Below are 57671 nucleotides of genomic sequence, written 5' to 3' on the forward strand. Positions count from 1 at the left end.
AACCCCTCCGCGGAGACGACCCGCTATCTTATCATCATGCAGGGGCAGGTCCATCCGCTCATCGAAGCGATTCACCGCTTGGAGCAGCGAGATCCAGAGACGCTGCAGCAATTGTTCCAGCAGTATGGGTCAGAGCTGTTAGACTAGTAACCTCCTATTGGGCGAAAAATAGAACGAGGGTGAAAGCACGATCTCACGTGCGGTTACATTCTATAATTAAACGTTAGAATTACCTCTGTTGTTCCAACAGTCCACCATGGCAATCTTATTATGCGGCGGTATGCAACTGCTGCTCAGAATCACCCGAATTCGATGGGAGCAATAGTTACGACCGAGACCAAAACCACTATAAAAAGCACTTCTAATGGGGAATGCTGCAAACGTGCTCATTCGGAATGCCAACTTAAGTGAACCAAAAAAACGAGCCGCTAGAATCGATTCTAAGGCTCGTTTTGAGGTAGGGGAGACATTTTATAACTCTCTACAAAGTTGGATGGATCCTTCAAAGCATGACTTTTGCAGCAGTCTCCTAAGGGCTATGATCTAGACATTTAATATTATCAGTTGAGACTTACCGGCACCCAACAGTTAGATTATGTATTTAATCTATGCTTCACGAATAGAACACTCATCAATGCGATATTCACTTTCTTGTACCATTGCTTTGAAAAATTAATCTTGAATGCTTAATACTTGTTTTGAAGAACCATAGGTGTATGGAATATACACACTTACGGGAATTGTGATTTGAAATAATGAATGGTCCCCCGTTTGGAATTCATCTTTTAAATTAAGACCGAATATAGATATATGATCTACACCATTACTCTTCCAATAGTAATTCAGCCTATCGTCAACAGTTACAGGTTTATTGTCAATTAGCAAGATGCTTGAATAAGTACCGACTGGTGCACGGTTTGAAATTACAATTCTCTTAGAGCTGTCTACCATCTTGAGAATTTGGTTTGATGAATTATAATTTAATTCTTTATGAGGAATATTTATTTTTGTAGTCACACCTCTTCCTGGTGAAGTGATCATATTTTTTTCTGACTTATCTTTAAACTCTAAGCTTACTCTAGATTTAATATTAATATTCTTTGAAAATGTCACCTGCTTAATAAGTGTATTCGTATAAAAATCAATATATGGTTGAGTAGGATTAGGCATTTTCTCAAGATCGTACAACATAACAATAGACAATGTGTGATTATTGCCATTGCTAATCTCCAAACTCTTTGCAAGGAATGGAATATTAACTAACGAGTTAGATTGAAGACTCAGTCTAAATATATAATCTGAGTCTGTTTGTTGATCGACAAAAAAACGTTGCGGGATTCCATCTATTACAAGAAGAATTCCTATCTCAGATTCCTTGTCTGTAGAATTTACTATAGAAGCATAAATATAATTGCTACCGTCTAGTTGTATAGTTTCCTGAACCATAAAATCACCTTTGGAATTATAAAGCCTCAATCCAAATCCATATGCCATTATTTCTTTATCGGGGAACTGGTTTTCTCTCAGTGCAATTTTATGATTAAAACTACTTCTATCGACAATTTGTTTATTACTATGTTCAAGTTGCTGAACTTTTGTAGTAGACTCTGTAGTTCTTTGTTGAAGGATGGAGATAGCAACAATTATTACTATCAATGTTAATGTTATTCCTGTTTTAACATACCTTACTTTAGTATCTTTTATGATTATCACCTCGATGAAAATAAACCTTGGGCCCCCGCTCCAAGGTTTATTATTTTAGAAATTTTGGCTTGTAGATCCAGACCAGGAACCGTATTGTGTACTACTGTATGTGTGCCCACCAGTAGCATATGTCCCATAGTTAGTTGTTGCAGAGATCCATGCATTTGCACTAAGAGCGTTATTTTGAATATCATAGTCACTCACTGTGTTATCACCACTAGAAGTTGTGGCATAGTGCATAACAACTCCCGCACCTACAGTTCCAATTGAAATGCTAGTTGTTTTAGCACTTGCACTATCAATTATAAATCCTACTACACCTTTCTCTGCGGCTACATTGCCGCTAACTGTTGTTTTACCAAGTGTTCCACCGCTAGAAGTACCATTAACAGTGCTTGCGGCATTAGCTGTTGTTGTAAACAACATGGATATTGCTAGGATTACTAGTGCTCTTTTCAATGCGATTTCCACCTCACGATAAATTGTGATATAATTTTCCATAAAAGGGGGCGAATAAAGATCATCATATACTAGAATCGTGATCAACCTAAAATTTTACAGGGAGTGGATATTTTTGAATAAATTGTTCTTTTTTTTAGTTTTCGCATTAGCACTAACAGCGTGTACAGATAGTATAAACATAGATAATAATCCAAAAAGTATAAAAGTTCTGGTTTGGAACCAACAATATTTTGATGACAATTATGGTGAAATATTAAAAAGAAAATTTCCAGATACTACTTTCGAAGTTATTACTCTGCAAGACGCTTTTGTGAATGGCAAATCACCTACTGACTTAATTAACAAAATGATTGTTAATAAGGAACCCGATTTAATTATCTTGCAAGAACAATTCTTTCAAAAATTCCTAGATAAGAATATCTTCCTCGACTTATCTACTCGGCTTGAAGGTGATAACTTAAAAATTAGCGACATAAATTTGGGGGTTTTAGAAAGAGGAACTTCCAGTGATGGGAAACTACTAGGAGTTGCTACCTCATTCCATTCTCAATTTATCATAAGAAATATGGACCGTTTTAAAGAGAAGGGAATTGAGTTAGAAAGCAACTATTCTAGCTTGAAGAGTATTTCTGATACTATAACCCTACTAACTGATATCGATAAGGGAGAGTTGGGGTTAGCAATTGGAAGCGGTAGTGTCTGGGGTACAATATTAGCATTTGCAAATTCAGATGGACTTAAATTAGCCGATATAAACAAAAAACAATTACTCATTAATTCTACTAGCTGGGAAAGTGTTGCAAGCGAGATAATTAAGCTAATTCAAAGCAAATCACTTTCTTACACAAGTTTTCCAAACCCTCAAAGTGGTGATTTATTTACCCAAGGAAAAGCTGCCATGACAATTGGTGATGATTCATATATTGGTCAACTGATGAGTAATAATGATCAAATTCCTTTTAAATGGGATTTCACCCTAATCCCTAATAATTCTCTTGGCCAAAGAGCGGCCCCATCAAATTCCAATGAATATCTTGCAATAAGAGCTGGGGCTCATAACGAAGATTTCTTAATAAATGTGCTACGTGAGCTTTTAGGTAAAGATATTCAAGCGATAATCCTTGCAAAAAAAGAGATTCCAGCATTAAAGCCCACCTCTCTAGACCCAAAGCTTCAACTATATATGTCCCTATTCGATAATAATATTAACTTTTCAAATAATTTATACTCTGATATGTTAAACATGCCTGAAGATCTGTTAATTCATGTGAGTGAAATTGCTGAAAATGAGTTCAATGAGGTATTGAGTGGGTCAATCACTGTTAAAGAAGCACTTGATTCCATCCTAGATAAGAGTAATTTCTATTGGGGGACATTAGTTAAACAATGAAATAACAAACAAATCTTGTCTGTTCATTCTTTTCAGAAATTCAGCTAATTTTGAAGTTATTGCAGTAGCCCATGTATCGTGCCAACTCTTGCCTGAAGACTCTGGGTAGTTCCTATTTCCTTTAAGACTTGCTGATACGGCTTCATCTGGTAGTGCCACCCTTGATCAGGGAGGGGCTTGTCATCAGTAGATAAGCAATTAAATGCTTGTTCCAGCTTCTCAGTACGTTAGGCGATATCCAACTGTATAAGTGATGATTTCACCATTACATAAGTCAGAACGGGAGAGCGATACAGTTTGAACTCGGTAATATCTGTAACTACTTCTGATTTGGTTTGATAGCATGGAAGTTTCGATCGAGAACGTTAGGTGCAATTTTACCGACTGTTCCTTTAAAAGAACGATTATTCTTCATGCGTACTACAGTTTTCAAACCTAACACTTTCATAAATACGTTGGACCCTTTGTGATTTACCAGATGGCCCTGATTGAACAATTCATCACGGATACGACGATAGCCATGGGCGGCCCTTGTGCTCCTCGTATATGGATTGATCAAGGAGCTTCAATTCTGCGACAGGTTCAGGCTTCTGGAGGTGGATTCATTCAGTAATAAAAGGTACTACGAGGAGGACCACCCCTCCGCGGAGACGACCCGCTATCTTATCATCATGCAGGGGCAGGTCCATCCGCTCATCGAAGCGATTCACCGCTTGGAGCAGCGAGATCCAGAGACGCTGCAGCAATTGTTCCAGCAGTATGGGTCAGAGCTGTTAGACTAGTAACCTCCTATTGGGCGAAAAATAGAACGAGGGTGAAAGCACGATCTCACGTGCGTTCACCCTCATTTTCTATGAACCAAACCAGCAATCGGCAAGCCGCCGAACAGCCGTGTCCATCATCTTCTCTTGCAATCCGCCGAATCCAAGAATAAGGAGCGAATCCGGGCATGCCGTACGATCTCCCCACTGGTCTGCAGGTGAATAGACGCGAATACCTTCCGCTTCAGCCAACGGGATCAGCTCACTGCGGCTTCGCCCATGCACATCCAACAGCAGATGCAATCCCGCCTTCTGCCCGATAATACTCACGCGATCCCCCATATGCGTCTGCAGCGAGTGAATCAGCTGCCGATGCTTCCCCTGATACAGCCTGCGCATCCGCCGCACATGCCGTTCCATATGGCCCTCTTGCATAAAATGACGCAACGCCCGCTGCAGCAGCGGCGATACCGGCGAGCTGTAGCGGGCAAGATGCTCCCGCATAGCCGGTCCGGCAAGCCCTTCCGGCATGACGATATAGCTCATCCGTATGCCAGGGAGGAATGATTTGGACAACGTGCCGAGATAGATGACGCGTCCTTCATGGTCAAGTGCCTGCAGCGCAGGAATCGGCTGCCCCTGATAACGAAACTCGCTGTCGTAATCATCCTCTAGAATATAGGCATCGCAATCCGCTGCCCATTGCAGCAGCTGCTGACGTTTATGAACGGTCAACACGCCGCCCATTGGAAACTGGTGCGAAGGCGTCACGTAGACGGCCGACACGCCCTCACCTTGTGCGGCAAGCTCTGCTATTGAGATGCCATCCGGCTCTACGGGAATCGGGAGCAGCTTGCAGCCATGATCCAAGAGCACCGTCCGCGTGCCGTGGTAGCCCGGCTCCTCCATAGCAACTCTGCGGCCGGCGAGCGGCAGCAGCCGGCACAGCAGTGAGATCGACTGCTGCGTCCCTGCTGTCATCACGATCTGCTCCGGCCTACAATTCACGCCCCTCGACTGCCCGAGATAGCGGGCGATCTCCGTACGCAGTCCCTTATCGCCCTGCGGGTCGCCATATCCGAACACCTCGTGCAGCTCGTAATCGAGCGCGGTCTGCATCGCGCTGCGCCACGCCTTAATCGAGAAGCGTTCCACCTCGATGTGACCGTATTGAAAATCAAAGTCGATGCCGTGATGCAGCGTCACCGCTTGTTCCAAGGACGGCGGCTGTGCGGCTTCTGGAGCATTGGCACTGGCGCTTGCACTAGTACTGGTGCTTGCGCTTGTTGTGTCCGTGTCTAGCGAAGCTGCCGCCGTAACTCGCCTCTGTTGCACGGATGGCGACGATGCCCCCGCCTGCGGCGCAGCAGGCGAATGAACGCGCGGCCGCGCAATATCGGCGGCGCCCTCAGCTTGTGCCACAGCTCCGCTGTGCGCTGCCTGCGGAACCCGCTCCAGCGGCAGCGCTCGCAGGCCGCTGCGCTCTCTGCTCTCGACGTAGCCCTCCGCAATAAGCTGCTGATACGCGGCTTCGATCGCTATTTTGCTCACATGAAGATGTAGACTAAGCGCCCGGATCGACGGCAGTCGCTCTCCTGCCTCGATCGTTCCGTTCTCCATACGCCCTCGAATATATCGGTACAGCTGCATGTACATCGGCTCTTCGCTTGTTCGATCCAGCATTGGCGTCAATTCCATCATCACACAGCCCCATTATCTGACCCTATACAATAATTGATTTCTGTCCATTTCAACATGGTCAATTGACCGTTAATATGAATTCTAACATATTTCCAATTCGAAAGGGGCTGCTTGCTATGTATTCTTCCATTCGCCTGAAGCTGCGCGAGTGTACCGAGGAGTCTGCCATTCAACATTTTCTAGAGCATGCGGAGAAGGGGTTTCTCGGCTTGTCTGCAGATGATACCCCGTACGTTGTTCCACTTAATTTTGTATGGAGGGAGAACGCGATTTATTTTCACGGAGCAGCCGAAGGCAGGAAGGTCGACTACATGCAACGCAATGCACGCGGCTGCTTTACGGTAAGCCAATCGTACGGCACGCTTACTTCCCCTGTTCCCGCTCACATCGACACTGCCTACATGAGCGTGATGCTGTTCGGCCGCTTGTCGACCGTGGATACGCTTGAGGAAGCGACGTCGGTCATGCAAGCGATGATCGACAAGTACATGCCTGGCTTCTACAATAAGCCGCTAGCTGCTCAGCATCTCGACAAGCATCGTTCCTCACTCGGGAGCCGCACGATGATCTACAAGCTCGCTGTTGAGTCGATGTCCGCCAAATCGAACGCGCTGCAAGATGAGCTGCTGTTCCACCCAGGCATGACGCTGCAAGACCAGATCGCCAAGAAAACGCTTTAATATGGCGATTGTGTGGTAAGTTAAACCAACCCCCTGATTCCCGTCCGTTTTGACGCCTTTTCACCTTGACATTGAGATTCATTCTCATTATTATGAGGCATAGTGATTTGATCGATAACGGTATATCCAATCGCGTTTGTCGCGATTTAAGGACTAAATATGAACCTCAGGGGGACCACACAATGAAGAAGCAAGGCAAACTTGGTATTGTACTCATGAGCATCCTTATTCTGGCGATGTTCCTGTCGGCATGCGGCAGCGATTCGAAGTCGGAAAGCACGGACGAAAGCACGAAGACAGAAACGTCGACAGGTGCAGCGGACGAGCAGCCAGCAACAGACGAAGCGACAGAGAAAGTCGTTACGGACGCAATGGGTCATGAAGTTACGATCCCTGCTAATCCGCAAAAGGTTCTCGCTTCGTACCTCGAAGACCATCTTGCTACGCTCGGCGTGAAGCCAGTTGCGCAATGGTCGGTAGCGAACGGCATTCAAGATTACCTGCAAGCAAGCGGCCTCGAAGGCGTGCCAACGATCGGTTATGACCTGCCAGTTGAGCAAGTGGCAAGCTTTGCGCCTGACCTGATCATCATCGGTTCCGAGTCGTCCGTTCAGAACGACCTGTACGATCAATATTCGAAAATCGCTCCAACGTATGTGCTTGGCGATGCCATCAACAACGACTGGCGCGCAGCGCTGACGAAGATCGGCGAGCTGTTGAACAAATCCGATGAAGTTACCACAGCACTCGCAGCATACGACGCGAAGGCAGCAGACGTTAAGGCGAAGCTGGCAGCATCCGCAGCGGACCAATCCGCAGCGGTACTGTGGTTCGTATCGAACACGTTCTACATCGTTGACGAGACGAAGGCGAGCGGCAGCATCCTCTACAACGATCTGGGCGTAAAGATCCCTAATGTTGTTGCTGAACTCCCTGCTGATCAGAAGGCCAATTGGAACAAAATCTCGCTCGAGAAGCTCGCTGACCTTGATGCTGATCATATCTTCCTCGTGAACAGCGACGCAGCAGCATCCGAAACAGTGAAGAACGACGCAATCTGGAAGAACCTCAAAGCGGTTAAAGCAGGTAATGTATACGAGCTCCCTAGATCGAGCAGCTGGCTGTACAGCGGCGACATCGCAGGCCAACAAATCATGGACGACGTTCTCAAGTACATGGTGAAATAATAGCGTTATGTATAAAAAGCAGCATCGTCCGATAACGGCGATGCTGCTTTTGCGTTTAGAATGGCCAATGCCGCGGCTGACGGATTCGCCGTCCGCGGCATAGAAGCAGCAGCGCGCTGCCGTCTCTCTATTCGTTCGACTCGCCCGACAAACGCTGCTGCGCGAGGCGGATCATCTCGCGAACCATCGATCCGCCGATTTTGCCGCCGACGCGGCCTGCGTCCTCCGTCGTCAGGTTGCCGTTGTCGCCATGCGATAACGGCACGCCAAGCGACTGCGCCACCTCAAACTTCACATCGTCAGGCCGGCTTGGATCGACCGCATAACCTTCCTGCTTCATCACATCCGCCTTGAATGCATCCATCCCCTGCCGTGCGCCAGGCACGAGCAGCCGATTACGATTCCTTCTTCCCATCGTTGACACCTCCTCGTACCGTATGATTGCCCTCCTTGCTACCATGTCCAAGCGGCGGGATTTTATGTGTTGGGCGGTGGGCGACGGGAGCGACGCATGTGCTGGGGATGGTCGGTACAACGAGATAGGGTCGGTTCGGCGAGGGGTTAGAGGCGGTTTTCCGCTCCTACCTGCTCCGTGTGCGCTAACACGATTAGTTAGAGGCGGTTTTCCGCTCCTACCTGCTCCGTGTGCGCTAACACGATTAGTTAGAGGCGGTTTTCCGCTCCTACCTGCATCGTGTACGCTAACATGATTAGTTAGAGGCGGTTTTCCGCTCCTACCTGAATCGTGTACGCTAACACGATTAGTTAGAGGCGGTTTTCCGCTCCTACCTGCTCCGTGTGCGCTAACATGATTAGTTAGAGGCGGTTTTCCGCTCCTATCGGTCCCCCATGAGATAAACGGACTGTCTAAAGGTGATTGTTCACCTCTAGCGCTCCAAACGGATCGGCACGTTGGTCGGTACGTTAGCGGTCGGCACTTGTATGGTCGGAGGGATGCGGTAAGGACGATGTAATCGGCAGGAGATGCAGAAGTAGCAAGGCTATTATTGCGGTGCGGTGCGGCATGGTGAGTTGAGACGTGATGTGATGTGCTAGGGATTGTACTGTCGCTCGGAGACCTGGGATCGCTATGGTTGAATGCAATCTAGTATGGCCGGAGACGATATCCTCGGCACCGCCCGCTTTAAGGCCTATATACTATACAGGTTTTACGAATGAACATCGTCTCCCCATGATACTGAGCCTGCAATTGATACAGGTTTTCCGGACGCTTATCGTTTCTTGAGTTACCAAGGCTGCATTTGATACATCCTTTTCAGAGCAAACTGCTCATTCTTGCAGTTTCAGCGTCAAATTGCTGTATGAAATGCAGGAATAATGAGCTGCCCAGCATGAACAAGCGTAATAGACGCACGTTCTGCAGGCTTCAAGCTCCGAGAGCGTACGAAGTATCCTGCGGTCGAACAATGGCCAATGCAACAAGGACACTTCATAACAAAATAACAAGCAAAAAGCTGTCCCCAGCACGCAACGTGCGTAGGGACAGCTCTCTGTATACCAACTATTACTTCGTCTTCGCGTCAGCGTTCACGCTGCCCGAATCGATTACACAGCCATCGTCGGTGCACACGCCCGCATCGCCGCCGGCATTCACAAGCTTTGATGGGTTTGCATCCTCCCAGGCCTGATTGAGCGCCTGCAAGAACGTTTCTGGCGACTGAGCGCCGGAAATCGCATATTTGCGATTGACGACGTAGAACGGTACGCCGCGAATGCCGAGATCGTTCGCTTCCCGCTCCTCATCGCGTACAGCTCCCGTGAAACGATCCGAATCGAGCGCCTCTGCCGCTTCCTCTCGATCCAGACCAATTTCCGCCGCGAGATCCAGCAGTGTATCCCGGTCACCTAGATGCTTCGAATCCGTGAAATAAGCGCGGAGCAGAATCTCCGTCATCTCGTTGCGCTTACCATGATGTCCAGCAAAGTGCGACAACCGGTGCGCATCGAACGTGTTCGTCAGCACAAGCGTATCGAAGTTGAACTGAAGCCCAACTGTCGATGCTTGCTGTACCAGGTTCACGTTCATCTCAATCGCTTTCTCACGCGTCATGCCATACTTCGTCGCCAACATATCGTGGACGTCATGTCCATAATCCTTCTTCGCTGTTGGGTCCAGCTCGAAGCTGCGATAGTGGACATCGATATGATCGCGGTGTTCGAAGTTCTCCAGTGCCGCCTCCAGCCGACGTTTGCCGATATAACAGAACGGGCACGCGAAATCCGACCATACCTCTATTTGCATTACCGTCACGCTCCTTCGTATCTAAGGCTATCCGATACGAGGGAGTTTGTACCTCGCCGCGCCTGCAGCAGAATGGTCCAGCAGATTCTACTCACTGCGCTGCGAGCCGTGACAGCTCTCGTACGTGCCTTAATTATTCAAGCTCAACGACCGCAGAGCCGCCATCATCGACCGGTTGTTCTTCACTTGGTTGTTCTACAACCGGCTCTTGATGCGTTTCTACGAACTTAACTGCATTGTACACCAGTACAGCCGCGTCTGCACGCGTCACGATCGCTTGCGGGTCGAAATTACCGTCCTTATCAAGCTCGGTCAGCTTGTAGAGGAGCGCGCGTTGGATGGTTCCTTGGTATTCCGTCGTAATAGCTGCTTCGTCGGTAATGTTGATATACATTTTGATCAGCGGGTAGTTGCCCGTCTTCTCAAGTCCTTGTACGAGCAAGTGTACGAACTGCTCACGTGTCATCGGTTCCTTCGGATCGATGTCTTCTGCCAGATCAAGGCCGTTTGCCTTTGCGTTAATGAAATCATTCGCGTACCAAGCGTCGTCGCTGACGTTCTTGAACCAGCCGGATGCCGTTGGCGCCGTGTTGAAATCAATGGCCGCCAGACTTAGGTTCATGCTGCGAACGATAAGCGTGATACCCTGTGCCGTCGTCAGCGACTCCGTTGGGCGGAATTCAGATGCATTCACACCGCTAATAACGCCTTGTGCTTGAAGCGATTCAATCTGCTGTTTGGCCGTGCTGCTGCTAATATCGGTGAATGGGGAGGATGCCAGTGCCTGCCCTGCGAACGGGACCATCAGTACCACTGCCAACGCTGCGCTAATCATTGTCTTCTTCATGATCAATCTCCTTCGTCCATGTCTTTCGTAAGCTTACAACATCACAGACGAACCTCATGCGACAAATGTTGCCACGTTAGCTACACTTTAAACTTTATAGGATGCCGCCATTTCACGCAGCTGCTGAGCGACGCTGCTCAGCTCCTCTGCGGATGCAGCCGTCTCTTCCATCGCGGCCAGCTGCTCCTCGCTGGCAGCCGCAACGCTGCTAGCGCCTCTTGCCGAGCTGATCGCGATCGCATTAACCGCCGAGGCAGCCGTCGTGACCTGCTCGGAGCTCGCCGCCATTTCTTCTGCTGCTGCGGCAACGCCTTGGATTTTATCCGCGACATCCTCCGCACTTGCAATAATGCTGCGGAACGCATCGCCTGCAATGCGAACTGCATCTATACCCGCATTTGCTTCCTTCAACCCGCTGTTCATCCATTTCACGGAATGCTCCGTGTCCGATTTCACCTGCTCGACCAACCCGGCGATATGCTCAGCCGTCTGCGTCGATTTCTCAGCGAGCTTACGCACTTCGCCTGCTACAACTGCAAAGCCTTTGCCATGCTCGCCTGCTCGTGCCGCTTCAATCGCTGCATTCAGTGCAAGCAGATTCGTCTGACCCGACAGCTCGCGAATAAGTGCCGCCATCTCTACGATGTCATAGGAGCGCTGCGCCAACTGACCAACATGCTCGCTGGCTTGACCCAGCGTATGATGAACACGGTTTACACTCGCGATCGCCTGCTCGATCGACTGGCCGCCTAGCTGCGCATCTCTTGCTGCCCCGTCCGCAACCTCCGATACTTCCGATGACGTCGAAGCGATGAGCTGCACACCTTTGGCCACCTCATCCATTGCCCGCTCCGTCTCTTCCGCACGCAGCAGCTGATCGCTCGAGCCACTTGCTACCTGTTGAATGGTCGCGACGACTTGTTCAGCACGCTGGGACGCTTCTCGTGAACCGGCTTGCAGCTGTTCCGATGCCGAAGATACAACACCAGATGCCTGCTGCATGCCGCTGAGCATGGTACGCATCCGATCGGTCATGATGTTCAGAGATACGACCAGATCGCCGATCTCGTCCCGATTGCGAACCTTCAATGCATGTTGTGCAAGGTTACCCTCCGCTACCTGCCGCAATGCCTCCGATACAGCTCGAACCGGACGAGACAGGTTCCGTATGATGAGGATAAGCAGCCCAATTCCGATTACACCGGCTGCTGCGCCGCTTATGTATAACATACTTGAAGCACGATTCGTCATCGTTGCTGCCTCTGCCGATTGCGCCAGCGCACCTTCAATTCCTGCCTGGAGCAGCTTGTCCGTCTGCGCGGTTACTTGTGCCATGGCCGACTTCGCCTGCTGCAGCAGCGCTTCAACCTCTGCTTCATGTCCTGCAGAGCCTTCCTTCACGCTGACCTCAGATGCCAGTGTAACGAATTGCTCGTGAAGCGCCTTATAGTTGTTCCATTCCGTCTCCAGCGTCTCTGCCGCTGTGATCAGCTCTGAATCTGCCGTCTCGTCGAGCGTTTCCTTGTAGCGTGTTAGATTCTCTGTGGCCTGCTGAAAAGCATTCTCTGACTCTGTATCGTATTCACTCGTCACCGAAGGGTCCGAATCTGTCAACAGCTTCAAATCCGTTGCCGCTGCGTGTTCTGTCCAATAACTAAGCTGGGAAGCCATTACGCTTCGCAGCATCCATTTTTCCGTAATATCCGACGACGTCTGCTGCATCATCCGCATTTGTCCTACGCCGATGCCGATGATACCAAACATCATCGTTAGCATAAGCGCGAATACGAGCATTAACTTGGCACCAACTGTTCTAAAACCTTTGCGTTGCTTATTCATCCTGATCATCCCCTTAGATGTCCGTATGTATCATTTCAATGGGATAAGCTTACATTGGAAAGTTGAACCTATCCTGAATATGGCATTAATGTGGGCTTAAAATGAAAAAGCGCAGCCACTATGGCTGCACTTCGACATCAAACGGTATGACGACGACTTTCCCTTGGTACTGAAACTGTCCCCAGATACGATACTTGCCAGCCGCCGGAAACTCGGTGTGGAACATAACGTTAGAGCCGCTGCTCATCTCCGTTACCGCATGCACATGCACGTATTGATCCGCCTGTTCGTTCAAAATAACACAATGTCCTGCCGTCCCGAGGTAGGGCTCCAGCTGGGCAGGTTCGCCGGTCTGCGCATCTGCTAGATGGTATTCCAGCATGACCATTTGTCCTGCCTTCACTGCATCTAGGTCCGGCATCGCCGATACGGTGGCAGTCAGCCCATCGACGACCGTCTGTACCGTTCCCCGGGATGGTCGCAGCTCTGTCGAGGCCCGCTTCTCACCAATGACATTCATCCACTGCTTCGTCACCGTAACCGGCTTGTTGTCCGGTACGAATTCCTCGATCAACAGATACTCCCCGCCAGCGGGAAAATCCGCCGTCGCCTCGAATCGGCCGTCACCCTTATAATCCGGGTGCAGATGCTGGAAGGAGGAGAGATCGCGGCTGACGATGATGAGATGCATCAGCTTGGTCATATCCTCGGCGAACTGCTGAACCGGCTCACCCGACGGATTCAACACACGAATGGACAGCTCATTGCTCCCGCTGAGGAGCCGATCTGTCCCGTCGATGGCGCTGGCCTGTATCTGATAGCCGTTATCCGATACGTTCGCCATACTGCTCTGCTGTAAGTAATGAAGGAAGCCGCTCGTTGGCGGATCAATATCGACGTTGCTCATAGAGGTTGTGCAGCCGCTGCTGAGCAGTACCGCTGACAGCAGTGTAATCGCTGTTAGAAGCAGGCGAGCCCGATTGCCTTGACCGTTCTGCCTCATGCGCCGTCTTGCCTGCGTTCCGGTTGTCGAGGCGTGAAGGCGAGCAAGCTCAGTGCCAGAGAAGCGAGCGCCGCGCTTACGATTGCACCTGTCCATGCTTCGATCTCCCAGCCAATGCCGTCCGTTGCACTCTGCCAAACAAAATAAAACGTCCACATCACTGCCGGAACGAGGAGCGCAAAGACGCGCATCGCCCACAATCGACTTGCTTCATTCGGCCGCAGCCAGCGGTAGGCTAGATCACCAACAACGCCTGCTGTGAATGCAATGACGATTGCGGCCACATTATCGAAGCCATCAAGCACATTCATGAGTACCGTAACGAAGGTGAACAGTACGGTGACGGCACCGAATGGCAGACGCCATCTTTTGATAAGAAGAAGCAGTGGAATCATGTATTGTATCGTATTGAGGATGATATAAGAGAGGCCGCGCATCTCGTTCGCTTGCTGGATATGACCGGAGTAGAACTTCGTCAGGTACCAATCCGTCACAGGCTGCGATGAAAGGTTATATCGAAACATCCAGGCATACATAAGGAAGAAGCTCACTACGGATAACGTCAACGCAACGGACAGCAGCGGTGGTGCAAATTCACGCCAGCTTGGCGCATCCTGCTCTTCGTTCCATGCACTGCGGAATGGACTCGACAGAATCATAATGCCGCCGATGAGCAGCATGAGATGAGACGGGCTGAGGAGCGCTGCGATATCCTTCTCGATTCCGTAGATCACATGCCACGCCATATCGCACAACCCACCCGTTAGGAATACGGCCGCGCCTAAGAGACCAACGCCATAACCGTTCGGAATGGAAAGACGCCAGGACATACCCGTTATACGCTTCGTCCGATAAACAAGGTAGCTCATCCATAACGCACAGACGAGAAAGCCGGAATACAGTATCGCGTGCCATGGCGTGAAGAATGTCTCGACTACGCCGTGGTTATGCGCATACCCATCAACGAATACACCGCCTATCAGCCATGCGCCAAATAAAATGGTCAAATAATGATTCCCGACTGCGAGCTTGAAAGGTTGTGCCGTTTGTTGGGCTTGGGTATGTGCCCGTACTTGACTGACCGCCCGATTCGCCTGCGAAGATGCCAATTCCGATCTCCCCCTTATTCACTCATGCTTGCCGCTATCGCGAGCAGCTGCTGCTTGGTGACGCCTATAGATTCACTACCCACACTGTAAATAATTGTAACACCATCCTGTGTTTCCAGCCATTGAATCGTTTGGTATTTTGTACTCTATTGCGGGGCTGTGGATCGTTCGGGGGACTTAGCATACTTTTATGTACTCTATTGCGGGGCTGTGGCTCGTTCGGGGGACGGTGTAGTTAGCGGCGATAAATCACTCCTATTGCGCACGATCAAACATGCGTGACCAGATAGAGGTGTTAAATCGCTCCTATCCCGCCCGATCGCATCGATACCGCTAAGTAGGGGCGTATTTTCGCCTCTAACTCGTCTGCATCCGCCAATGCCTCTGGGTAGGGGCGATAAATCACCTCTACCCAACCCGAATTCACCTTTCCCGCTCGATAGAGGCGATAATCCACCTCTACAGTCGAGCGCTGCGGGATACGCGTGCATCTGCACACTCTACTTTACTCACCACATCTAAAAGAGCACAAAAAAAGCCGAGCAGATATCATCATCTGCTCGGTCTGCTCGGTCTGCTCGGTCTGCCCGCCTTACTCACACCACTTACATCCGCGCCACGTTCACGCGGCCGGAGAAGAAGGTTGCGCCGCCGCCCATGTCGGCGGGGCGATCCGGGGTCAGCGCGTTAACGTTATGCTTCGAGCCGGGCTGATCCGCCCACAGCCCAAGGCTTACAACGACGCCGCGCAGCACCGTCTCCCCGACGGAAACGGTCAGCTCGCATTCGCCGCGGTCGTTCCAGACCCGCACTTTGTCGCCATCTGCGATTTCCGAAGCTTCGGCGTCCGCTGCATGCATGAACAGCTTCGGTATTTTCTCCATTCGTACATGCTTCGCGTTGTTGGAGAACGTCGAGTTCAAGAAGTTATGGTTCGGCGCTGGTACGAACAAGTACGGATAATCACCGTCATGAACAAGCGGCACATAGGTCGGCAGCGGCGGATAGCCATCCGCCTCCATCGCAGCCGAGTACAGCTCAATCTTCCCACTTGGCGTCGGCAGCTGCTTAACAAAATCCGTTGTCACCGCCGCTTTGACGAACTGCTCCCGCTCCAGCTTCTCATAGTCGATGTTCGACAAGTACGGATTAGCCGGAAAATCGAGCGCCTGTGCGATCATCTCCGCATCCGTGTCCTTAAACATCGCATCGTCATAGCCCATTCCTTCCGCGAGCAGACGGAACATCTCTACATTCGATTTGCTCTCGAAGTACGGCTCAATAACCGGCTGCTGCAAATGCGCGTAGTGATGCCAGTACGAGGTGTACAAATCTGTATTCTCATACGAAGATGTCGCCGGCAGGACAATATCTGCATACTTCGCCGTCTCTGTCAGGAACAAATCGTGCACGACGAGGAACAGGTCCTCTCGCGCAAGTCCTTCCCTAACCTTATTCCCTTCAGGGGCCACAATCGCCGGATTGCACGTATAGACGAACAGCGATCGAATCGGAGGGTCCAGCTCAAGAAGGGCGCTGCCGATCTGATTCATATTAATGAGACGCGCATCCGGGTTCTTCCGCACATCAGGGCGCTGAAGCGCACTCGTATTGAATTTCAGGAAGCCGCCATTGCCCTTTATCGCACCGCCGCCAGGCACCAGCCATTGGCCCGTCAATGCTGGCAGGCAGACGATCGTCCGTATGTTCATACCGCCGTTATCGTGGTGCTGCAAGCCATTGCCGATTCGGACGAGCGACGGCGAGGTGGTACCGTACATCCGCGCCAACTTCACAATGTCATCCGCAGGTACACCGGTAATCGCAGACACCGTCGCTGGATCGTAAGCACGGACATGCTCGCGCAGTTGTTCGTGCCCGATGGTGTACTCCGCCAGGAACGGCTCGTCTGCGAGTCCTTCAGCGAACAGTACATGCATCAGTCCAAGCGCCAACGCGCTGTCCGTACCCGGTAGAATCGGAATGAACCAATCCGCCCATCGCCCGGTCTGATTCTGGTGAACGTCGATTACGACGATCTTCGCACCGTTCTTGCGCGCCTTTTCCGCCAATACAACCTGATGCATATTCGTACTCACGGCGTTAATGCCCCACATGATGAACAGCTTCGTATGCACCGTTTCTTCCGGGTCCGTCCCGTAACTGCCGCCCATCGTGTACGAATAACCGACGCCGCCCGCTATCTGACAGATCGTCTGGTCAAGACGGCTCGATCCTAATCGGTTGAAGAACCGGCGGTCCATCCCTTCCACATTCAACCGTCCCATATTGCCATAGAAGCTATACGGCAGTATGCTCTCCGGTCCATGCTCCGCCACAAGCGTCTTCCACTTCGAGGTGATCGTCTCGATCGCTTCCTCCCAGCTGATACGCTCGAACTTCCCTTCGCCCTTGGCTCCGACCCGCTTCATTGGATGGCGCAGACGATTCGCATCATGCAGCCGCTCGCCCATATGACGCACTTTGTTGCAAATGCTGCCCTGCGTCACCGGATGGTTCGGGTCGCCCTCCACCTTCACGATTACGCCGTCTTTCTTATGAAGCAGCAGGCCGCACTGATCGGGGCAATCCAACGAGCAAACTGCCGGCACGATCCCGTCCCGCTGATTGATATAAGTATTCATGCTGTCCACAACCTCCCTTCCGCGCTTATTCCGGCCAATATTGATACTCTTCCAAATCAATTCGTCCTTCGAGACCGAGGTGAACTCCTTCCTGTCGCAGCAGGAAAGCCTGTGTATCCTTGCCCTCAAAGTCCTTAATCGCTATCTCGCCCCGTGCGTTAACAACACGATGCCACGGCAGTCCTTGGCTCGCACTCATAGAATGAAGAATCCGAACGATCTGCCGCGCTCCGCGTGGACTTCCCGCCAGCCCTGCGATTTGTCCATAGGTCATTACATGTCCTTCAGGAATTGCTTTAATAATCGTAATCGCCCGCAGCGTGAAAGGCTCCATATCCACACTCTCTCTTCCACTAAGATCATTACTTTTATCGTAGCACAGGCTGCACCCGCCTGTCCGCTGACTGCCGGTACTACCCCAAAATAGTACTAGGAGAGCAGCGAATCGGTCATTATAATAGGAGCAGATCCATATAAGGAAGGATTGTGAAGCAATGCTTCGACTCGGCACCGTGAGGACTGGCTTTATACTCGGCATCTCGATGATCCTTGCCGCCATTATTTATTTTTTCGCTGCCAATTGGAATGGGATGGATCGCATCAGCCGCACCGTGCTGGCCGGAGCGCTTGTCGTTCTTCTGTACGGGGCTTCTTATGGCGTCTCCCGTATCCGGACAATGCGCGGTCATCATCTATTTCTATCCGCTGTGCTGCTGCTAGGCGGCTGCATCGCCTTTGGTGCATCTGTCGCACTGCTTGGCCAAATCTACAACTCACACGCAGACAGCTATGGGCTGTTTCTGATCTGGGCAATCGCCGCATTACTATTCAGTCTCATTACGCGCTATTATCCGTTCTACGTACTTACTTATATATTGGGCCACATCGCGCTCTGGCAGTACTTCTATCCAACCAATCTATCGCCTAACTACAGCGAGGGCACGATGCTTCTCATTGGCGCATTCTTCGCCCTCATTAACTTGGTGATGCTCGTCCTGACAGAGAAAAAGCTGCTGATTTCTGCACCGATCCGGCTGTTGAGCTTCCTCATCTGCCATATTTCGCTGCTGTGGATGTCCAATTCACTCGTGTTCGAGCATTACGGCTTCCTCATGAACATCGTTTCGATCGCTGCCATTGCAGCCGCGTTCTATTATTACATGCGCATTCATCTGGACAAAATCTATCTCACGCTCAGCGCGCTCGCAGCGTCCGCCTTCGCCGTGCTGAAGTTCATCGAGCTGCTCATCAACTTTGCTTCGATCGCGTTCTTCTTCTATGGCTTGGTATTCGTCGTCCTGCTCCTCACCGGTAACATCATGTTCTTCCGGCGTCTTAGCAAACTGGACGTTCCACATGAGTCCGACCATCATTCGTACACGGTAGTAGAAGCGGACCAAGTAGAGACGCATCCGATCCAACCACACAGCAAACCGAGCCACCGACATCGCGGCAGTCTAACCGCCATAATCGTATCGGCTGCTATTACGGGCCTCAGCGCAGTGATTGGCAGCGCCTCGATATTAGGACTCGTCATGATGCTGACGGACAGCGCCGATCCCTTTTATATCGTATATGCCATAGGAATTGTGCTTGTCCTGCCGATGCTTATTCTACCGCGCATCGAAGTGACCGTCCGCTATACGCTGCTGGCAGTCGGCTTCATTCTCGGCATTATAGCAGCTGCATTCATCGGCTCATTTGTCGCAGATATACCGCTTGTACTTCTGTCGGCCGCCGGACTAGCGCTGCTCAAGCAGCCTGTCACGCGCTATGTTATGTATGGTCTGCTCAACTTGCACGGCTATATTTGCCTGTACCATCTATTCGATTCGCAAAACTGGCCAATAACGAACGTGCTGCTCGTCCTGTTAGCCATTAATGTTCTCGTCTATATCCGAATGCAGCGACAAGCGACAGTCCATGGGGAGCCCCGGCCCTCCCCTATGCAGATAGCAAGCTTCTTCTTCTCGCTGCTGTATATGCTGAGCTTGACGTTCTTTGATGATCGATTCGCTTATTCGTATGCATTGTTCAATGTCGCCAACTTCGTCATCGTGACGCTGCTGCTGTTCTGGCTCATCCGGAAGCATCGGGAGATGGAGGCGCTCATTAGTGCAGTATTCTGGTTCATCTTTGTCGGTTTCAAATATTACGACCTGCTATGGTCGCTGCTGCACAAGTCGATTACGCTTGCACTGCTCGGCATCCTTCTGCTTGCCGTTACTTACTGGTATGCACGGAGGTTCGATGCCAAGACTGCCGTGCAAACTCATACCGTCACACCATCCTATTGGAAGCTGAGGCCCCTGCTGCTCGTTATCACCGTTGTCCTGCAGTTAGGTTTCATCAGCTACCAGGCCGCAGCAAGCGAGCATGCTCTCCGTTCGGGCACACCGGTCAAGCTAGAGATTGCGCCAGTCGATCCGCGTTCTATGCTGCAAGGCGACTATGTCACGTTGTCTTATACGAATTCGAGGCCATCTTCTCTTGTTGAGACGGATCTGAGAAACAGCAATGCTCATAAAGTAAAAGTCGTGCTGAAGCTCGATGCCAATGGTGTCTATCAGTTCAGTCGGCTTTATTCGCAAGGCGAATCAATCGAACCAAACGAGGTCATCATGAACGGCCGTTGGGATGGCTGGGGAACCGTTCAGTACGGCATCGAAACGTATTTTGTCCCAGAAGGCACAGGTATGGATGTTCAACGCGAAGCGCGCTATGCCTATGTACGCGTCAGCAGCACAGGTAATGCCATATTGGAGCGGCTGTCGGACCAGTAGCAGCAGCGTAAATCGTAAGAGGGCCTCACCGGATATCACCGGATGGTCCTCTTTCTTATCGTGTAGTCCCATAGTTTTGTTGACATGGCAAACAGCCTCGGTCCTAAGAAAGGGGGACCGAGGCTGCTCCATGGAGCTTGTTACAGTCGCTTATTGAAATTGTTTCGGAAACTGCTTAATGATGCCTTCCGACAGCAAATCAGCAAACTTAATCATATGTGCTTCATTCTGATCGATGGCAAGAATATCTGCCTGCCAATCCTTCTTCAGACGCGCCGCGACTTGGTCGTTGATCAGCTTCAGATGCGTATACAGCATGTCCTGCAATTCCTTAGCATTCCAATTCGGATTGGCTGTCGCCAGGAAGCGAGCAATGTCATCCGCGTTACGATGCCACTGCGCGTTATACTTGTTGAGATCCGCCGTATTGCCGGCCTTCGCTGCATCAATCACCTTGCCCGCGAGCATAATATGCTCCTGTAGCAATGTTGCAAGCTGATTGCCAGCCGCTTCGCCATAATAGGGCTTAATCGCATTGCCAATGTCCTTCTGGTTCTGAAGCAGCCTTGCGAGCACCGCCTGCTGATCCTCTAGACCAGCGATTGCACTAACGATGTATGTGCCTGTCCAGCCAATATGCTCAATCCACAGTCTTCTCATTTCGTTAGAGAATTGAACAGCCGATTTCGTCAGCGTCTGCTGCCGCGTCTCGGAGCTTGGAGTAAGCTGCATAGCCTTCACCGTCACTCCTTTTGCAGATGCAGCGCCTGTTGCTGCATCCGCAATCGATGGTACGATCATGGTAGCTAACAAGGCTGCCGCTGTAAACTTCATCCATTGCTTCATGATGGTCATCTCCTTCGTCCGCTTATCAGTCCTAAATTAACCTTTCGAAAAGCCCGTTATAGTTTCATTCACGTCAGGTTTTTTATGCATATTGTTATCGTTTACAACAAAAATCTTTTCCTTTCGAAAAAAACTTTTTAATTTCGCGGCAAAAAGGTGTAAACTATCACTATAGGTACTAAACCCGATTAGGTCATCGTCGCTAAAGCATTTTGCCCTTCACCGAGAACAACGCCTATGCTGCGATTTCTTTTGTGAAAAATGTTGCAAACTATTCAGCGAATTATACGCGTTAGTGATCGGCACAATCGAGAAGACTAAACCTAACCCATTCCAACGTAAAGGAGGACGTTCTCATGTCGCAATCTGTTGAATCCAAACCGTTAGACGTGCTTGAACAATTGACGAATCCTGAAATCCAGCAATCCCTGACTGTATTGGTGGACAATCTGCCAAAGCTGGCAGAGATGGTGACGACGCTCACGAAGGCGTATGACTTCGCGTACAACATCGCTACGGATAAGGTGCTTATCAACGACTTCGCGCACGGTATTGGCGAATTCGTAACACCGGTAACGGAGAAGGCAAAAGGCATCGCTGCAGCAGCTATGGAAGCAGGCGAGCGCGCACAAGCGGATACGACGACGGTCGGTCTGTTCGGTATGCTCAAAATGCTCAAGGATCCGGAAGTTCAAAAAACGCTTCGTTTCGCTCAAGCTTTCTTGAATGTACTGGCTGAACGGAAATAAGCCATTTCGCAGCAACGGCATTATACGATCAACAACCAACTGAACAGTTGAGTACGAATGGAGGATGGACATGTCGAAACAAATTTTGATTCTGGGCGGCGGTTACGGCGGCGTCCTTGCAGCTTTGTCCGCGCGTAAGCATCTGACGACTGCAGAGGCAACGATTACGCTTGTCAACCGGTTCTCGACCCACCAAATTATTACCGAGCTTCACCGTCTTGCTGGCGGCACGATTAAAGAAGCAGCTGTAGCACTTCCACTGGATAAGCTGCTGGGCAGCAAAGGCGTTAACATCCTGGTTGACGGTGTTAAGAACATTCATCCGAACGAGAAGCAAGTTGTTCTTGAGAGCGGCACGACGCTCAAGTACGATGCACTCGTCGTTGCTCTGGGCAGCGAAACGAACTACTTCGGCATCCCAGGCCTCGAAGAGAACAGCCTCGTGCTGAAATCGGCGAACGACGCGAACAAAATCCGCGCTCACGTTGAAGCACGTCTTGACGCTTACAAGAAATCGGGCGACAAGAAAGACGCTACGATCGTTGTTGGCGGCGGCGGCCTGACGGGCGTTGAGCTTGTTGGCGAATTCGCTGACAAACTGCCAGAAGTATGCCGTAACAAAGGCATCGACTTCAACGACATCAGCATCTACTGCGTAGAAGCTGGTCCAAGCATTCTGCCAATGCTTCCGAAGCCGCTCATCGAGCGTTCGGTTGAAAGCCTCACGAAACGCGGCATCAAGTTCCTGACGGGCGTTGCAATTACGGAAGCTACGAAGGACACCGTATCGCTTAAGGACGGCAGCACAATCGCGTCCAACACGATCATCTGGACGGGCGGCGTTAAAGGCAACCCGATCGTTGGCAGCTGCGGACTCGCAGAAGACCGCGGTCGCAGCACGGTTACGCCTACGCTGCAATCGACTTCGCACTCCGACGTCTTCCTCGCAGGCGACTGCGCGGTTGTATTCCCAGAGGGCGGCGATCGTCCTTACCCGCCAACAGCACAGCTGGCTTGGCAAATGGGTGAAACGGTTGGCGTTAACCTGGCAGCACTGTTCCGCGGCGGCGCAATGGAGAAGTTCAACCCTGTATTCTCCGGTACGCTTGCAAGCCTCGGCCGCAAAGACGGCGTAGGCTCCATCGGCGGCAACAACACGCAGCTTAAAGGTCTGCCAGCATCGTGGATGAAAGAAGCTTCGAACATCCGTTACCTGTCGCACATCCACGGCCTGTTCGCACTTGCACACTAATTTATTCTTGCATATTCGCGTCAGTGAGCTAACAATGCTCACTGGCGTTTTTTATTTGTTTTTACATAGTTCTGTTAGCGTATTGACGGTTTTTTTACAGTACTTTATGAACCTCCTGTAACCCGCGCTGCAGCCCATACAAATCTATTAAGAGATTCATATAGTAGGAGCATTGGGACAAAACCTGCAATTCGATGACAGTATGGCGGAGGGATAGACGAACATGACGAACAGAAAACCTTCATTAACCGGCTTCCAGAAGGAATCGAACGGCGAACTATGGCTGTGGGACGACCTCCCTCAGCTTCATATGGAGGCAGGCTACAAGGTGGAAGCACTGCTGCATTATGAACGATCCGCCTACCAGGAGATTAGCATCGTCGAGACGAAAGGCTTTGGTCGAATGTTCGTGCTGGACGGCACACCGCAAGTAACGACGAAGGACGGGTTCGTCTACAACGAGATGATTACCCATATCCCGATGGTGACGCACCCTGCACCTAGGCGGATCGCGATGATTGGCGGCGGGGACTGCGGCCCAGCAAGCGTAGCAATGAAATATGATACGGTGGAGCAGGTTGAGGTTGTCGAGATTGACGAACGCGTGATAGAGGTATGCAAAGTCTGGATGCCTAACGCAGCAGCAGTCGCGAGCGACAACCGTGTGCAGATGACGTATGCCGACGGTTATCGCTGGATTCAGGGACGTAAGAAGGCGTTCGACGTGCTGCTCATCGATCGTTCTGACCCTTATGGTCCGGCTGTTTCGTTGTATAAACCGGCTTTCTATCAATATGTACACGACAGCTTAACCAACGACGGCGTGGTCGTCATTCAGTCTGGTTCGCCCTGCTACAACGGGAACAGCCTACGCAATACGGTACGCAGCTTGAAGCGGATTTTTCCTATCGTACGCACCTACCTATGCTGCATCCCCTCCTTCCCAGGAGGGATATGGAGCTTCACGCTTGCATCGAAGCAGTACGATCCACTTATAGCCGATCTCTCGCGGCTGCGCACAGAGGATGCCAAATATATGACACCGGAGCTGCTGCGCTCCTGCTTCGTTCTGCCTCGTTATGTGCAGGATCTATTATCGGAGTAACAAGAAAGAGGCGAACATAAAAATCCGCTTCCCTACCGGGCAATGTCATTGTCGTAACTTAGTGACATTGCGCAATAGGGAGCGGATTTTTATTGAAGTGAAGTATTTTATTCGAAAATGACGAATTTCAGCTGTTTCTTCTTTAAGTATTCAATAATAGCAGGAAGCGCTTCGACCGTATGCTTCTTCTCGTGCAGCACGTAGATGCCGCCCGAAGGATTAACTTTTTCGAAATAGTCTAAAATCTCATCACGTGTGTCCGCATTCCAGTCCTCCGGGTCACGGTTCCACATGAGCACCTTCATCTTCTGCTTCTTCACCTGGGCGGCCAGCTCGCTGTTAATGAGACCATAAGGCGGTCGGAACAGCGTAACCTGCTTAGCGCCATCACTGACCAGCTCATCATTCGTCTGCGTAATGTTCGCCAGCTTCGCCTTATCGGTCAGCTTAGTCAGCTTGCTATGATCCCATGAGTGATTGCCTACCGACATGCCATGTTCAACTGCGTAGCCGACCGCCGACCGATTCTTGGCCGCATTCTTCCCAATGAAAAGAAACGTGCCCGCTACGTCATTGTCAGTCAAAATATCAACGATCTGCTTCGTGTACGCGGACGGACCGTCATCGAAGGTTAATGCCACGTACCCTTTCGGGAGGCTGTAGGTGTAGCCGTCCGACTTGAGTTCATTGTGCTGCACGTTCGTCTTGCTTGCCGCATCCTTCGTCTGAACCTTCGTTTCCGACTTCGCCGCATTCGCAGTGTTCGTCTTTGGCGCGGCTGTCACTAACGGTTCTATAAGCGCCTTGTTGGCCGAACCCACTGTTAGTACAGCATGTTGGCTGTCGCTTACTGCAGCCTCGACGACACTCGACGGATGGCTCGATCGGCTATTTGACGAATGCTCGTCGGTGGCATCGACCCGATCGATGAACAGCAGCTCCTGCATGCGGAACATCATCGCCAAGAGCAGCAATAGGCTGATCAGCGAAGCCTTCCAGAGCAGTCCGCGGCCTCTCAGCAGCTTGTTTCTACGGGCGGTGCCCGCGGCTTGCTGCTGCGCTGGCGCTGAGTTCTCTTCAGCCGACACTTTGTCAAGGTCCACCGCAGACGTTAAAGCTTCCTCCACCTGAACGGATGATAGCCGCATTCGCAGCGCAGACAGTTGTTGTATGTATGTATTCGAACAAATAAAGTACAGCGTCTCTTGGAACGATCCCTTGATCCTAACGATCGTGCTGTAGTAATGCCGCTGGTATGGATCCCATTTGGCATACAGCGACAAGCGTATCCGATATCCTTCCACTTGCAATAGAGACAACTGGCTATAAGTAAAATCGTCCAGCTCAAACCAATCGATGTTCGCTTCCCCGCTGCTGCGGGTGATCGCGATCTCCATCTGGTAACGGTTAGACGACTGCTCGAGCGATAATAGCTCGACCATCGGAATCGTATTGTGTGTCATAGAGCCCTCGTCCTCCCCTTGCCTTCTGCTGCGCATTCGCGTTGTCGTGACAAGGAACCGTTACTATTGATTATTTAGCTGCTGCTCTTCCCTTGCCCCAGCGGTGCAGACATACGGCTTGTGAAATCGCTGATCATATTCGCCAAATAAGTCTTCTCTTCACGCATTGCCTCATACTTCTGCTTCAAGTGTGCATTCTCAACCTCGAGCCTGCTGAGCTTATCTTCGAACTCATTGATCGCCTTGACCTTATCGGCAAGTGCTTCGTTATGCTTCTGAAGCAAAGTGCCGTACTTTTGCTCCTCAAGCTCGATCGCATTTTTCAATTCCTCGATCTCCCCCGTCAGCGCACCCTGCAGTTCGCGATAGTCTTCCATGGCCTGATCGACCTTAAGGTTCTTATCGGTCAGCTTGCGTTCGAGCTCCAGTATGTTTTTCTCCCGGTCGCTGATTACTTGATTGAGCGCTTTCACTTCCCGATTCAAACGATCCACATGTCCGCTCGAATGCGTCAATCGATCCTGCAGCTCATGGATGCTCCGTTCTGCATGCTGTCTGGCTTGAATGACCTGTTCAACGGCAAAGACGAGATCAAGCGAACGCTTGTCCATATGCGTCTTGTTGAACGATGCAGCAAGCGGAGACGGCTCTTCCTCCTCAGCAGCCAAATGCGTGAGCTCCGCATCGGGCTCAACCGCGCTAACCTCTTCCAATTCCGGTTTCGTCATTTGCGGTTCAGCTTGCTTAGTGGATGAATCTTTCTTCTTAAAAAAAGGAGAAATCATGTCCTGCCCCTCACCTTTTCTGTGTAATTATGTCAGATAATCGCACAATATGTCGAAATGTTCTTATTCCTATTATAGAGGAATTAGGTATGAGCAAGACGAGACTTTGTGCCTAAATTTATTTGATACTAACGCCCTAAACGTGCTCCATCGATCCTATCAAGAGGACGAGAGAGGTACTTTTTCATGCATCAAAATGTTACCTATTTGTTAGATGGGCTTAGACCGTATGTCAATGTATGCAAAAAAATCGATGGTTTTTTCACGGATTTTAGAATAGAATGTCATTAAACCTTACATAAGTTAGTCGGAAAGAGGCTGGTTCCATGTCCATATCCCTATTGAATGTTATGAATCGTCTCAATTACAATCAGAAATTTACGTTGATCGGTATTTTATTCTTAATCCCTATTGCATTTATGTCCTATTCCCTAACATCAGAAATTCAAAAAACGATAAAAGTCGGGAAGAACGAACAGCATGGCGTTGCCTACTTGAAGCCGGTTCACCAGCTGCTCATCGCCGTTCAGAAGCATCGGGGATTAGCCAACGCTTACTTGAATGGAGACAAGAGCCAGGAGGCAGAGCTTGTAAAGCTGGAGAAGGAATGGCAGCAGGCTGCGCAAGCCATTAACGAGCAGGATGCGCTTTATGGCGCAGCGTTTGGTACCCATTCCGCTTGGAGTGGACTCGAGACGCGGTTATCGATGCTGCAAGAGGAATATGCGAATCTATCCGCAGAAGATAGCTTTGATAAACATACTGCGTTCATTGATGATCTGCTTACCTTTAACAGTGCGGTGTCGGATGCATCAGAGCTGACGCTCGATCCGGAACAGCATACCTACTATCTCATGGATATGCTCGTGCAGCGGCTCCCGTTGTTAACCGAGATGGTAAGCCGTACACGCGGTCAGGCAATGGGGACGTTGGTTCGAGGCAAACTGACGCCGGACGAGAAGCTTGACTATATGATCACATACGACCATATTCAGAGCGCGGCGACCAGCTTGCAGAAAGATTGGACGAATGCCTCCGTCTACAAAGAAGACGTCGCAGCCCTGAAAGAGGCCTATACCAATGCGGCACAGGCGGTTCAACAATACGGAAGCTTGTTCAGTGCGGAGATTCTAAGCGGTCAACTGACGATCGATAGCAACGACTTCTTCGCCCAAGCGACGGCTGCAATCGACCGCATTACAGCCATGTATACCAGCACATCTGTCATGATGCATGATCAGCTTCAGCAGCGAATCGACCGGGAAGCCGGCGAGCGAAACCGGATGCTCGTATTGAACGGTGTCATACTGCTCATCGTCGTGCTCGTATTCGCCGCCTTTTACCGCAATGTTCGGGGGACGATCCTCGTTCTTGAGAAAGCTGCAACGAAGCTGGCAGAAGGCGATGCAAGCGTACGGGCCGAGCTCGTGACACGCGACGAGCTGCGCAGCGTCGGCGATGCCTTCAACCGCGTAGCAGAAGCTTTCGCCAGACTGCTGCGCGCAAACCAGACCGTAGCGAATCAACTAGCTGCAGCCTCCTCGGATCTGGAGGCCGCAGCCGGTACGACAACGATGGCGACCAATCAGATCGCACTGTCGGTACAGGAGCTCGCGACGATGGCCGACCAGCAATCCTCGATATCCGATCAGAACGCCGAGGCAATGACGGAGATGGCGGAAGGTATCGCAACAATCGCAGAGTCAGCCGGTTCAGCCGCCGATAAAGCAGACCAAGCCGCCGCCAGCTCAGCGGAAGGTCGTCAAGCCGTCGCAGAAACTGCGAAGCTGATGGCTTCCATCCGCGTAAAATCAGACGAGACATCGCAGGCACTAAATCGCCTCAGTGAGCTGTCCGGGCAGATCGGTTCCATCGCCGAGGTGATGACGGAGATCGCACGCCAGACGAACCTGCTCTCGTTGAACGCTAACATCGAAGCCGCGCGTGCGGGCGAGCATGGAAAAGGCTTCTCGGTTGTCGCCCAGGAAGTGAAGAAGCTGTCCGAGCAGTCGAGCCATTCCGCTGACGAGATTGGTGCGCTCGTGACAGAGGCGGCGCAGGGCATTCGCCGTGCGGTGGCCGCGATGAGCGGCAGTGCAGCCGAGACCGCTCACGGTATGTCTTCGATGGAGCGGTTGACCAGCGTATTCGACGGCATCTCGGAGGCGATTGGTCAGGTAGCCGTCCAGATCGGCGAAGTATCCGCATCCTCGATGCAGCTGTCTGCATCGACCGAGCAGGTCGCTTCTTCCGTACATGAGACATCCCTTCAGTCGAAGGTTACGCTCGGCAAGACGCAGGAAGTGTCTGCTTCCACCGAGGAGCAGCTCGCCAGCATGGAGGAGGTACTCGCCTCCGCAGAAGCGCTGAGTACAACAGCAGCCAAGCTCCAAGAGGAGCTCGGCCGCTATAAGCTTTAAATAGAAATGCGGGCGGGCTGAATAGAGCGATTTTGTGTGCTCTATCCGGCCCGCCCTGTTTTTGGGGATTGGATAAGATACTTTTATCTGTACTAACTAGCACTTACGTCCCATTCGGGTCTGATAAGATACTTTCCCCTACTCTATTCCACCACCGCGCACACAGCTAAGCGATCGAATGCTCCTGCTTCGGCTCTTGCTGAGCTGGCATGTCCATCGCACCCTGCGCCTTCGCTTGACCGATTCGGTCATAGTAAGGCATGAACCTCGCCGAAACGAGCGCGACGATCGGCACTGTCAGAATAACGCCGATACTGCCCGTAATGCCCTGCAGCACTTCAATCGTTACCATGTTCATGTTCACGAGCTGGGTGTAAGGAACTTTGTAGGCATACAGCACAATCAACGACATGAGCGAGGAGCCCGTGAACGCTAGAATAAGTGTTGTGGCCATCGTGCCCATCATATCGCGGCCGACATTCATGCCCGCCATGAACAGCGCGCGCCAGCCAAGCTCGCGATTCGTGCGATATACCTCATACACCGAAGATGCGACCGTAATTCCGACGTCCATGATTGCACCAAGCGCCGCCAGCAGAATGCCCGCGAACAGCAGCCCGCCTACCGACATGCCTGTATTGTCCGCAATCAGAATGAGCGTCTCCGAATCTGGCGTATTAAAGCCCGAGATATGCAGCAGCTCCCCAGCCAGACTCGCAAGCAAGCCTGCGAAGACGACCCCGATCATCGTACCGATAATCGCAGATAAGGACTTCGAGCTCCACCCGTCGAGCAGCAGCAACGTCACGATTATCGTAAGCGCCACGACGAGAATAGCTGCCAGCATTGGCGAATAGCCCCGGTATAGCATCGGAATGAACAGAAACACAATGCTTCCGAATGTGACGATAAGACCGGCAGCAGACTTCAACCCTTTCTTCCCGCCGATCGCCCACAGAATGGCCAGAAATACTCCGACCATGCCATACAGCAGCGGCGCCCGGTAATAGCTGTATACGGTCACCATATAATGCGTCGCATCAGCCGAATCCACATCGACGATTAGCTTCATTCCCGGCTTGGCGTGTACGTTGAACATCGTGCTTAGATAGTTCGTCACCGAAACGGTCTCGCCCTTATGCTCACCGCTTAACAGCTTCAACGACAGCTGCTGCGTGCCGTGGTATAGGCCGCTGATCTTCGGGTCCTTCTCTAGCTGTTCATCCGTGACTTCCATGACACGAGCCTTCTCATACCGAATATAGGAGGTGCCTCCCGTCTCGTTATACGTAAACTCGTCCATCTGATTGAACTGATACACCGCCCCAATGAGCACAAGCAGCATCACAACAAACAAGGCCGATCTGAGCTTCGGCTGCGACAGCCTCTTCATCCATTCTCCCACGTCCATGTCCCTCCGCATGATTCGATATCATCTGCCAACATCATACGAATCAATTGTTACGCGTCTGTTAATTTACAATAATGACATATTCTAGTCGATTGTATTTTACAAATGGAACGTAGTATCAGGAGGAACTTTGACGAATCCCTCAGGAGGTTGTAGATCGATGAAACGCAGCAGGGTCTACCGATGGTATGCCGCAGGCCTACTCGGATTGTTGCTCGTCACCATGATGCTCACTGCTGCTCCAGCAGCCTATGCGCATGGCGGGGACAGCGTTGCCTATTCCGACATTACTTTGAAAGACGGGGACATTACGTACGATCTCCGGATCGATATGTACGATCTTCGCCTCGCTGTTGCACCCAATGACATCGATGTTGGCGACTTCTCCGCTCCTGTACTGGACAAGCTCATCCATGATCGTTGGCAGGACATTGAGAACTATTTGCTCGACAAAATCAAGCTATACGCCGACAGCCTCCCCCTAGAAGGCGATATCCTGTCCCTGGTGGCGACTGAAGCACGCGACCAACCCTATGCTGAAGCCGTCATGCGCTTCCATGTTGGCAATAAGCCCGAGCACTTCGTGCTAGACTATCAGCCCATCTTCGACGATGTCGACATGTGGCATGTCAACTATGTCACCATGTCACTCGATGGCAGCGGAGGCGGCAAGCAGAGCTATGTCCTTTCCCTCGATACGCGAGAAATTAAGCTCGGTGAGCTGAGTACGCTGCGCGCAATCAAGCAGTTCTTCATCCTCGGCATCGAACACCTCATCACAGGCTACGACCACATTCTCTTCCTGCTGGGTCTACTGATTGGCGCACGCTCGATTAAGCAGATGCTAGGCGTCATCACTTCATTCACCGCCGCTCACACCGTTACACTGCTGCTCGCCGGATTCGGCGTTGTTACGCTGCCAAGCCGCTTCGTTGAGTCCGTCATTGCATTGAGCATTATCTACGTTGCATTGAACAGCGTACTTAACAAAAAACATGCCACCAAGCACAACATGCTGCTTGCCTTCGGCTTTGGCCTAATTCATGGCTTCGGCTTTGCAGGCACCCTCTCCGAGATGCGTCTCGATGGCGGACAGCTGGCCGCTTCGCTTTTGACCTTCAACGTCGGTATCGAATTTGGTCAAATTATGATCGTGCTGCTGCTCTTCCCGGCCGTTCATTACGGTCGTCGGATTAAATGGACGATTCCAGCGATGTCCGCTGCCATCTCATGCTGCGGTCTCATTTGGCTCATACAACGCGCGTTCATGTGACCACTAGTGGCATCGATAGAGATATTCTCACACTATTTTACAATTTTTTCACTATATAGTTAATATTGTCATGACATATTCGACCTACGATTGGAAACGGTGCAAGATCGGACATGCTGTTCGACGGGCAACTACATTGAGGGAGGGTATTATCTTGTTTAACGTTTTTAAGCTTCATCGCAAACGTATCCGCAAGAGCTTTTACTCGCTGCTGCTGGCGACTGTGCTGACATCATCGCTGACGGCATCGATTATTAACGCCGCGGATGACACGCAATCCACCGAGGTTACTCCGCTGGCTGCTGAGGTCGCTCCGTACAGCTCGAGCAACATTGCACTCAACCCCGGTGCCAATGAGTCGGAAATGCGCTTCACGTGGTACTCCACAGAGAACCCTGTCGGTACGGTCGTTCAAGTTGCGCCTAAAGAGGCTATTCTGGCAACGGGCGATTACAGCCTCATACAATCGTTCACGGGCGTCGCAACACCCGCTGCCAACAGCGCCTACTCCAACAAAGTAACGGTTAATGGCCTGCTGCCAAATACCGAATATGGTTACCGGGTCGGCGATGGCTTAGACGAGCACTGGAGCGACATTTACTACTTCAAAACACAAGATCCTAAACAATTCAGCATCATGTTCGTTGGCGACCCTCAGATCGGCGCCGGCAGCAGCGCAGCAAACGATGCTGCGGGCTGGGACAATACGCTGAATACGGCAAGAAGCATGTTCCCGAACTTCAGCTTCATCATGTCGGCTGGCGACCAAGTCAACACATCGACAAGCGAAACGGAGTACACGCAGTACCTGAGCCCCTCGCTGCTCCGCAGCATTCCAGTAGCTACAGTTGTCGGCAACCACGACACAGCCGTGAACTACAAGTACCATTTTAACCAACCAAACGAATCGACCACGAATGGTGTAACGAGCGCCGGCGGCGACTACTACTACACCTATGGCGAAACGCTCTTCATCGTCCTCAATACGAACAACCCAAGCGGTGCTACGCACGCAGAGTTCATTGACCAAGCGGTCAACGCTGTACCGAATGCACGCTGGAAAATCGTAACGTTCCACCAGTCGATCTACAGCGCAGCGAACCACTCGACAGAAGCAGCAATCGTGAACCTGCGCGCCGCCCTGTTCCCCGTGTTCGATCAGTACAAGATCGACGTCATCTTCATGGGTCATGACCACTCCTATGTACGCACATACCAAATGCAAGGCGACCAAAAACAACTCGATCAAACGGTTGACGCTAACGGCCGTGTCATCAACCCAACGGGTATCGCGTACATCACTGCGAACTCGGCGAGCGGCAGCAAATACTACGAGCTCAAAGCAACGCCAGAAGTTTACTCGCAAGTACGCAGTCAGCTGAAGGTCCCAACGTTCTCCATGATCAACATCGATCACTATGGCATTTCGGTTGATACGTACCGTACGGACACAAGAGAGAAAGTCGACACATACACGATGGTGAAGACGGACATGAACGGCCTCGACGTTGTTCCTCCGACGAAGCTGACGTATACGACGGACGATACGGCTCTCGACACGACGGGCATGGTTGTGAACAAAATCAACCGCGATAACACGCTGACGCCGCTCGCACTGAGCGACGTGACGGTTACGGGCTTCGACGCAAGCACGGTTGGCACGAAGACGATTACGGTTACGTACGAAGTCTACGGCGTGAAATACACGGATACGTTCGACATTCAAGTCGGACAAGCCGCATCGTATGTGAAGATCTATGCGAAGCAGGGCGTCATCATCCGCACAGCGGACGAGAACGCTGAGTTCTATCTGTCTCTCTCCCATGCGAAAGCAGTGAATGCACTCGACATTTCGATCTCGTACGACGCAACGAAGTTCAAATTCGATCAAGCATCCTTGGTCGACTCGGCGAGCGGCGTCCTTGATGTGAGTGACGATAACGGAACGGTCCGCATCGTTGCCGGCTTCACGAGCCCACTCACATTCAGCGAGTACACGGACCTTATTAAGTTGAACTTTGAACCGATCGATACAAGCGCTGGCACGATGCAAGCCGACATTCAGCTGGTGAGCGCTTCGACCGCATCTAGCGGCAGTGTAGCCGGCAATGACGAGATCCCAGCGAATATCGATAGTCGTTTCGCTTCGACGATCCTTCGTACGTACAAAGACATCGTCGATATTAACGGCGACGGCAAGCTGTCGATTTCCGACTTGTCCCGCGCAATCGACTACTACCGCATCAGCTCTACTGATGCAGAGCACTGGCCGCAAGCTCAGCGCGCTGACGTGAACTTCGACAATGTCGTCGACGTGACGGACTTGACGATCATCATGGTTCATATTTTGCGCGGCGAGTAATTACGAATCACAATCTTCGCTTCTTCACCGCAGGGGAAGGCGTTAGCGCCTTTTCCTGCCTATTCTAATAATTAACGAGGAGTTCATGATGATGAAAATCAAACGAATAGCCGTCCTTCTCTTCATCTGCTGCTTGGTTCTCCCAATGAACGTTTTTGCCGCGGACACTAGCGCTAGCAGCGGGGCGGCACTTATTCAATGGTCACGGCAAGCCGTTGCCGTCGACAGCTCTGCCTCTACCTTTTCGGTCAACATCGTCATGGGCAAGCATAACCCTTTCAGCAGTTTGGAATTCGGTGTGAAGCTGGACGGTAACATTCAAATCAACTCGATTAAGTACAACGCTGCCATCAGCGGCTCTAAAGTATCCGACACGATCAGCAACGGAACACATTACTTCGGTTTCTTCGATACGACGAACCATTACAACGGTGATTTCACCGTCTGCACCATCACTTTTAACTATGCAGGTAACTCGCCTGCAGCCGCTACGATCGTGGAGACGAACGTTACGACTGTAACGGCGGCAGGCGGAGCAGATAAAGAAAGCTTAACGCCAGGCAATACGGTTCAAATTACGCGAAGCGCAGCAACGGGTTCAACAGGAGGTACGACAGGCGGAGGCACAGGTACAACTACCGACACTGGAACGGGAACCTCGACTGAATCTGGCAGCAGCTCTGCACAAACGGATAACGGCCGCTATTTGCTCGCTGTAGACGACATGACGGCGCTCACCGCACTAGAGAACGGAACGAAGGATGCACAAGGCGTAACGACGGCTGTCATCCAAGTGAAGCAGGATGACATCGGCGATGCTCAAGAAATCGCAGTACAGCTTCCTTATCTCATTCTGAACTCGTCCGAGCATCGCAGCATCCGTGTCGAAACGCCATACGGCACGGTCATCATTCCGGATCATGTTATTCAAGCGAGCCAGCTGGGATCAGCTTCGACGCTGACGCTCGTCATCTCAAAGGTGGATGCTTCCGTGCTGCCTTCGTCTGCCCAACAACAGATTGGCAGCCGCCCCGTCATCGACCTGAGCTTCGAGCTCGACGGCAAGCCAATTACATGGAGCAACGATGATGCACCTGTAACGGTTATGCTCCCTTATTCGCCTACCGACGCAGAACGCAATGATCCAAACGGCATTCTTGCTGCTTACATCGACGGCAGCGGCAATGTGCAGATCGTTCCAAGCGGCCGTTACCACGCTGAAGCCGGTACGGTTATATTCCAAGCGACGCACTTCAGCACGTATGGCGTCGTAACTGCTGTGAAAACATTCGAAGATATTGCAACGTCGTGGGCACGCAAAGATATTGAAGCGCTAGCCGTTCGCGGCATCATTACAGGCACATCAGCAACCCGCTTCGCGCCAGGCGCAGACATTACGCGCGCGGACTTCACGAAGCTGCTCGTCGGCGTACTTGGCAAGCATGCAGTCGTATCCGGTGACGGCTTCGCGGACGTACCAGCGAACGCTTACTACTACGACGCCGTCATGACGGCGAAGGCACTCGGCCTCGCATCGGGCTCGGGCAACAACGAGTTCCGTCCGAAGGCATCCGTGACGCGTCAAGATATGATGGTGCTGCTGGAGCGCGCATTCACCGCATCCGGCCATCCACTGACGGAGAAGGCAGCTCTTACTTCCTATAAAGACGCGAAGCAAGTATCCGCCTATGCGCAAGAGAGCGTAAGCAAGCTGATTGCTTCGGGCATTATTAGCGGCAGCGACGGCAAGCTCCGTCCGCTCGACCACCTGACCCGCGCAGAGGCAGCGAAAGTGCTGCATTTGCTGTACGAGCAGTTGTATTAAACGAATAGCCGGTACGAGTCGAATCGCCCGTATACTATCGTCACCAGACGAGGGTATGCGGGCGATTGTTTACAGTTGAGCAGCTAGAACGATTGCGTCATTTGACACTCCATATCGATCGTTCTATAGTGAAGTCGTTAGTTGTTTGCAATTTTATTCCAAATGAATCCAAAACTGAGGAGGTGTGCCGAAGCTGGCAATGCTGGCGGAGGCAGTAATGAATGCGAGTAGCACAAGGTATTGAAATGCTCGAATTGAAACTGGCCCATACACAGATCAACCCGACCGTCGTGTATGACGCAGACGGATATTGGCTCATTGACACGGGACTGCCAGGCAGCCGAAACGCGATCGAGTCACTGATTACAGAAGCAGGTCTCGATGCGGGCAAGCTTCAAGGCATCATCCTGACACACCAAGATATCGACCATGTCGGCGGCCTGCCGCAATGGCTCGACGCACCTGGAGGAAGAGAAATTCCGGTCTATGCGCATTTAGACGACCGCGGAGCCATCGACGGCACTGCACCGATGATTAAGGTCGGCCCGGAGCGCCGCGCCTCGCTGCTGGAATCGATGCCAGAGCCCGTGCGCCAATCGTTCTTGAACGTATTTTCCGGTGAACATACGAATGTAACCAGCGTGCTGTCCGGCGGGGAAACGCTGCCGTTCGGCGGCGGACTCGCCGTTATTCCTACACCAGGTCATACACCTGGACATGTCAGCTTGTATCATGTGCCGAGCAAGACGCTCATCGCAGGTGATGCCCTGACGGCTGCGGACGGCGTATTGAACGGCCCGAACCCGCCTTTCACCCCAGACATGCCGAAGGCGCTGCGCTCGCTGCGTAATCTGGCGCCATTCGAGATCGAAGCAGTCATCTGCTACCATGGCGGTCTGATCAGCGGCAAGGAGGTGCAGCAGCGTATCGCCGAGATAGTCTCCTCGGAAGGGTAAGCTTGCTGCATGTGACATGAGTAAATCATCTTTGTCCGACAATCCGGCCATAAGGCTTCTCTATTCCGCCCTGCTCTCGGTGCTGGGCGGACTTGTGTTCAAACTGCTGCATGTTCCGCTGCCCTGGCTGCTTGGACCGATGACTTTTACGTTAGTCGGATCAAGAGTCGTCAAAGTCGTGCGGCCATCCTGGCCAAGCTGGATACGCGACACCGCGCTAATTCTGATCGGCTATTCGATCGGTCTGACCTTCACGATGACGACACTGCGTCAGATCGGTCATCAATTGCCAACGATGGCACTGATGACGTTCATCTTAATCCTGTTGTGCGGCTTGCTTGCATGGATCATTACAAGACTGTCCGGCATCCCTTTCCCTACCGTCTTAATGGGCAGCATTCCAGGTGGGCTCACGCAGATGGTCGTGCTTGCGGAAGACACGAAGGGCATCGATTTGACCGTCGTCGCTTTCTTGCAGGTCGTGCGGCTGCTCATGATTATTTTCTGCGTGCCGCTGCTTGTGTATAGTCCTTTATTCGGCGGAGACAGCGGTACGACAGCAGTGTCTAATACCGTAAGTGCTGTCGTGGAGCATGCTGCAACCGTGGCCGGCACTGGCTGGGGAGTTGTTGTGTTGTATGCGGTTGTCTGTGTTGCTGCGGCACTGCTTGCGAATAAGATTCATTTCCCATCCGCGTACATGCTTGGCCCGATGATTATTACCGCTATTCTTCATCTGGCTGGCGTTGAAGGACCAGCGCTGTCCGCATGGTTACTGAGCGCTGCGCAGGTCATGATCGGCACCTACGTAGGACTGCTGCTCAAACCGGAGAAGCTCCAGAATAAAGTTCGTGTCGCCATTCTCGCTGTAACGAGCAGCACGCTTCTTATCGCCAGCACAATCGGATTCAGCTACTTGCTGACGCAGCTGCATGCCATCTCCAGCACGACTGCATTCTTAAGTCTCGCGCCAGGCGGCATGGACCAAATGGGCATTATCGCGCATGAAGTGAATGCCGATATCTCGATCGTGACCGGCTACCAAATATTCCGGACATGGTTCATCTATTTCCTCATTCCGCCGATCCTGCGCATGCTGTTCAAGGCACTGAAACGCCGTAAGGTACAGCAGCGTTGACAAGCCTGCATTCAATGCAGGCTTGCTGCATGAGGCGGGCACCGTTGATGATGTCAGGTTGTCAGGTTTCTGACCTTTGACCAGTGAAAAAGCATCCGTTCTATGGCACATGGAAAATAGTAGTCAGCGTTAATATTTTACATCGCGTTTTTACAACCCTGCTGTCGTGTATAGTTAGGTATGCTGCTCTATACACAACAAAGGGGGGTTACACACGCTATGAGATTTATAAAACGATTAGCACTAGCGATCGTTCTAGGCGTCATCATCGGCGTATGGCTCGGCATGAGTGGTACCGAATTCAACACCTCGACGCTGATCATCATCGTCGCATGTGCGGTCATCGTTATTTATGGCGCATTACTCATGCAAATGAATTATGTGCTTCGTTATTCTCGCAACAATCAAGCAGTGGACAAATGCATAAGGAAGCTAAGCCGCACCGTTCCTTATTACGCGGCCGTCTGCGACCTGATCGACGGAAAGCCGGAATCGGCTGCCGCTAGAATGGGCAATATTAAGAGCGATAAGCTTCGCGCTGTAATGGGTGCCAATCTTGCGATAGCAAGCGAGCGGTGGCAGGAAGCCGAGCAGCATATTAATCGGCAGGACAACAATGATGTGAAGTATGTTTCCCGCGCTTTAACAAGGCTGCTTCAGGACGATCAGTCCGGCTTTGAACAATCGATGCGGATGGTTGATCATCCAGGGTTAAAATACGCGCTTGAGGCGGAGGCAGCATTCCGTCAAGGCGACCTTACGAAGGCTGACGAGCTTGGGGATCTAGCCATCAACAACACGGCTGGACTACAACGTTATGCACTTATTCGGTACCGAGAGCTTCGAACCGCCGAGCCGAATCGGAAGACGTACTTCTAAGCTGCTATACAAAAAGGCTGAGCAGATAATCGATCTGCTCAGCCTTTTCCTATTTCATCAATCGGCGAATGATCTTCAGTCCCGCCTTCGACGTCGGGTAACGCAGCGGGATATCGAACCACGTCGCCTGACGAAGCACGCTCTTCTGATGCGAGAACGTAAAGAACGTGTTCTCTCCATGGTAGCTGCCAAGGCCGCTCTCCCCTACACCCCCGACAGGCAAATAGGAGGAGGCAAAATGCATCAGCGTATCGTTGATGCACCCGCCGCCGAACGACAACCGTTCTACAACGCGCTGTTGGAGCTCGCGGCTGCTGCTGAACAGATAGAGCGCAAGCGGCTTCGGCCGCGCCAACACCGCCTCATACACTTCCTCGATTCGATCATAGGTAAGCACAGGCAATACTGGACCAAAGATCTCATCCTGCATGACTGGTGCTGACCAATCCACATGATCCAAGACGGTTGGCGCGATAGCGAGCTGGTCCGAATCCGTCTGCCCGCCGATGACAACTTGGCCGTCATTAAGAAAAGCGGCCAGCCGCTTATAATGCCGATCGCTAATCAGATGCGTGTAACCCGGATTACGCAGCGGGTCCGCTCCATACAGCTCCTTCACGGCGGCAGTTAGATGTTCGAGGAACGCATCCTTCACCTCGCGCTGCACGTATACATAATCCGGTGCGACACAGGTCTGCCCCGCATTCGTGAATTTGCCGAACGCGATACGCTTCGCTGCCAGCTTCAAGTCCGCATCACCGCTGACGATACAGGGGCTCTTGCCGCCGAGCTCCAGCGTCACCGGGGTCAGATGCTTCGCCGCCGCTGTCATGACGATCCGCCCGACATGCGTGCTCCCTGTGAACAGGATATAGTCGGTCTTCTCCTCCAGCAGCGCTGTGCTTGCCTCAACGCCTCCCTCGACAACCGACACCCACTCCGGCTCGAACGCATCGGCGATGACGGCACAGATCGCACGCGACACATGCGGCGCCAGCTCCGACGGCTTGAGCACGACCGTGTTGCCGGCAGCAACCGCGCCAACGAGAGGCACGAGTGCCAGCTGCAGCGGATAGTTCCACGGCGCAATGATGAGCGCTACCCCATACGGCTCCGGCACAATATAGCTCTTGCTGCCCCAATGGGTGAGCGGCGTACGAACACGCTTCGGCTTCGCCCACTTTCTCAGATGCTTCAGCGCATGACCGATTTCCTTATAGACGAGGCCAATCTCCGTCGTGAACGCCTCGAATTCTGACTTATGCAGATCCTTCTGAACGGCCGCGAGCAGCGCTGGTTCATGCCGTTTCACCGCTTCGCGCAGCGCCTGCAGCCGCTTCAGCCTTTCGCCGAGCGGTCTCGTCCGTTCCTCCTTGAAGAATACCCGCTGCCGTCCGATTAACGCTGGAATGTCCATCCCGACCGCCGCCCTCTCTATTTTCGTAAACCGACCCGATTAACCGCTTACGGTTGCTGCGTTTCATGTTACAATACTTTCAATCCAATTCCCATGAAGGAGCGAATTTCCGTGGCGCAACGCACACGATTCCAAGCCTTACTCCCCTGGCTCATCCTGCTCATGAGCGCGCTGTACATCTTCGTCATCCCGGCAGACCCGCATGGGGTGAAGCTCTTGTTCAAAATCATTCCGATGCTGCTCATCATCACCTATACATTCCTGCATATTCCGAAAAATAGCAAGCGCTTTCAATGGGCAACGCTCATCGGCCTCGTTTTTTGTATGTTTGGCGACGGCCTGCTCGACTGGTTCGTCGTCGGCCTGTCTGCTTTTCTGATCGGCCATCTCTGCTACATGACCGGCTTCTTCAGTGAATGGCGCTTCTCCGCTTGGCGGCTCGCGTCTATTGTACCAATAGCTATCTACGCAGCTTGCATGGGAACGCAGCTGGTGCAGGCCCTCCAAGAGGACAATGACACGGGGCTGATCATCCCCGTCATCTGCTACATTACCGTTATCGGGCTCATGGCATGGTCCGCCATTATGACCGGTCGCCTATGGGCGACGATCGGCAGTCTGCTGTTCCTCGCGTCAGACTCGATTCTATCGTGGAACCTATTCGTCTCCGATATCACGTACGCAGGCACGCTCATCATGACGACGTACTACGCAGCGCAATACTGCATTGCGCGCAACGTCACCGAGGATGCCAAACACTGAGCAACACGTATACCTGTAGTTTCTGAAAATGCCCTCGTATATCATCGGCAAGCCGTCGGCAGAATCATGCCGACGGTTTCTTCGTCATGACCGATTCAGCACATTGTCCTCCAGCACCGCAAACTTATCGCCGTACTCGCGAATAATGTGCTGCTCGCCCCAATTGCAGAGTGCAGTCAGTATCGAGCCCAGCGTCTGTCCGTATTCACTCAACTCATACTCTACCTTCGGCGGCACTTGATTGTAGACGATCCGATCCACGATGCCGTCCTGCTCCAGCTCGCGCAGCTGCTGGGTGAGCATTTTCTGCGTAATGCCAGGCATGAGCCGCTTCAGATCGCTTGTCCGCTTCTTGCCGTGCGTTAAGTGACAGAGGATAACACACTTCCACTTGCCCCCGATCACCTCCAGCGTTGCCTCAACCGAGATGTTGTATTTCTTCCCCGTCGTTGTCGCTGTCATTGCTGTCACTTCCTCTCCCTTATCGTGCGTGTTCAATAAGTTCGGTTTTCAACATCGAGAAGATTGGATGAAAAGCGAGCTTTTTTGAACAACCTCTTATAGGCACTTGAAAGTGCCTATATTACTTTTTAGTAACTATATCACTTAAAAGTACGTACTGTTTATTTCGTCGCAATACCTCCATAATAGCACTACCGGCCGGTCGATACCACCTGGTGACAATCCGCTTCCCTTCGGGAAACGAATTGCACTGCAATACGTACAAGTAAAGGACGATTCACTATGCATCTTCAACCCAAACAAGCAAACCTGGCGCTTCTCATGCTTGCCTTGAGCGCCTTCGCAATCGGAACGACGGAGTTCATCAGCGTCGGATTGCTGCCGCTCATCGCCGATGACTTGCATATATCAGTGGCCACCTCCGGTCTGACCGTGACGCTGTACGCGCTAGGGGTCACCGTTGGCGCACCTGTTCTTACTTCACTGACAGCACGCATCCCGCGTAAAAAGCTGCTCATCGCCATCATGCTGACGTTCATTATCGGCAACGGCTTGGCGGCATCTGCTACAAGCATCGGCGTCTTGCTGGCTGCTCGTGTCATATCCGCATTCGCTCATGGCGTGTTCATGTCGATCGGCTCAACGATTGCCGCCGATCTCGTGCCGGAGAACAAGCGGGCGGGCGCCATCTCGCTCATGTTCTCCGGTCTCACCATCGCGACTGTGACAGGCGTGCCGCTTGGCACCTACCTCGGACAGCAGCTCGGCTGGCGCTTCGCTTTTGCCGTAATCGTCGCAATCGGCGTCGTTTCCCTGCTATCGCATCTCGCGCTTATTCCGTCGAACCTGCCGCGCGGACAAGCTGCACGGCTCGGCGAACAGCTGAAGCTCGTCGCACGCGGCAGGCTGCTGCTCGCCTTTGCAACGACGGCGCTTGGTTATGGCGGCACATTCGTCGTCTTCACTTATTTGTCCCCGCTTCTGACGCAAGTATCCGGCTTCAAAGAAGCGACAACCGCTGCAATTCTTCTGCTGTACGGCATTGCCATTGCAATCGGCAATCTTATCGGCGGCAAAGTGGCGAACAAGAAGCCTGCTCACGCGCTGTTGTATATGTTCGCACTGCAAGCTGTCGTGCTGCTCGTGTTCACCTTCACAGCTCCGTACCAAGGCGCTGCGCTGGTGACCGTATTCCTGCTCGGCCTGCTCGCGTTCATGAATGTGCCGGGGCTGCAAATTTACGTTGTGATGCTGGCGGAGCGATTCGCGCCGCAGGCCAAAGATTTTGCATCAGCGGTTAATATCGCCGCTTTCAATGCCGGCATCGCAATCGGTGCGTACATGGGCGGCATCGTCGCCGAACAGCTCGGCCTTGTCCATACCGCTTGGGTTGGTGCCGTCATGGTATTCGGCGCTGTCATCCTGACCGCATGGATGCGCAGACTGGAAGAACGAGACACTAACCCACAGACTACCCCTACTACGATGCAACGCAATTACAAACCATTGGAGGACTAAAAAATGACTACAACTGCACAACATCTGCAATCGACAACTACTCTGCGCAACGACGTTAAGATGCCTTGGCTCGGCCTCGGCGTATTCCAAGTCGAAGAAGGCGACACGCTCATCGAAGCGATTAAATCGGCGATCAAGTTCGGCTACCGCAGCATCGATACGGCCGCTGTTTATGGCAACGAGCAAGGTGTCGGACAAGCGATTCGCGAAGCAATCGCGGAGACGGGCATCGACCGCTCCGAGCTGTTCATCACATCGAAGGTATGGAATGCTGATCTTGGCTACGAGGAAACGCTCGCCGCTTTCGACGTAACGATGGAGAAGCTGGGACTCGACTATCTTGATCTGTATCTCATTCACTGGCCGAAAGCAGGCAAATATAAAGCCGCATGGCGCGCGCTGGAGACGCTGTACAAGCAGGGCCGTTTGAAGGCAATCGGGGTCAGCAACTTCCATGTGCATCATCTGGAGGATGTGATGGCCGATGCAGAGATCATCCCAATGGTCGATCAAGTCGAGTACCATCCGCATCTGTCGCAGCTGGCACTCCGCGAATTCTGCGCAGCGAACGGCATACAGCTGGAGGCATGGTCGCCGCTGAAGCAGGGCCAGCTGCTGAACGAGCCTACAATTGCGAAGCTTGCGGACAAATACGGCAAATCCGTATCGCAAATCATCATTCGTTGGGATCTCCAGAACGGCGTCGTCACGATTCCGAAATCGGTGAAGCCGCATCGAATCGCCGAGAACGGCTCTGTGTTCGATTTCGCATTGTCCGATGAGGACATGGCGCTGCTCAACAGCCTGAACCGCGATGAGCGTGTAGGCCCGGACCCGGACAACTTTAATTTCTAATCATGCGAAAAAGCCTTCAAGCTCATAAGCTTGAAGGCTTTTTTGTATCCGACAGTACTCCGTCGCTAGGCTTCCTTCCGAATCTGCTTGCTGCGCAGCTGTCCGCACGCCGCATCGATGTCGGCACCATGCTCCAGGCGCACGCTGCAGCTGACGTTCTGCTTCTTCATCACATCGTAGAACGCATCGATCGCTTCCGGCGTGCTGCGCTGGTATTGGCTGTGCTCATCGACCGGATTGTACGGGATGAGGTTCACGTTCACCAGATCGCGGCGATCGCCTACGAGCTCCGCAAGCTCAAGCGCATGCTCGACCTTATCGTTGACGTCCTTGAGCAAAATATATTCCAGCGTAATGCGGCGATTCGTCTTCTCCAAGTAGTAATCGATCGCATCCATCAGCTTCGCGATTGGAATCGCCTTGTTAATCTTCATGATGCGCGTACGCAGCTCATCATTCGGCGCATGCAGCGATACCGCCAGATTCGTATTCAGATCCGAATCGGCGAACTCGCGGATTTTGCCGGCAAGCCCGCTCGTCGATACCGTAATGTGGCGTGGACCGATCGCAAGACCCTTATGATCCTTCACCGTGTTGATGAAGTCCGACATATGCTTGTAGTTATCGAACGGCTCGCCGATGCCCATCACGACGATGTGGCTGACGCGCTCGCCTTGGCCTGCTGCATCCAAATAAAGCTGAACCTTCATAATCTGCTCGGTAATCTCGCCGCTCGTCAGGTCGCGGCTCTTCGCCAGCAGTCCGCTCGCGCAGAAGCTGCAGCCGATGTTGCAGCCGACCTGCGTCGTCACGCATACCGATAGGCCGAACTTGTGCCGCATAAGCACCGTCTCGATCAGGTTGCCATCGGACAACCGGAACAGGAACTTCACCGTCCCGTCGGCCGATACCTGCTTCGTATGCTCTTCAAGCGTACTGATCGCATAGTGCTCTTCCAAAAGCGCCAGGCACGCCGAGTTCACGTCCGTCATCTCGGCGAATGTCGTGACCCGTTTGCGATACAGCCAATCCCATACTTGCTGGGCGCGAAACTTCTTATGTCCATGCGGCAGCAGCCATTCGATCAGCTGCTCCTGCGTAAATCCGTATACGGATGGTTTACTCATTGGTTGTTGCCCTCACTTTACTATAAAACCCTGCTATATCGTATTGTCCCAGAACTGATCTGAAAAAACAAGGTAAAACGGCTCTCCACGTCCCTCATCCCTAACTCCCCATATACAAAAGCCGCCCCTATCCGAAGATAGAGGCGACATGTTAGACGAGATATTAGTGACCTTCCACTGCATCGACATGCGCCAGATGCTTGCGGTTCAACCACAGGAAGATAACCGAGAGAATAACGCAGACGCCGCCAACCGTGAACGGCATATGCGGGCTATACCACTCGGCGAGCTTACCTGCGAGGTAAGGTGCGATCGCACCGCCGATGAACCGCAGGAAGCTGTAAGCAGCCGAAGCCGTCGAACGCTCGATCGTCGACGCGTTCATAACGCCCGTCGTAATGAGCGTGTTGTTATTGCCCAGGAACGCACCGGACAGAATAACCATGCAGACAACAACCTCTTTGTTGTACGTCCAGTTTGCAATGACGAGCAGCGTCAGTGCGAACAGGAACAGCTGCACGCACATTGCCGGAACCGTACCCTGCCACTTCTGCAGCTTCGGTGCTACGAATACCGACGTGAACGCCAGCAGGAGACCCCAGCCAAGGAATACATAACCGAGTTGATGCTCGTCGAAATGATGGATATGACCAAGTACAAGTGCTGCATATACGAGCAGTGTGAAGAAGCCGAAGTTGTACAGGAATGCTGCGATACCAAACGTGCGAAGCGCACGGTTCTTCAGTGCGCGGAACGGATCGAGCAGCGACGTTTTGCGTTTCGGCGCAGCTGCGGCGTTGTTCTTGCGGGAAGGCATGAGCGTCATCAGCAGAATGAACGCAATCACCATGAGGCATGCTACGCCGAAGAATGGACCACGCCACGAGATCGAGCCGAGCTCGCCGCCGAGCAGTGGGCCAACCGAGATACCAAGACCAACGGCAACCTCGAACAATATAATCGACTTGGCCACGCCTGTCTTGGACATCGATACAACCGCCGTCAGCGCTGTTGCAACGAACATGGCGTTACCCAGACCCCAGCCGCCGCGAAGCAGGACGAGGCTCGTTACGCTGTTCGACCAACCGCCAAGCGCGGAGAAGATTGCAATGAAAATAACGCCAAGGATCAGCGTGCCTTTAATGCCTAGACGCGACGAAATCGCACCCGTAATGAGCATCGCAATGGCCATAACGGCATTGTAGCTCGTGAAGAGCAGCGTCACGTCAGAGTCCGATGCGTTGAAGTTCTTCGCGATTGATGGGAGGATCGGGTCAACAAGACCGAGACCCATGAATGCGATAATGCAGGCAAAAATAACGGCCCACACCGCCATCGGCTGGCTGAACATGCTTGTTTTGGGTTCAAGTGAAGCTTTGGATTGCTGCATTGTTGCTCAGGCTCCTTTTTCTTTAAGTGCGTGTTCAAAAAGTTCGGTTGTCAGCACCTGATGCCGAATACGCTTCTCGTGATACTTCGTGATCAAAAGCGGGCTTTTTGAACAACCTTCAGGGTAATGTGTTCCGGATGGCATCCTTAATCCGTTGATGAAGCTGCTCCCTCTCTTTTCTGAACTGCGCCATCGTCTCCATCTTCTGATCAATCATCTGCAGCTGCTGCGCAAGACCGCGCTCCACCTCTTGCAGGTGATGACGCTTCTGCTGCGCATCCTCGGTGTTCTGGATCGAAGTTCGGTGACCTTCGAACGTCTCTCGAAGTTGAACGAAGTCGAGAATTTCTTGCAGCGAAAATCCAAGCACGTCGCGCGCGCTCACGATTTGCTTCAGCCGTTCGATATGCTCCTGCGTGTACAACCGCATGCCGCCCTCTGTCCGATCTGTGGGCATGAGCAGACCAAGCTCCTCGTAATAGCGTATCGTGCGCTTCGTTAGTCCAGTTACTTTGGATACTTCATCAATTTTGTAAGTTTCCATCCTTTAAGACCTCCATCGCCGTACCTAACGACAAGTCATATCGTAATCCTAAACCAACGTTTACGTCAACGTTAACTTTTGGGCAAGTTATTCCGTAATCGTATGTTTCCTCGTTATCGCACATTTATTCGCAGTTATTCATCCGTCTTCTTCATACAGCGGGCAACTTTCAGTAGTGACTAAGCTGGCATTAAGCGATTTTTCAGCCTGCTCTCCGATGATGAGGATGTGGGGCGTCAAATGACAGCATTCAAGAGCCAAAGGAGCCTGATTATGTCTCTATCCATCAATAGCAGCAGCTATTCGCGGCACTACCTAACGCAGTCTACATCATCGCAGGCAAGCACACAAACGGATACAACATACGAAGCATCGAGCGCTCAACGCCGAGAGCTTGAGCGGCCAAAGCCGGAAGAGAGTACAGGCGCTTTTCAGTTAAGTCCCGAAATGCTGCGCTACCTCGCCGGAATCGATAACGAGAATGACGAAGCGACCGACACCGATACGACGTACAGTGCGTCTATCAACAGCTCTATGCTGACGACCGACCAGAAGAAATCGATGCTGTCCGATCTACAGACGGATCTTGGCACGCTGGATTCTTCAACGGACAGCAGCGATTCGCCTTCAGGACTTGAGGAACTGCTCGCAACTATTCAGGACGAGTTAGCTGACTTCGACGCATCCAACGCATCCGATGAGGAAGTATCGGCATTGTTCGATGAAGTGATGGGAACCCTTGACCAAGCACGTCCACCGCTGCCTCCTCCACCGCCAGACGATGAGAGCGAGAGCGGCGTACCGCCTATGCTCCAAGCGATGGGCGGCATAACACCTCCGTTCATGCTGGGTGTGACGGAGACGGATGAAGCAGAAGGTACTCAGGAATCCACCGACAACAGCCTAACGTTGACAACCGAGCAGAAGAAGGATTGGCTGTCGCAGCTGCAGACTAGTCTTCAAGCGCTTAGCGAAGAGGTATCCGAATCGTCAGATTCAGGCGATCCGTTAGAGGAGCTGCGTAAGCTGCTGCAAAGCAAGCTGAACGGCTTCAACGCGGAGAGCACGTCGGATTCGGAAGTCTCTACGCTCTTCAGCTCGATTGCAGAGATTCTCTAATTCTCGGAAATGCACAGTAGTGCCTTTGTATTAATATACGAACACTTGAACGCTGTCGCTGGCCCACCACAACGTAACGCGCCGTATTACCGCATGCTGTCCGGGACTGACCACCCCCTGGCATGAACATGCTCTTCGACCGGCAGCCGTATCGGTCGTGCCCTATCACGCCCTTCGCTGCCGGTTAGCGAGTATGCTTACTTTCCACTTCCTCTCCACTTAATCTCCACAATGAAAAAAAGCACCCCGATTCACCAAGCTCATCGGGATGCTTCTAGTCTCTAACCTAATACACTTTCAGTGCGCGGCCCTTCTCGTCGAGTGCGAATTTGCTGCGACGAACGACCGAACCGTCCTTGAACTGCACGACAACGCGTGCCGCCGGATCCGAACCATCTACATCTGTTTTCCAACCCGCTGTATTGAGAAGCGCGAGAATTTCCTCCGGCCCAAGATCCTTATAGCCATAGAAACCACTAAGCCCCGCCCATTCCTTCAGAAGCACGGTCACTCGGTGGTCGAGCTTGTCCACTCCCGTACCGCGATTATTGTTACGTTTCACCATATTATGCGTCCCTCCGCAATTGTTTGCGCCCTAGATTGCTGCTCCTGAAATCATAGCATGTTTGCAGGGTGCCGTCTATTCGGGTTGTACAGTAACGCTGCCGCGCTGCCTTCCATACATTTCATTACTTTCACCCCTGTTGTTGACAGACAATTAAACACCGCTGTATAATCGTTCCCAAGCTTCATAACCGAAGGCAATCATCAAAGACATGATTTCAACGATCCATCCTGCACAGAGAGAGGGGCAACCGCTGCGAGCTCCTTCTGCGATGACGATGAAGTTACCCCTTTGTAGCCGTGATGTGGAACCCGTAGACGGCTTTACGGCAGTAATCATCACCGACTCATCCTCGTTATCGGATGCCAATGAGGACCGTGATCTGCAGCCGTAGGAACATGGTCAAATGTAGGGTGGAACCACGAGTTTACAAGCACTCGTCCCTTTGCGGGATGCGTGCTTTTTTTGTGTTTGCACGCATTTCGCCTAACTTGATTTCGACAATCAGGAGGGTGAACAAAATGGCGGTCAAAGTCATTTTGCCAAACGGCGCAGTAAGACAGGTAGAAGCAGGTACAACAATCGAAGAGGTCGCGGCAGCCATATCCCACAGCTTACGGGATAAGGCCATCGCAGGCAGGCTCGACGGGAAGCTGGTCGATCTGTATACACCGATTCAATCCGACTGCTCCGTGGAGATCATCACGCAGGAGAGCAAGGAAGGGCTCGACGTATACCGTCATAGCACAGCGCATCTGATGGCGCAGGCATTGACGAGGCTGTATGGACGGGACGCAGTGAAGCTCGGCATCGGTCCCGTTATCGAGGACGGGTTCTACTACGATGTCGATATGGAGCATCAGTTAACGCCGGAGGACCTCGCGAAGATCGAGAAGGAAATGGCCGCGGTCGCAGCCGACAATCTCGCCATTCGCCGCAGGGAAGTCAGCCGAGACGAAGCACGACAGATTTTCGAACAACGACAGGATCGCTTAAAGCTCGAGTTAATCGATGCGCTTCCACAGGACGCCATCATCTCGCTTTATGAACAGGGCGAATTCGTCGATCTGTGCCGCGGACCGCATCTTCCGTCAACAGGGCGGATTCGAGCGTTCAAGCTGCAGAGCATAGCAGGCGCCTATTGGCGCGGTGATTCGAATAACCCGATGCTGCAGCGAATCTATGGCACGTCCTTCCCGAAACAAGCGCAGCTGGATGAGCATCTAGCTCTGCTGGAGGAAGCGAAGAAGCGTGACCACCGCAAGCTCGGCAAAGAGCTGGAGCTGTTCATGTTCTCGGAGGAAGCGCCGGGCATGCCGTTCTATCTTCATCATGGCATGGTCATTCGCAATCAGCTGGAGAGCTTCCTGCGCGAGGTGCAGAGCCGGCAGCAGTACGATGAAGTGCGTACGCCGCTTATGATGAACCAGCGACTATGGGAGCAATCGGGTCACTGGGACCACTACAAAGACAATATGTATTTCACGGATGTGGACGACAGCCGATTCGCGCTTAAGCCGATGAACTGTCCAGGACACATGCTTATTTATAAAAATGACCGCCACTCCTATCGCGAGCTTCCGATTCGCCTATCGGAGTTCGGGCAAGTGCACCGCCACGAGTATTCCGGTGCGCTCAACGGAATGATGCGCGTACGGACATTTTGCCAAGACGACGCCCATCTCTTCGTCCGCTCGGATCAGATCGAGGCGGAGATCGACCGCGTCATCGCGCTGATCGACCAGATCTACAGCGTGTTCGGCTTCTCGTACACGATGGAGCTGTCGACGCGTCCAGAGGATTCGATGGGCTCGCAGGAGCTGTGGGATCAAGCAGAAGCTGCGCTGAGCAGCGTGTTGGATGCCCGCGGCATCACGTATCGCATTAACGAAGGCGACGGTGCGTTCTACGGACCGAAGATCGACTTCCATATCCGCGATGCGCTGAAGCGCAGCTGGCAGTGCGCAACGATCCAGCTCGACTTCCAAATGCCGGACAAATTCGAGCTATCCTACATCGGCGAGGATAATCAGAAGCATCGTCCCGTCGTCATTCATCGTGCCGTCTACGGCTCGATCGATCGGTTCATCGGGATATTGACGGAGCACTTCGCCGGACAGTTCCCGGTATGGCTCGCTCCTGTGCAGGTGAAGCTGCTGCCCGTGTCCGACCATTACGTCGACTATGCCTATGAGGTGAGGAGGCAGCTGATCTCACAGGGCATTCGAGTTGAAGTGGACGAAAGCAACGAGAAGCTCGGTTATAAGATCCGGGCAGCGCAGCTATCCAAAGTGCCTTACATGCTCGTGCTGGGCGAGAAGGAACAAGCCGGCGGTACGGTCGCCGTGCGCCGCCGCGGCGAAGGTGACCTTGGCAGCATGGACATCGGCGCGTTCGCCGAGCGTGTGCTGGATGAGGTACAGCGGAAGGCGTTGGAGTAGGCGCGTAAAGCGTAGATGATGCTGTTATAGCGTGTAGAGTTAGTTAATGACTTGCAGCGATAACTAGCGTAAATCATCCATCATGTATGGTATCGCAAGCGGCAAGCGGCCATACAAAAAGGGCTGTTCACCAAGTCTACTGACTTCGTGAACAGCCCTTTCGTTTACCTTCGCCGCATCATCAGCGCCGGAACCTACATCATGCTTCGCATTGTTTACCGGCGGCGATAGCAACCGCCGCCGTAACCGCGCTGCGCAGCTCCTCAGCGGCCGACCGCTCATTGGCTGCATGCGTAATCGCCGTAATGACGGACACGCCGTCCGCTCCTGCGCGCACAACATCGCCGGCGTTGCCGGCATGGATGCCGCCGATGCCAACGATCGGCACCACTACGCCGTTCTCCCGCATTTCGCTCAGCACGGCAAGGCCGGAACCCGACTTCGCGTCTTCCTTCGTCTGCGTCGAATAGAGCGGCCCCACACCGAGGTAATCGGCGCCGCAGCGTACAGCCGTTTCCGCCTCAGCCAGATCATAAGCCGACACGCCAAGAATCCGGTCTTCGCCGATCCGGCGTCTCACTTCTGTCGCGAGCTCATCCTCTTGTCCGACATGCACACCGTCTGCATCAAGCGCAAGCGCCAGATCAATATCGTCGTTCACGATGAACGGCACGCTGCTGATGCGGCATATCTCGCGAAGCCGAGACGCAAGCTTGAATCGCTCATCACCCGTTAACGCGCCTGTACCCTTCTCCCGATACTGGAACATCGTAATGCCGCCAGCAATCGCATCCGTCAGCACCTGCTCCGGATCTCGCAGGCAGTTGTTGCTGCCCATAATGAGATACACTTGGAGCAAACGACTCAGCTCCGCTGGCTCGCGCCAGCTTGCCCGCGCGCTCATCGTCCCGCTCCTTGCCGCACCACTGCCTGCCGTCTCTGATATGCCCAATGGTTCGTCGGACCATGTCCTTGTCCGAGCTGGATCGTATCTTCGATTGCCGCTTGAATGAACTGCTTCGCAACCTCAACCGCCTGCACAACGGTGCGGCCCTTCGCCAGCTCTGCCGTCATGGCTGCAGCGAACGTACAGCCTGTACCGTGCGTATGCCGCGTCTCCTGGCGCGGGCTGCTGAATTCATAGAAATCGCGTCCGTCATAGAGCAGGTCGATGACTTCATTCGGATTCGATTCGTCATGGCCGCCTTTCATGACGACGTTCTTCGCGCCGAGATCGGCGAGAACACGAGCCGCTTCCTTCCGATCGTCCAAGCCGCGAATCGTCCTGCCGGCGATCAGCTCGGCCTCCGGCACATTGGGCGTAATGACGAGCGCGAGCGGCATGAGCACCTCGCGGAGGGCGCGAACCGCTTCCTCAAGCAGGAGCACCGAGCCCCCTTTTGCAATCATAACCGGGTCGACAACGACCTTCTCCCACTTGTACTGCACCAGCTTCTCCGCCACGCCGCGGATAATATCGCTGTTGAACAGCATGCCCGTCTTCACCGCATCCGTTCCGATATCTTCGCCGATCGCGTCCATCTGCTTCTGCACCGCCTCCACGGTCAGCGGATAGATGCCGTGCACGCCAAGCGTGTTCTGCGCCGTCACTGCCGTCAGCGCCGTCATGCCGAATACGTCGAGCTCTTGGAATGTTTTCAGGTCGGCCTGAATGCCCGCTCCGCCGCCGCTGTCCGAGCCTGCCACCGTCAATGCTCTTGCGATTGTCATCACTGTCCACTCTCCTATCTCGTTGTTATGAGTATACCAAAAGAGAGCCGCGACGGCCCTCTCTCTGTGTTAAAAGTCTCCTATTTCCTTGCCTTGCCCTGCGCGGTGCGATACGCCCCGACCGCTGCTTACAGCTTCTCAATACGACCGAGACGCTCGATATCTTCGCCCGACACAAGTGCCAGCTGATTCAGGAACTCGATCTGGAAGCTGCCCGGACCTTGGTCCTTCGTCTTGCTCGCTGCGATTTCTGCTGCAACGCCATACACAACCAATGCAGCCGCAGCCGCACGTGCTGGGTTCGGCTCAACCGCTGCGAAAGCACCGATAACCGACGTCAGCAGACAGCCCGTTCCCGTTACACGCGTCAGGATCACATCGCCGTTATGCGCAACGTACGTATCCGTACCGTCAGATACGACATCGTCTGGGCCCGTAACAACCGCTACCGTGTTCAATTGGCGAGCTGCCGTCTGTGCCAATTCTACAATGTTGCCGTCGCCCGCACCTGCATCGACACCTTTGATCTGCCACGCTTGGCCGACCACGTTAGCGACTTCCGCCGCATTGCCGCGAAGGATCGATACGTTCATCTCGCTCATGAATTGCTGCGATACGCTCGTCCGGTAAGCCGTTGCGCCTGCACCTACCGGGTCGAATACGACAGGCACGCCGTGCTCGTTCGCAGATGCGCCTGCGATCTTCATCGCCGCTACGTCCGTCTCATTGAGCGTACCAATGTTCAGCACGAGTGCGCCCGAGATGCGAGCGATATCCGCCACTTCTTCCTTTGCATATGCCATCAGCGGGGATGCGCCAAGCGCCAGCAGGCCGTTCGCCGTGAAATTCGTAACGACCACGTTCGTCATGCTCGTGACAAGTGGATTCGCTGCTCTTACTTTGCCTAGCAGATCTTTGACATCTTGGTTGTTCATCGTTAATCTACCTCTCTGCCCTGAAATTTATATACAAAAAAAGCGCTCTGCCTGCAGGAGCAAGCACAGCGCATGCGCGTCATCAATTCACACATCACATAAAGAACGCTTCCCTACGCTGGCATTATCCAACAGGTTCATTCGGTCTACGACAGATTAGTCGTACTCTCAGCCTGCTTCCACAAGCTCCCGCATGTATTCAGTTGCGATCAGTGTATTACATATTGGGTCAAAATACAATGGCACAGTGGCGAGCACGCGCTAGCCGCTCTGTCTACGGAACCACTCCACTGCGCTCGCAACGCCCTCCTCAATTGGCGTCGCCAGCATGCCGAACCGCTCGCTGAACTTGCGGGAGTCCACAATAAAATCTCGCTCGAACTGATAAAGCATCTCGATGCTTTCCTTCGCCCCAGGCATGAACAAGCCCGCCATGCGAAGCATGCCCCTGCCCATCGAACGCACCTTCGCTGGCTTGAAGCCCGCTGCACGATACGCGGTCTCCGCGAACAGTCGCATCGTTGTCGCCTCGGCCGTCGGCACATGCATGCCTGACCGAACGCATCGTCATCGTCGCCGAGCCCACGCGTTTCATCCCATTGGATGGACAAGCAGCGACGACCTCTGCGGTAGTTGTGATATAGTGAGAGCAATGAGCGATTCGATCCATGGGAGGCTTCACGATGTCCAAGACTATCGTAGACAAACTCAATTTACACAAATACGACAAGATAGCCGTGCTCGGTATGCCGGAGGGCGAGAACCTGTTAGAAGGGCTGGAGCATTACGATACCCAGCTCGCAAGCAGCGGCTATGATATGATTTTTGCGTTTACGCTCGATATGGGCGCCTTGCAGGGTCTATTGAATAATGTCATCAGCAGCGAAGCGCTTGGCAAGGGAGGTTACTTGTTTGCCGCTTATCCGAAGAAAGGGAACAAGGTGTACCCGACCTACATTCATCGCGATGACCTGTTCGAAGGGCTCGGCGCTAGTGAGGAAGACGGCTATATCGGGACAAGCGACTTGAAATTTGCGCGTATGGTGGGACTGAACGATGTGTTCACGGTGGTCGGCTTCAAGCTCGAACCACGTAAGTCAGCGTCGTCAACCAAACCGAGTCAAAGCGTTGGCGACTATGTCGCGTTCATCCCGAATGTGGAGCAGGATCTACAGCATGTGCCGGAGACACTCGCTTTCTACCAATCGCTTGCCCCAGGGTATCGGAGAGATTGGGCGCGTTACATATACAGCGCTGTACAAGAAGAGACGCGGGAGAAACGCCGCGAAGAGATGAAGGTTATCTTGGGCGAGGGCTTCAAGAGCGTCGATCTGTATCGTAGAGGGAAGCAGTAATCGTGCGTATAGGCATGTAACGTCGCCGATCTCGATCGATGCTGTCGGGACCTTCGTGCAACGATAAGATGAGAACGCGACTAACGGTTGCTATTGCGTCTATTGTGTTGTAGATCGGTCTTTTCTTCGCTTAACGGTTCTCATAGAGGCTAAACCGACAGATTCGCCTGTTTGCGAATGAAAACCGCCCGATAAGCACGAGTACAACCGTTACAGTTGAAAAATCCCACTTTCTAAGCCAATAGGAGCTAGAGCAACCGTTAGAGCTCCGCTCGGCACTCGTGATTGTGATAAAACTGAAGCAGCACACGAGTATGCTCCTCCTCACCACTAATCGCATTTACAGCCGAAGCAATGAAAAAGCTGTTCTAAACGGAACATTTAGAACAGCTTTTTCGTTCTTACTTGCTTGCCAGCAGTCTGCGGAAGCCTTCAACGGCAACCGCATGATCCTCTTCGCCGGGCAGACCGGATACCGTCACCGTGCCGACCTTTCCTTGGCCGCGAACGACGATCGGGAAGGAGCCGCCTTCGCCCTGGTAGTCGGATTCCGGCAGGCCCGATCCTTCGTGGAACGTCTGACCGTTCGAACGGAACGTCTCGCCAACGTAGAGCGAGCTGTGGCCGAAGCGGTTCACGACATTTTTCTTCGCGTTCATCCAGTAGGTGTTGCCCTTGCTCGTACCCGCCATATAGTGCGTGAACAGCGGATGCTCGTCGTTCTCGATATGAACGGAGATGCCAACGGCTCTCTCCTTCGCCACCTCAACGATCAGGCAGCCAAGTCGGAAAGCATCTTCGTTCGTAAAAGCATTCAGCTGCAGCTCTTCCTCTTGGGCTAGCAGCGTATGCAATAGTTCGCTCATTGTCGTAATCCCTTTCTCTTAAAGAGGTCTTCAAACTTATAGCACCTCGGCCGAAGCCGCTCGGCTGTCGTTTACTCCACTTTAGCGCCGTAGCAGCGCAGGAACGAAATCGCTTGCACCGAATCCATCCGAACGCCCTTTACATCCACGTTCAGCCAGTTGATGCCATCGACCTCGGCCCCGCGCAGATCGGCCCCTTTGAGCTTCGCTTGTCCGAGGTTCGCCCGCGATAGATCTGCCTTACGCAGATCGGCCTTTTCTAGATTGGCGCCAGCTAGGTCTGCCTCATAAAAAGCGACGCCGCGCAGATCCTGCTTCGTCAGCCGCGCATGGCGCAAATTCACATACGACCAGTCGCCCTGCACGATCGTAATGCCATCCAGCTGCGCCTTCACGAAGTCGGAGCCGGTCACCTTGCAGCGGTCGAACTTCGCGACGAACAGATTCGCTTCGCCGAACTGGCAGTTCAGAAACGCCGTCTCCGTATGGGTCGAAGCGTTCATGACCGCTCCGCGGAAATCGCAGCTGTTAAACCGGCAGCCGCTCGTCTCAATTTCCTCCAACGATCCGCTTGCGAACGTGCAGCGCTCGAAGGTACAGCGGATAAACTGCGCCTCCTTCAAGTCGCGGTCGCCGAAATCAACTAACTCATAATGCTCATCAGTGAATACATTCATTCTTGCTGCACAACCTTCCTGTTACGCTTGCTGCTGCAATACAGCCTTCCGCGCTGCGTCCAGCGCATCAATCACTCGATCGCACCATGCATCGAACTCAGGGTCTTCGACCTGAAGCTCGGGATGCGCGAGAATATGCTCAATGGTTGATTTGACACCTTGGTCGAAGCGAGTCGTCGCAACGAAGTCCGGCACGAGCCGCTTCAGCTTCGAGTTGTCGAAGACAACTGTGTTGGCTTTGTCGCCGAGCAGACCGCCGCGATAGTCCTCTGTGCTGCATGCTGCAAGGAAATCGGTCGCGACATGCACCGCGTTCAGCTTCACGCCGAGCGCGCTGGCGATCGATTCGTAAATTTGGTTCCACGTCAGCGACTCGTCCGACGTAATATGTACCGCTTCGCCGACTGCATGAATATTACCCATCAGGCCAATAAACCCTCGCGCAAAATCGGTATTATGCGTCATCGTCCACAGCGACGTACCGTCCCCATGAATAATAACGGGCTTGCCCTCAAGCATCCGCTTCGCTACCTGCCAAGCGCCCTTGCTGCCGTGCACGCCAAGCGGAATGAAGCGCTCATCGTACGTATGGCTGGGGCGAACGATCGTGATCGGGAAGCCTTCCTCACGGTACTGCTTGATGAGATACTCCTCGCAGGCGATTTTGTTACGGGAATATTCCCAATATGGATTCGCCAGCAGCGTACCCTCCGTAATCCGGTAGTCGGACAATGGAGTCTGATACGCCGATGCCGAGCTAATGAATATGAACTGCTTGGTCTTGCCTTTGAACAACCGGTAATCCCGCTCCAGCTGCGCCGGTACGAAAGCGATGAAGTCCGCTACAACGTCGAACTCCAAACCCTCGATCAGCTTCGCAACCTGCTGCTCATCATGAATATCAGCTTGAATCACACGCACACCTTCCGGCAGCTTCGCGTTGTTGTTCCCCCGGTTCAGCAAATACAGTTCACAGCCCTGTGCCGCTAATTGACGCGTAATGGCCGAGCTGATAATGCCTGTTCCTCCAATAAAAAGCGCTCTCATTCGTGCACCTCCGCAAGTGTTA

50 protein-coding genes and 1 pseudogene are annotated in these 57671 nt (G+C 52.6%); 21 read left to right on the plus strand and 30 right to left on the minus strand.

Annotated features, from left to right (window positions below; genetic code table 11):
- Positions 1-672: 672 nt before the first annotated feature.
- Together DFQ01_RS01410 and DFQ01_RS30785 are read right to left on the minus strand one after the other, a co-directional pair.
- Positions 673-1656 carry a hypothetical protein gene (locus tag DFQ01_RS01410; RefSeq protein WP_110042086.1) on the minus strand — a complete coding sequence of 328 codons (984 nt, stop codon included), beginning with the start codon at positions 1654-1656 and terminating at the stop codon, positions 673-675.
- Positions 1657-1758: 102 nt separating this feature from the next.
- Complete coding sequence (locus DFQ01_RS30785; RefSeq protein WP_146216823.1) at positions 1759-2163, minus strand: hypothetical protein; 405 nt, start codon at positions 2161-2163, stop codon at positions 1759-1761.
- Between the two features lie 115 nt (positions 2164-2278).
- Here DFQ01_RS30785 and DFQ01_RS01415 point away from each other — a divergent pair, with 115 nt between their 5' ends.
- On the plus strand, positions 2279-3556 hold the full coding sequence (locus tag DFQ01_RS01415; protein WP_174812884.1) for an ABC transporter substrate-binding protein: 1278 nt from the start codon (positions 2279-2281) through the stop codon (positions 3554-3556).
- 86 nt (positions 3557-3642) lie between these two features.
- Here DFQ01_RS01415 and DFQ01_RS31465 read toward each other — a convergent pair.
- A pseudogene (locus tag DFQ01_RS31465) lies at positions 3643-4146 on the minus strand (DDE-type integrase/transposase/recombinase); the annotation flags it as partial.
- A 6-nt stretch (positions 4147-4152) separates the two neighbouring features.
- Here DFQ01_RS31465 and DFQ01_RS01420 point away from each other — a divergent pair.
- Complete coding sequence (locus tag DFQ01_RS01420; protein ID WP_146216824.1) at positions 4153-4338, plus strand: hypothetical protein; 186 nt, start codon at positions 4153-4155, stop codon at positions 4336-4338.
- Between the two features lie 69 nt (positions 4339-4407).
- Here DFQ01_RS01420 and pdxR read toward each other — a convergent pair whose 3' ends face one another.
- The gene (pdxR, locus tag DFQ01_RS01425) at positions 4408-6018 is read right to left on the minus strand and encodes a MocR-like pyridoxine biosynthesis transcription factor PdxR (protein WP_110042089.1); all 1611 of its coding nucleotides are present in this window, start codon (positions 6016-6018) and stop codon (positions 4408-4410) included.
- A 116-nt stretch (positions 6019-6134) separates the two neighbouring features.
- Here pdxR and DFQ01_RS01430 point away from each other — a divergent pair, with 116 nt between their 5' ends.
- Both DFQ01_RS01430 and DFQ01_RS01435 read left to right on the plus strand, forming a co-directional pair.
- A complete protein-coding gene (locus DFQ01_RS01430; protein WP_174812885.1) occupies positions 6135-6698 on the plus strand; it encodes a pyridoxamine 5'-phosphate oxidase family protein in 564 nt (187 codons plus the stop codon).
- Positions 6699-6880: 182 nt separating this feature from the next.
- A complete protein-coding gene (locus DFQ01_RS01435; RefSeq protein ID WP_110042091.1) occupies positions 6881-7885 on the plus strand; it encodes an ABC transporter substrate-binding protein in 1005 nt (334 codons plus the stop codon).
- Between the two features lie 127 nt (positions 7886-8012).
- On the opposite strand, the gene DFQ01_RS01440 is transcribed toward DFQ01_RS01435, so the two are convergent.
- The 9 genes from DFQ01_RS01440 to DFQ01_RS01475 form a co-directional block, all read right to left on the minus strand.
- Positions 8013-8300 (minus strand): alpha/beta-type small acid-soluble spore protein, encoded by a 288-nt coding sequence (locus DFQ01_RS01440; RefSeq protein ID WP_110042092.1) that lies wholly within the window; start codon positions 8298-8300, stop codon positions 8013-8015.
- Between the two features lie 1110 nt (positions 8301-9410).
- Complete coding sequence (locus DFQ01_RS01445; RefSeq protein WP_110042093.1) at positions 9411-10148, minus strand: DsbA family oxidoreductase; 738 nt, start codon at positions 10146-10148, stop codon at positions 9411-9413.
- A gap of 133 nt (positions 10149-10281) precedes the next feature.
- Entirely contained in the window at positions 10282-10995 is a 714-nt protein-coding gene (locus DFQ01_RS01450) for an S-layer homology domain-containing protein (RefSeq protein WP_174812886.1), read from the minus strand.
- An 87-nt stretch (positions 10996-11082) separates the two neighbouring features.
- Positions 11083-12834 carry a methyl-accepting chemotaxis protein gene (locus tag DFQ01_RS01455; RefSeq protein WP_174812887.1) on the minus strand — a complete coding sequence of 584 codons (1752 nt, stop codon included), beginning with the start codon at positions 12832-12834 and terminating at the stop codon, positions 11083-11085.
- A 118-nt stretch (positions 12835-12952) separates the two neighbouring features.
- On the minus strand, positions 12953-13933 hold the full coding sequence (locus DFQ01_RS01460) for a hypothetical protein (protein WP_146216825.1): 981 nt from the start codon (positions 13931-13933) through the stop codon (positions 12953-12955).
- Positions 13834-14946, minus strand: a complete 1113-nt coding sequence (locus tag DFQ01_RS01465) for a hypothetical protein (protein WP_110042096.1) — start codon at positions 14944-14946, stop codon at positions 13834-13836. The genes DFQ01_RS01460 and DFQ01_RS01465 overlap by 100 nt, the downstream gene beginning before the upstream one ends.
- Before the next feature lie 295 nt (positions 14947-15241).
- Positions 15242-15445, minus strand: a complete 204-nt coding sequence (locus DFQ01_RS30790; protein ID WP_146216826.1) for a hypothetical protein — start codon at positions 15443-15445, stop codon at positions 15242-15244.
- Between the two features lie 106 nt (positions 15446-15551).
- Entirely contained in the window at positions 15552-17591 is a 2040-nt protein-coding gene (locus tag DFQ01_RS01470) for a molybdopterin-containing oxidoreductase family protein (RefSeq protein WP_110042097.1), read from the minus strand.
- A gap of 25 nt (positions 17592-17616) precedes the next feature.
- On the minus strand, positions 17617-17925 hold the full coding sequence (locus DFQ01_RS01475) for an MGMT family protein (protein WP_110042098.1): 309 nt from the start codon (positions 17923-17925) through the stop codon (positions 17617-17619).
- 160 nt (positions 17926-18085) lie between these two features.
- On the opposite strand from DFQ01_RS01475, the gene DFQ01_RS01480 reads away from it, so the two are divergent.
- Positions 18086-20374, plus strand: a complete 2289-nt coding sequence (locus tag DFQ01_RS01480) for a GDYXXLXY domain-containing protein (protein ID WP_110042099.1) — start codon at positions 18086-18088, stop codon at positions 20372-20374.
- Positions 20375-20524: 150 nt separating this feature from the next.
- Here the strand turns inward: DFQ01_RS01480 and DFQ01_RS01485 are convergent, their stop codons facing one another.
- Entirely contained in the window at positions 20525-21220 is a 696-nt protein-coding gene (locus DFQ01_RS01485; RefSeq protein ID WP_245946473.1) for a glycosyltransferase, read from the minus strand.
- Between the two features lie 356 nt (positions 21221-21576).
- Here DFQ01_RS01485 and DFQ01_RS01490 point away from each other — a divergent pair, with 356 nt between their 5' ends.
- The 3 genes from DFQ01_RS01490 to speE all read left to right on the plus strand — a co-directional run bounded on the left by DFQ01_RS01490 (position 21577) and on the right by speE (position 24326).
- Positions 21577-21969 carry a DUF1641 domain-containing protein gene (locus DFQ01_RS01490; protein ID WP_110042101.1) on the plus strand — a complete coding sequence of 131 codons (393 nt, stop codon included), beginning with the start codon at positions 21577-21579 and terminating at the stop codon, positions 21967-21969.
- 70 nt (positions 21970-22039) lie between these two features.
- A complete protein-coding gene (locus tag DFQ01_RS01495) occupies positions 22040-23221 on the plus strand; it encodes an NAD(P)/FAD-dependent oxidoreductase (RefSeq protein ID WP_110042102.1) in 1182 nt (393 codons plus the stop codon).
- 223 nt (positions 23222-23444) lie between these two features.
- Positions 23445-24326, plus strand: coding sequence for a polyamine aminopropyltransferase (gene speE, locus DFQ01_RS01500; protein ID WP_110042103.1), 882 nt, complete (start codon positions 23445-23447; stop codon positions 24324-24326).
- Positions 24327-24433: 107 nt separating this feature from the next.
- On the opposite strand, the gene DFQ01_RS01505 is transcribed toward speE, so the two are convergent.
- Positions 24434-25789, minus strand: a complete 1356-nt coding sequence (locus DFQ01_RS01505; RefSeq protein WP_174812888.1) for a polysaccharide deacetylase family protein — start codon at positions 25787-25789, stop codon at positions 24434-24436.
- A gap of 74 nt (positions 25790-25863) precedes the next feature.
- Positions 25864-26517 (minus strand): hypothetical protein, encoded by a 654-nt coding sequence (locus tag DFQ01_RS01510; RefSeq protein WP_245946474.1) that lies wholly within the window; start codon positions 26515-26517, stop codon positions 25864-25866.
- 383 nt (positions 26518-26900) lie between these two features.
- Between DFQ01_RS01510 and DFQ01_RS01515 the strand changes: the two genes are divergently transcribed.
- The gene (locus DFQ01_RS01515) at positions 26901-28994 is read left to right on the plus strand and encodes a methyl-accepting chemotaxis protein (protein WP_110042106.1); all 2094 of its coding nucleotides are present in this window, start codon (positions 26901-26903) and stop codon (positions 28992-28994) included.
- A gap of 166 nt (positions 28995-29160) precedes the next feature.
- On the opposite strand, the gene DFQ01_RS01520 is transcribed toward DFQ01_RS01515, so the two are convergent.
- A complete protein-coding gene (locus DFQ01_RS01520) occupies positions 29161-30399 on the minus strand; it encodes a YibE/F family protein (protein ID WP_245946475.1) in 1239 nt (412 codons plus the stop codon).
- 166 nt (positions 30400-30565) lie between these two features.
- Here DFQ01_RS01520 and DFQ01_RS01525 point away from each other — a divergent pair, with 166 nt between their 5' ends.
- The 6 genes from DFQ01_RS01525 (at position 30566) to DFQ01_RS01550 (ending at position 38838) form a co-directional block, all read left to right on the plus strand.
- Positions 30566-31678, plus strand: a complete 1113-nt coding sequence (locus DFQ01_RS01525) for a HupE/UreJ family protein (protein ID WP_110042107.1) — start codon at positions 30566-30568, stop codon at positions 31676-31678.
- A gap of 154 nt (positions 31679-31832) precedes the next feature.
- A complete protein-coding gene (locus tag DFQ01_RS01530; RefSeq protein WP_174812889.1) occupies positions 31833-34040 on the plus strand; it encodes a fibronectin type III domain-containing protein in 2208 nt (735 codons plus the stop codon).
- 85 nt (positions 34041-34125) lie between these two features.
- Complete coding sequence (locus tag DFQ01_RS01535; RefSeq protein ID WP_110042109.1) at positions 34126-35865, plus strand: S-layer homology domain-containing protein; 1740 nt, start codon at positions 34126-34128, stop codon at positions 35863-35865.
- A gap of 221 nt (positions 35866-36086) precedes the next feature.
- Entirely contained in the window at positions 36087-36821 is a 735-nt protein-coding gene (locus DFQ01_RS01540; protein ID WP_110042110.1) for an MBL fold metallo-hydrolase, read from the plus strand.
- Positions 36822-36837: 16 nt separating this feature from the next.
- Positions 36838-37959: an AbrB family transcriptional regulator gene (locus DFQ01_RS01545; protein WP_110042111.1), complete on the plus strand. Its 1122-nt coding sequence runs from the start codon at positions 36838-36840 to the stop codon at positions 37957-37959.
- 219 nt (positions 37960-38178) lie between these two features.
- Complete coding sequence (locus tag DFQ01_RS01550) at positions 38179-38838, plus strand: hypothetical protein (RefSeq protein ID WP_110042112.1); 660 nt, start codon at positions 38179-38181, stop codon at positions 38836-38838.
- 49 nt (positions 38839-38887) lie between these two features.
- Here the strand turns inward: DFQ01_RS01550 and DFQ01_RS01555 are convergent, their stop codons facing one another.
- Complete coding sequence (locus DFQ01_RS01555) at positions 38888-40255, minus strand: aldehyde dehydrogenase (protein ID WP_110042113.1); 1368 nt, start codon at positions 40253-40255, stop codon at positions 38888-38890.
- A gap of 111 nt (positions 40256-40366) precedes the next feature.
- On the opposite strand from DFQ01_RS01555, the gene DFQ01_RS01560 reads away from it, so the two are divergent.
- Positions 40367-41017, plus strand: a complete 651-nt coding sequence (locus tag DFQ01_RS01560; RefSeq protein ID WP_245946476.1) for a lysoplasmalogenase — start codon at positions 40367-40369, stop codon at positions 41015-41017.
- Positions 41018-41101: 84 nt separating this feature from the next.
- Here DFQ01_RS01560 and DFQ01_RS01565 read toward each other — a convergent pair whose 3' ends face one another.
- A complete protein-coding gene (locus DFQ01_RS01565; protein ID WP_110042115.1) occupies positions 41102-41479 on the minus strand; it encodes a winged helix-turn-helix transcriptional regulator in 378 nt (125 codons plus the stop codon).
- A gap of 282 nt (positions 41480-41761) precedes the next feature.
- On the opposite strand from DFQ01_RS01565, the gene DFQ01_RS01570 reads away from it, so the two are divergent.
- Together DFQ01_RS01570 and DFQ01_RS01575 are read left to right on the plus strand one after the other, a co-directional pair.
- The gene (locus tag DFQ01_RS01570) at positions 41762-42997 is read left to right on the plus strand and encodes an MFS transporter (protein ID WP_110042116.1); all 1236 of its coding nucleotides are present in this window, start codon (positions 41762-41764) and stop codon (positions 42995-42997) included.
- Positions 42998-43000: 3 nt separating this feature from the next.
- Positions 43001-43852 (plus strand): aldo/keto reductase, encoded by an 852-nt coding sequence (locus DFQ01_RS01575; protein WP_110042117.1) that lies wholly within the window; start codon positions 43001-43003, stop codon positions 43850-43852.
- Between the two features lie 65 nt (positions 43853-43917).
- Here DFQ01_RS01575 and rlmN read toward each other — a convergent pair whose 3' ends face one another.
- The 3 genes from rlmN to DFQ01_RS01590 all read right to left on the minus strand — a co-directional run bounded on the left by rlmN (position 43918) and on the right by DFQ01_RS01590 (position 46913).
- On the minus strand, positions 43918-44979 hold the full coding sequence (gene rlmN, locus DFQ01_RS01580) for a dual-specificity RNA methyltransferase RlmN (protein WP_110042118.1): 1062 nt from the start codon (positions 44977-44979) through the stop codon (positions 43918-43920).
- 163 nt (positions 44980-45142) lie between these two features.
- Positions 45143-46369, minus strand: coding sequence for an MFS transporter (locus DFQ01_RS01585; protein ID WP_110042119.1), 1227 nt, complete (start codon positions 46367-46369; stop codon positions 45143-45145).
- Between the two features lie 118 nt (positions 46370-46487).
- Entirely contained in the window at positions 46488-46913 is a 426-nt protein-coding gene (locus tag DFQ01_RS01590) for a MerR family transcriptional regulator (RefSeq protein ID WP_110042120.1), read from the minus strand.
- Positions 46914-47186: 273 nt separating this feature from the next.
- Between DFQ01_RS01590 and DFQ01_RS01595 the strand changes: the two genes are divergently transcribed.
- Positions 47187-48032 (plus strand): hypothetical protein, encoded by an 846-nt coding sequence (locus tag DFQ01_RS01595; RefSeq protein ID WP_110042121.1) that lies wholly within the window; start codon positions 47187-47189, stop codon positions 48030-48032.
- A 286-nt stretch (positions 48033-48318) separates the two neighbouring features.
- Here the strand turns inward: DFQ01_RS01595 and DFQ01_RS01600 are convergent, their stop codons facing one another.
- Positions 48319-48597, minus strand: coding sequence for a hypothetical protein (locus DFQ01_RS01600; protein ID WP_110042122.1), 279 nt, complete (start codon positions 48595-48597; stop codon positions 48319-48321).
- Between the two features lie 521 nt (positions 48598-49118).
- Between DFQ01_RS01600 and thrS the strand changes: the two genes are divergently transcribed.
- Entirely contained in the window at positions 49119-51038 is a 1920-nt protein-coding gene (thrS, locus tag DFQ01_RS01605) for a threonine--tRNA ligase (protein ID WP_110042123.1), read from the plus strand.
- Between the two features lie 199 nt (positions 51039-51237).
- Here the strand turns inward: thrS and thiE are convergent, their stop codons facing one another.
- The 4 genes from thiE to DFQ01_RS01625 form a co-directional block, all read right to left on the minus strand.
- Complete coding sequence (gene thiE / locus DFQ01_RS01610; protein WP_110042124.1) at positions 51238-51942, minus strand: thiamine phosphate synthase; 705 nt, start codon at positions 51940-51942, stop codon at positions 51238-51240.
- Positions 51939-52769: a bifunctional hydroxymethylpyrimidine kinase/phosphomethylpyrimidine kinase gene (gene thiD / locus DFQ01_RS01615; RefSeq protein ID WP_110042125.1), complete on the minus strand. Its 831-nt coding sequence runs from the start codon at positions 52767-52769 to the stop codon at positions 51939-51941. Before thiD ends, thiE begins: the two co-directional genes overlap by 4 nt.
- 128 nt (positions 52770-52897) lie before the next feature.
- Complete coding sequence (gene thiM, locus DFQ01_RS01620) at positions 52898-53704, minus strand: hydroxyethylthiazole kinase (RefSeq protein ID WP_110042126.1); 807 nt, start codon at positions 53702-53704, stop codon at positions 52898-52900.
- 261 nt (positions 53705-53965) lie between these two features.
- Entirely contained in the window at positions 53966-54253 is a 288-nt protein-coding gene (locus DFQ01_RS01625; protein WP_110042127.1) for a Rossmann-fold NAD(P)-binding domain-containing protein, read from the minus strand.
- Between the two features lie 134 nt (positions 54254-54387).
- Here DFQ01_RS01625 and DFQ01_RS01630 point away from each other — a divergent pair, with 134 nt between their 5' ends.
- Complete coding sequence (locus tag DFQ01_RS01630; RefSeq protein ID WP_110042128.1) at positions 54388-55059, plus strand: YdeI/OmpD-associated family protein; 672 nt, start codon at positions 54388-54390, stop codon at positions 55057-55059.
- Positions 55060-55460: 401 nt separating this feature from the next.
- Here DFQ01_RS01630 and DFQ01_RS01635 read toward each other — a convergent pair whose 3' ends face one another.
- The 3 genes from DFQ01_RS01635 to DFQ01_RS01645 form a co-directional block, all read right to left on the minus strand.
- Complete coding sequence (locus DFQ01_RS01635) at positions 55461-55925, minus strand: heme-degrading domain-containing protein (RefSeq protein WP_110042129.1); 465 nt, start codon at positions 55923-55925, stop codon at positions 55461-55463.
- Between the two features lie 71 nt (positions 55926-55996).
- A complete protein-coding gene (locus tag DFQ01_RS01640) occupies positions 55997-56602 on the minus strand; it encodes a pentapeptide repeat-containing protein (RefSeq protein WP_110042130.1) in 606 nt (201 codons plus the stop codon).
- Between the two features lie 21 nt (positions 56603-56623).
- A complete protein-coding gene (locus tag DFQ01_RS01645; protein ID WP_110042131.1) occupies positions 56624-57649 on the minus strand; it encodes an SDR family oxidoreductase in 1026 nt (341 codons plus the stop codon).
- Positions 57650-57671: the final 22 nt, after the last annotated feature.

Source organism: Paenibacillus cellulosilyticus (genome assembly GCF_003182255.1).
GTDB lineage: Bacteria > Bacillota > Bacilli > Paenibacillales > Paenibacillaceae > Paenibacillus_T > Paenibacillus_T cellulosilyticus.

Coding starts and splice junctions, on each gene's coding strand:
- DFQ01_RS01575 (WP_110042117.1), top strand. CDS start 43,001: ATGACTACAACTGCACAACATCTGCAATCGACAACTACTCTGCGCAAC.
- DFQ01_RS01625 (WP_110042127.1), bottom strand. CDS start 54,253: ATGCATGTGCCGACGGCCGAGGCGACAACGATGCGACTGTTCGCGGAG.
- DFQ01_RS01480 (WP_110042099.1), top strand. CDS start 18,086: ATGCTTCGACTCGGCACCGTGAGGACTGGCTTTATACTCGGCATCTCG.
- DFQ01_RS01445 (WP_110042093.1), bottom strand. CDS start 10,148: ATGCAAATAGAGGTATGGTCGGATTTCGCGTGCCCGTTCTGTTATATC.
- DFQ01_RS01505 (WP_174812888.1), bottom strand. CDS start 25,789: ATGACACACAATACGATTCCGATGGTCGAGCTATTATCGCTCGAGCAG.
- DFQ01_RS01450 (WP_174812886.1), bottom strand. CDS start 10,995: ATGAAGAAGACAATGATTAGCGCAGCGTTGGCAGTGGTACTGATGGTC.
- DFQ01_RS01585 (WP_110042119.1), bottom strand. CDS start 46,369: ATGCAGCAATCCAAAGCTTCACTTGAACCCAAAACAAGCATGTTCAGC.
- DFQ01_RS01475 (WP_110042098.1), bottom strand. CDS start 17,925: ATGGAGCCTTTCACGCTGCGGGCGATTACGATTATTAAAGCAATTCCT.
- thiM (WP_110042126.1), bottom strand. CDS start 53,704: ATGAACAACCAAGATGTCAAAGATCTGCTAGGCAAAGTAAGAGCAGCG.
- DFQ01_RS01640 (WP_110042130.1), bottom strand. CDS start 56,602: ATGAATGTATTCACTGATGAGCATTATGAGTTAGTTGATTTCGGCGAC.
- DFQ01_RS01460 (WP_146216825.1), bottom strand. CDS start 13,933: ATGGACAGGTGCAATCGTAAGCGCGGCGCTCGCTTCTCTGGCACTGAG.
- rlmN (WP_110042118.1), bottom strand. CDS start 44,979: ATGAGTAAACCATCCGTATACGGATTTACGCAGGAGCAGCTGATCGAA.
- DFQ01_RS01570 (WP_110042116.1), top strand. CDS start 41,762: ATGCATCTTCAACCCAAACAAGCAAACCTGGCGCTTCTCATGCTTGCC.
- pdxR (WP_110042089.1), bottom strand. CDS start 6,018: ATGATGGAATTGACGCCAATGCTGGATCGAACAAGCGAAGAGCCGATG.
- DFQ01_RS01485 (WP_245946473.1), bottom strand. CDS start 21,220: ATGAAGCAATGGATGAAGTTTACAGCGGCAGCCTTGTTAGCTACCATG.
- DFQ01_RS01635 (WP_110042129.1), bottom strand. CDS start 55,925: ATGAGCGAACTATTGCATACGCTGCTAGCCCAAGAGGAAGAGCTGCAG.
- DFQ01_RS01630 (WP_110042128.1), top strand. CDS start 54,388: ATGTCCAAGACTATCGTAGACAAACTCAATTTACACAAATACGACAAG.
- DFQ01_RS01510 (WP_245946474.1), bottom strand. CDS start 26,517: ATGACGAAACCGGAATTGGAAGAGGTTAGCGCGGTTGAGCCCGATGCG.
- DFQ01_RS01455 (WP_174812887.1), bottom strand. CDS start 12,834: ATGAATAAGCAACGCAAAGGTTTTAGAACAGTTGGTGCCAAGTTAATG.
- DFQ01_RS01545 (WP_110042111.1), top strand. CDS start 36,838: ATGAGTAAATCATCTTTGTCCGACAATCCGGCCATAAGGCTTCTCTAT.
- DFQ01_RS01565 (WP_110042115.1), bottom strand. CDS start 41,479: ATGACAGCGACAACGACGGGGAAGAAATACAACATCTCGGTTGAGGCA.
- DFQ01_RS01525 (WP_110042107.1), top strand. CDS start 30,566: ATGAAACGCAGCAGGGTCTACCGATGGTATGCCGCAGGCCTACTCGGA.
- thiD (WP_110042125.1), bottom strand. CDS start 52,769: ATGACAATCGCAAGAGCATTGACGGTGGCAGGCTCGGACAGCGGCGGC.
- DFQ01_RS01550 (WP_110042112.1), top strand. CDS start 38,179: ATGAGATTTATAAAACGATTAGCACTAGCGATCGTTCTAGGCGTCATC.
- DFQ01_RS01590 (WP_110042120.1), bottom strand. CDS start 46,913: ATGGAAACTTACAAAATTGATGAAGTATCCAAAGTAACTGGACTAACG.
- DFQ01_RS01595 (WP_110042121.1), top strand. CDS start 47,187: ATGTCTCTATCCATCAATAGCAGCAGCTATTCGCGGCACTACCTAACG.
- speE (WP_110042103.1), top strand. CDS start 23,445: ATGACGAACAGAAAACCTTCATTAACCGGCTTCCAGAAGGAATCGAAC.
- DFQ01_RS01435 (WP_110042091.1), top strand. CDS start 6,881: ATGAAGAAGCAAGGCAAACTTGGTATTGTACTCATGAGCATCCTTATT.
- DFQ01_RS01440 (WP_110042092.1), bottom strand. CDS start 8,300: ATGGGAAGAAGGAATCGTAATCGGCTGCTCGTGCCTGGCGCACGGCAG.
- DFQ01_RS01645 (WP_110042131.1), bottom strand. CDS start 57,649: ATGAGAGCGCTTTTTATTGGAGGAACAGGCATTATCAGCTCGGCCATT.
- DFQ01_RS01600 (WP_110042122.1), bottom strand. CDS start 48,597: ATGGTGAAACGTAACAATAATCGCGGTACGGGAGTGGACAAGCTCGAC.
- DFQ01_RS01495 (WP_110042102.1), top strand. CDS start 22,040: ATGTCGAAACAAATTTTGATTCTGGGCGGCGGTTACGGCGGCGTCCTT.
- DFQ01_RS01470 (WP_110042097.1), bottom strand. CDS start 17,591: ATGAATACTTATATCAATCAGCGGGACGGGATCGTGCCGGCAGTTTGC.
- DFQ01_RS01540 (WP_110042110.1), top strand. CDS start 36,087: ATGCGAGTAGCACAAGGTATTGAAATGCTCGAATTGAAACTGGCCCAT.
- thrS (WP_110042123.1), top strand. CDS start 49,119: ATGGCGGTCAAAGTCATTTTGCCAAACGGCGCAGTAAGACAGGTAGAA.
- DFQ01_RS01535 (WP_110042109.1), top strand. CDS start 34,126: ATGATGATGAAAATCAAACGAATAGCCGTCCTTCTCTTCATCTGCTGC.
- thiE (WP_110042124.1), bottom strand. CDS start 51,942: ATGAGCGCGCGGGCAAGCTGGCGCGAGCCAGCGGAGCTGAGTCGTTTG.
- DFQ01_RS01555 (WP_110042113.1), bottom strand. CDS start 40,255: ATGGACATTCCAGCGTTAATCGGACGGCAGCGGGTATTCTTCAAGGAG.
- DFQ01_RS01430 (WP_174812885.1), top strand. CDS start 6,135: ATGTATTCTTCCATTCGCCTGAAGCTGCGCGAGTGTACCGAGGAGTCT.
- DFQ01_RS01515 (WP_110042106.1), top strand. CDS start 26,901: ATGTCCATATCCCTATTGAATGTTATGAATCGTCTCAATTACAATCAG.
- DFQ01_RS01490 (WP_110042101.1), top strand. CDS start 21,577: ATGTCGCAATCTGTTGAATCCAAACCGTTAGACGTGCTTGAACAATTG.